General features: G+C 41.2%; 42 protein-coding genes, 3 pseudogenes and 1 riboswitch (1 of these 46 running past the window's edge). Of the genes and pseudogenes, 15 read left to right on the top strand and 30 right to left on the bottom strand.

The window, feature by feature from the left end; genetic code table 11:
- Positions 1-2052: the 5' portion of a transglycosylase domain-containing protein gene (locus tag L2744_RS11210; RefSeq protein ID WP_248991985.1), read on the bottom strand. Its footprint begins 1026 nt before the window's first position; only the first 2052 of its 3078 coding nucleotides appear in the window; its start codon is at positions 2050-2052; its stop codon lies beyond the left edge, outside the window.
- Positions 2053-2144: 92 nt separating this feature from the next.
- Positions 2145-2723, bottom strand: coding sequence for a thymidine kinase (locus tag L2744_RS11205; RefSeq protein ID WP_248991984.1), 579 nt, complete (start codon positions 2721-2723; stop codon positions 2145-2147).
- Between the two features lie 543 nt (positions 2724-3266).
- On the opposite strand from L2744_RS11205, the gene L2744_RS11200 reads away from it, so the two are divergent.
- Positions 3267-5375 (top strand): multiheme c-type cytochrome, encoded by a 2109-nt coding sequence (locus L2744_RS11200; protein WP_248991993.1) that lies wholly within the window; start codon positions 3267-3269, stop codon positions 5373-5375.
- A 202-nt stretch (positions 5376-5577) separates the two neighbouring features.
- On the top strand, positions 5578-7731 hold the full coding sequence (locus L2744_RS11195; protein ID WP_248991983.1) for a M3 family metallopeptidase: 2154 nt from the start codon (positions 5578-5580) through the stop codon (positions 7729-7731).
- A 94-nt stretch (positions 7732-7825) separates the two neighbouring features.
- Here L2744_RS11195 and L2744_RS11190 read toward each other — a convergent pair whose 3' ends face one another.
- The 3 genes from L2744_RS11190 to L2744_RS11180 all read right to left on the bottom strand — a co-directional run bounded on the left by L2744_RS11190 (position 7826) and on the right by L2744_RS11180 (position 11441).
- Positions 7826-9394 (bottom strand): Na+/H+ antiporter NhaC family protein, encoded by a 1569-nt coding sequence (locus L2744_RS11190; RefSeq protein ID WP_248991982.1) that lies wholly within the window; start codon positions 9392-9394, stop codon positions 7826-7828.
- A gap of 78 nt (positions 9395-9472) precedes the next feature.
- Positions 9473-9669, bottom strand: a riboswitch (Lysine riboswitch).
- A 95-nt stretch (positions 9670-9764) separates the two neighbouring features.
- Positions 9765-10691, bottom strand: a complete 927-nt coding sequence (locus L2744_RS11185; protein WP_248991981.1) for an electron transfer flavoprotein subunit alpha/FixB family protein — start codon at positions 10689-10691, stop codon at positions 9765-9767.
- Positions 10692-11441: an electron transfer flavoprotein subunit beta/FixA family protein gene (locus L2744_RS11180; protein WP_248991980.1), complete on the bottom strand. Its 750-nt coding sequence runs from the start codon at positions 11439-11441 to the stop codon at positions 10692-10694.
- 309 nt (positions 11442-11750) lie between these two features.
- Here L2744_RS11180 and L2744_RS11175 point away from each other — a divergent pair, with 309 nt between their 5' ends.
- The 12 genes from L2744_RS11175 (at position 11751) to L2744_RS11120 (ending at position 26725) form a co-directional block, all read left to right on the top strand.
- A complete protein-coding gene (locus tag L2744_RS11175) occupies positions 11751-12143 on the top strand; it encodes an H-NS histone family protein (protein WP_248991979.1) in 393 nt (130 codons plus the stop codon).
- A 217-nt stretch (positions 12144-12360) separates the two neighbouring features.
- The gene (locus tag L2744_RS11170) at positions 12361-15486 is read left to right on the top strand and encodes an amidohydrolase family protein (RefSeq protein ID WP_248991978.1); all 3126 of its coding nucleotides are present in this window, start codon (positions 12361-12363) and stop codon (positions 15484-15486) included.
- On the top strand, positions 15486-16793 hold the full coding sequence (locus L2744_RS11165) for an amidohydrolase family protein (protein WP_248991977.1): 1308 nt from the start codon (positions 15486-15488) through the stop codon (positions 16791-16793). The genes L2744_RS11170 and L2744_RS11165 overlap by 1 nt, the downstream gene beginning before the upstream one ends.
- Before the next feature lie 76 nt (positions 16794-16869).
- Positions 16870-17250 (top strand): Rcs stress response system protein RcsF, encoded by a 381-nt coding sequence (gene rcsF / locus L2744_RS11160; RefSeq protein WP_248991976.1) that lies wholly within the window; start codon positions 16870-16872, stop codon positions 17248-17250.
- A gap of 179 nt (positions 17251-17429) precedes the next feature.
- On the top strand, positions 17430-18164 hold the full coding sequence (gene tsaA, locus L2744_RS11155; RefSeq protein ID WP_248991975.1) for a tRNA (N6-threonylcarbamoyladenosine(37)-N6)-methyltransferase TrmO: 735 nt from the start codon (positions 17430-17432) through the stop codon (positions 18162-18164).
- Positions 18165-18821: an acyltransferase gene (locus tag L2744_RS11150; RefSeq protein WP_248991974.1), complete on the top strand. Its 657-nt coding sequence runs from the start codon at positions 18165-18167 to the stop codon at positions 18819-18821.
- Between the two features lie 141 nt (positions 18822-18962).
- Positions 18963-20678: a proline--tRNA ligase gene (locus tag L2744_RS11145; RefSeq protein WP_248991973.1), complete on the top strand. Its 1716-nt coding sequence runs from the start codon at positions 18963-18965 to the stop codon at positions 20676-20678.
- A gap of 363 nt (positions 20679-21041) precedes the next feature.
- Positions 21042-22166: a patatin-like phospholipase family protein gene (locus tag L2744_RS11140; RefSeq protein ID WP_248991972.1), complete on the top strand. Its 1125-nt coding sequence runs from the start codon at positions 21042-21044 to the stop codon at positions 22164-22166.
- A 281-nt stretch (positions 22167-22447) separates the two neighbouring features.
- Positions 22448-22687 carry a hypothetical protein gene (locus L2744_RS11135; protein ID WP_248991971.1) on the top strand — a complete coding sequence of 80 codons (240 nt, stop codon included), beginning with the start codon at positions 22448-22450 and terminating at the stop codon, positions 22685-22687.
- Positions 22688-22834: 147 nt separating this feature from the next.
- A complete protein-coding gene (locus tag L2744_RS11130; RefSeq protein ID WP_248991970.1) occupies positions 22835-23545 on the top strand; it encodes a YjbF family lipoprotein in 711 nt (236 codons plus the stop codon).
- Positions 23546-23555: 10 nt separating this feature from the next.
- A complete protein-coding gene (locus L2744_RS11125; RefSeq protein ID WP_248991969.1) occupies positions 23556-24341 on the top strand; it encodes a capsule biosynthesis GfcC family protein in 786 nt (261 codons plus the stop codon).
- The gene (locus L2744_RS11120; protein WP_248991968.1) at positions 24341-26725 is read left to right on the top strand and encodes a YjbH domain-containing protein; all 2385 of its coding nucleotides are present in this window, start codon (positions 24341-24343) and stop codon (positions 26723-26725) included. Before L2744_RS11125 ends, L2744_RS11120 begins: the two co-directional genes overlap by 1 nt.
- Before the next feature lie 523 nt (positions 26726-27248).
- Here L2744_RS11120 and rfbC (L2744_RS11115) read toward each other — a convergent pair.
- The 4 genes and pseudogenes from rfbC (L2744_RS11115) to L2744_RS11105 form a co-directional block, all read right to left on the bottom strand.
- Positions 27249-27785 carry a dTDP-4-dehydrorhamnose 3,5-epimerase gene (gene rfbC, locus L2744_RS11115; RefSeq protein ID WP_248991967.1) on the bottom strand — a complete coding sequence of 179 codons (537 nt, stop codon included), beginning with the start codon at positions 27783-27785 and terminating at the stop codon, positions 27249-27251.
- A gap of 82 nt (positions 27786-27867) precedes the next feature.
- A pseudogene (locus L2744_RS21650) lies at positions 27868-28080 on the bottom strand (sugar phosphate nucleotidyltransferase); the annotation flags it as partial.
- Between the two features lie 2420 nt (positions 28081-30500).
- On the bottom strand, positions 30501-31862 hold the full coding sequence (locus L2744_RS11110; RefSeq protein ID WP_248991966.1) for a sensor histidine kinase: 1362 nt from the start codon (positions 31860-31862) through the stop codon (positions 30501-30503).
- Positions 31859-32074 (bottom strand): hypothetical protein, encoded by a 216-nt coding sequence (locus tag L2744_RS11105; RefSeq protein WP_248991965.1) that lies wholly within the window; start codon positions 32072-32074, stop codon positions 31859-31861. Before L2744_RS11105 ends, L2744_RS11110 begins: the two co-directional genes overlap by 4 nt.
- Before the next feature lie 270 nt (positions 32075-32344).
- Between L2744_RS11105 and L2744_RS11100 the strand changes: the two genes are divergently transcribed.
- On the top strand, positions 32345-32791 hold the full coding sequence (locus tag L2744_RS11100; RefSeq protein ID WP_248991964.1) for a copper resistance protein NlpE: 447 nt from the start codon (positions 32345-32347) through the stop codon (positions 32789-32791).
- Between the two features lie 517 nt (positions 32792-33308).
- On the opposite strand, the gene L2744_RS11095 is transcribed toward L2744_RS11100, so the two are convergent.
- From L2744_RS11095 to L2744_RS10995, 21 genes and pseudogenes are all read right to left on the bottom strand, one after another.
- Positions 33309-33617 (bottom strand): GIY-YIG nuclease family protein, encoded by a 309-nt coding sequence (locus tag L2744_RS11095; protein WP_011788817.1) that lies wholly within the window; start codon positions 33615-33617, stop codon positions 33309-33311.
- A 510-nt stretch (positions 33618-34127) separates the two neighbouring features.
- Positions 34128-34508, bottom strand: a pseudogene (locus L2744_RS11090) (GDP-mannose 4,6-dehydratase); the annotation flags it as partial.
- Entirely contained in the window at positions 34507-35517 is a 1011-nt protein-coding gene (locus L2744_RS11085; RefSeq protein WP_248991963.1) for an NAD-dependent epimerase, read from the bottom strand. The pseudogene L2744_RS11090 and the gene L2744_RS11085, both read right to left, overlap by 2 nt.
- 145 nt (positions 35518-35662) lie before the next feature.
- The gene (gene wecA / locus L2744_RS11080) at positions 35663-36706 is read right to left on the bottom strand and encodes a UDP-N-acetylglucosamine--undecaprenyl-phosphate N-acetylglucosaminephosphotransferase (protein ID WP_248991962.1); all 1044 of its coding nucleotides are present in this window, start codon (positions 36704-36706) and stop codon (positions 35663-35665) included.
- Positions 36707-36849: 143 nt separating this feature from the next.
- Positions 36850-37923: a UDP-N-acetylglucosamine--undecaprenyl-phosphate N-acetylglucosaminephosphotransferase gene (gene wecA / locus L2744_RS11075; RefSeq protein ID WP_248991992.1), complete on the bottom strand. Its 1074-nt coding sequence runs from the start codon at positions 37921-37923 to the stop codon at positions 36850-36852.
- Between the two features lie 278 nt (positions 37924-38201).
- Complete coding sequence (locus tag L2744_RS11070; protein ID WP_248991961.1) at positions 38202-39368, bottom strand: nucleotide sugar dehydrogenase; 1167 nt, start codon at positions 39366-39368, stop codon at positions 38202-38204.
- A 132-nt stretch (positions 39369-39500) separates the two neighbouring features.
- Positions 39501-40556: a DUF1972 domain-containing protein gene (locus L2744_RS11065; RefSeq protein WP_248991960.1), complete on the bottom strand. Its 1056-nt coding sequence runs from the start codon at positions 40554-40556 to the stop codon at positions 39501-39503.
- Positions 40557-41130: 574 nt separating this feature from the next.
- Positions 41131-42240, bottom strand: a complete 1110-nt coding sequence (locus L2744_RS11060; RefSeq protein WP_248991959.1) for an O-antigen ligase family protein — start codon at positions 42238-42240, stop codon at positions 41131-41133.
- A gap of 64 nt (positions 42241-42304) precedes the next feature.
- Entirely contained in the window at positions 42305-43261 is a 957-nt protein-coding gene (locus L2744_RS11055; protein ID WP_248991958.1) for a glycosyltransferase family 2 protein, read from the bottom strand.
- Positions 43262-43340: 79 nt separating this feature from the next.
- Positions 43341-44483 carry a glycosyltransferase family 4 protein gene (locus L2744_RS11050; RefSeq protein WP_248991957.1) on the bottom strand — a complete coding sequence of 381 codons (1143 nt, stop codon included), beginning with the start codon at positions 44481-44483 and terminating at the stop codon, positions 43341-43343.
- A gap of 23 nt (positions 44484-44506) precedes the next feature.
- Positions 44507-45427, bottom strand: a complete 921-nt coding sequence (locus tag L2744_RS11045) for a glycosyltransferase family protein (protein WP_248991956.1) — start codon at positions 45425-45427, stop codon at positions 44507-44509.
- A gap of 201 nt (positions 45428-45628) precedes the next feature.
- Positions 45629-46597 (bottom strand): hypothetical protein, encoded by a 969-nt coding sequence (locus tag L2744_RS11040; RefSeq protein ID WP_248991955.1) that lies wholly within the window; start codon positions 46595-46597, stop codon positions 45629-45631.
- Between the two features lie 2 nt (positions 46598-46599).
- Positions 46600-47691, bottom strand: coding sequence for a UDP-galactopyranose mutase (gene glf, locus L2744_RS11035; protein ID WP_248991954.1), 1092 nt, complete (start codon positions 47689-47691; stop codon positions 46600-46602).
- A 3-nt stretch (positions 47692-47694) separates the two neighbouring features.
- Entirely contained in the window at positions 47695-48951 is a 1257-nt protein-coding gene (locus L2744_RS11030; protein ID WP_248991953.1) for a flippase, read from the bottom strand.
- 315 nt (positions 48952-49266) lie between these two features.
- On the bottom strand, positions 49267-49830 hold the full coding sequence (gene rfbC / locus L2744_RS11025) for a dTDP-4-dehydrorhamnose 3,5-epimerase (protein WP_248991952.1): 564 nt from the start codon (positions 49828-49830) through the stop codon (positions 49267-49269).
- Positions 49831-50706: a dTDP-4-dehydrorhamnose reductase gene (gene rfbD, locus L2744_RS11020; protein ID WP_248991951.1), complete on the bottom strand. Its 876-nt coding sequence runs from the start codon at positions 50704-50706 to the stop codon at positions 49831-49833.
- Between the two features lie 148 nt (positions 50707-50854).
- Positions 50855-51718, bottom strand: coding sequence for a glucose-1-phosphate thymidylyltransferase RfbA (gene rfbA / locus L2744_RS11015; protein WP_248991950.1), 864 nt, complete (start codon positions 51716-51718; stop codon positions 50855-50857).
- A gap of 68 nt (positions 51719-51786) precedes the next feature.
- Positions 51787-52866: a dTDP-glucose 4,6-dehydratase gene (rfbB, locus tag L2744_RS11010; protein ID WP_248991949.1), complete on the bottom strand. Its 1080-nt coding sequence runs from the start codon at positions 52864-52866 to the stop codon at positions 51787-51789.
- Positions 52867-53068: 202 nt separating this feature from the next.
- On the bottom strand, positions 53069-54061 hold the full coding sequence (locus L2744_RS11005) for a Wzz/FepE/Etk N-terminal domain-containing protein (protein ID WP_248991948.1): 993 nt from the start codon (positions 54059-54061) through the stop codon (positions 53069-53071).
- 183 nt (positions 54062-54244) lie between these two features.
- Positions 54245-54677: pseudogene (locus tag L2744_RS11000) on the bottom strand (four helix bundle protein).
- A 131-nt stretch (positions 54678-54808) separates the two neighbouring features.
- Positions 54809-57313 (bottom strand): SLBB domain-containing protein, encoded by a 2505-nt coding sequence (locus L2744_RS10995; protein WP_248991947.1) that lies wholly within the window; start codon positions 57311-57313, stop codon positions 54809-54811.
- Positions 57314-57671: the final 358 nt, after the last annotated feature.

Genomic DNA, 57671 nt, shown 5'->3' with positions numbered 1-57671 from the left:
GGCCGCCACTTTCCTATATTTACGATAAAATTTAGTGACAAAGGTATTACCTTCTCTGTCGGCAAATACCCGTAAATACTCTTCGCGGCGAGGATCTTTGTCATTACGTAACAACTGGGCAATATTGCCCTCATTTTGCATACTGCTACTGTAATTGACTATGTCGCGCATAAGACGCACGAAGGGTAAATTGATTGAATCCTGCAGGGCTTGATACAATGTTGGTCTTTTCAAGTCCTCTGCTTTTTTAAAGTTATTAAACACATGTAAACCACCACCCGTAAAAAATTGCTCATTAGGTGAGGCGGAATATTCACGTTGAAGCGCCGCATCTAACATACGATCGAGGCGCCTATCAGGATTGACAATCAGATAATCGATTGCCCAGCGGGTTAAGTGATCCCGAGGCTCGATAATAATCGACTCTAATTCTATGCCATGCTTTTTGGAATATTTATCGTGGATCTCGGCAATAATTTCCAAATAGGTTGCCATTACCCGCAATTTAGCCGTAGAACCGAGTTCTAACTTACTCCCTTCGTTGATATCGAAGGGTTGATCTGTACTGTCTGTCTGAACCCTAACGCGGTTAGCGGTATCTGTACGTTCATATAAGGTAAAGCTGTAGAGCACATTTTTCAGTTGGTTAGGCTCAAGTAAACGCTCCCCCAATAAACCGACTTGCTCCGCAGTGGACGCCTGGGCAAGACTGCGCAAGTATTGACTCACTTGCTGCTGTAAATCACTGTGTAAGCTGCTATTTACCGTCAGATCGAGGCGATCTAAATCGTAAAGTCCCATATTAAGCATACCAGCGGTACGAATACGAATAGTATTTATGCCTTTATCGGCCCCCGATTGCACATTGCGTTGTGGCTTAGCCACTTTAAACTCTAGGCGTTGTGCTAACGCAGCATCACGCAGATGGCGATCGATTAAATAATATTCCCCGAGTAAACGAATATGGCTATCAACCAGATTTTCTAAATCCTCATGGCCCTGTAATAAGTAGTAGGATGGGCGACGCTGGGCAATCATCAAAGCAACCACTTGACGGAAAACCTGACCTCGTTTAGCCGCATTGGCTTTGATCTGCGGTGCCGATAATAGCTTGTTAGCCATATCAAAATCAGTACCAAACCATGCCCACAAACCATCACCTATACCATGTACTTCACCGTGATTTGGTGCTGAGGATAGGGGGACTGTGTTTAAATAGTCCTGTACGATGCGCTTGCGAGCAGGTTCCGTATTTTCACCTTGTTGGTACACTCGCACACTGGCGGAGCCAATTTGCAACAATTTATCTTTAATACTCAAGGTTAAGCCCTGTGAAGAATGGCGAAACTTTTCAATTTGAGTCGCGAGGGTACTTCCCCCGGCTGTTGCAACATTAAAACCTAACATTTCCGCTATTTGACTGATCCCTGCGACCACAAAGCGCGGCCAATCTATAACAGGGTTGAGTTTATCTTCGGTTGTCCAAAGCTCCCGGTTTTCGATAAACAATAGGGTATTCACAATCTCATTGGGGATCTTATCCTCATCCTGATAAACCCGCTTAGGATAGGCAAACTCATAAAGATCAGTATTACGGCAATCGAGCAGCGTCAGCCCGGATTGCGCTTTCTCATGGTAAGGAGGGAAAAAACCAAATTGGGTATACTCTTGTAACGCTGGTGAAAATGCCACTTGCCGAGTTATCTGAAAGTTTCGCTGCAACAATCTGTCAATATAATTAGGCAACTTGCTATAGCCATGACGCTCATCAAAGGGACCATAGCTTGGATAAATCACCGACTGAGTTGGCTCATTTTCTAATTCATAGGTGAGCGTTTTAGCATATTGATGGATAAATGTTGCCTGATAGAAGGAAGTCTTTATTTCTTGGCCAATCAAAATGACCAAACACAAAATGAGAATAAAAAAGAGAAACCAAACACGTCCCTTAGATCTGACCTTAGGCTTAGGCTCAGACTTAGCTTTAGGCTCAGGTTGCGGTGGACGAGGACGGTAATTTTCGAACTTAATCTCTTGCGTAGAATTAGGCAAAACTGCTCCAAAAAATCATAAAGCTAGAACTCATTTTATTCACTATTAACGACTTTCGGTAAAATCTAGGCACCTTAAATATCGATCTTGCCTTAATCCCAGATAAACTCACGAAAATGTTTGCGACACACAGATTCATAGCTTTCGTTACCGCCTATAGCGACTTGCTCGCCCTCTCGCATCACTTTACCTTCACCATCAAGGCGAACCACCATATTCGCTTTGCGACCGCAATGACAAATCGTCTTCAACTCGACTAACTTATCGGCCCAAGCCAGTAAATAATGACTACCAGTGAAAAGTTCGCCTTGGAAATCTGTTCGCAATCCATAACACAACACAGGAATATCTAATTTATCAACAATATAGGTTAATTGTTTTACTTGTTCCTTACTTAAGAACTGGCATTCGTCCAATAATACGCAACTTAGTGGTGTAGCTTGGTGTACAGTTTGGATCATTTCACTCAGGTTATCTTGGCTACTAAAAATTTGTGCATCAGTTTCAATACCAATACGGGAGGCTACTTTACCTTTTCCATATCTATCATCAATAGAGGCAGTCATCACTAAGGTATGCATACCGCGCTCACGATAGTTATAGGAAGATTGCAGTAAGGACGTGGATTTACCCGCATTCATTGCCGAATAGTAAAAATACAGTTGTGCCAAAACTTATACCCTTTAAAAACATTATCTCTTACGTGTCAGTCACCAGAGCAAATTACATATTAGTTTAACATTGCCTACCCCATCAAAACACTATCCGTATCTAAGCTTTTATGACGAATTAAGATAATCGCACTAAATTGCGCCAAAATTTTAAATTCCATACCCGTGACGTCAGTATTTCTGCTTACGCTAATTTAAGCCTTGCCGAACAATATGTAATGGAAACGTGAATAGTTAACAACTTGTAACCACAACCTTAAACCAAACTTAAATGTTGTTTTGTAAGATAAAAGTAATCGATGTTAAATTCTAAAAGTGAGATCTACCTCCAAAGTAATAGGCATAAATGCGGTAAGGTTCAAAAAATAAACAATAAATTAACAGTATTATTCACCTTGAGACAATCAAGTGCTCAATTTTAAAAAAATAAAGTATTCGATAGCTTGCAAATTAAAATCAGCGGTTCAAAGCACTAATCTCCCCTGCAAACTTTAGTGCTGCAATCCGTCCTTTATTCGCATATTGGATCAATTGGAGATTATGATGAGAATTTTCACCTCTAAAAAACTGGCATATGTAGTTGCCTTAGCCTTAACAGGCGCCCTTGTTGGTTGTGGGGATGATGGCAAGGATGGCGCCGATGGTGCACCAGGTACGCCGGGGATCCCAGGTACACCTGGTACTCCTGGTGACCCAGGTACTCCTGGCCAACCATGGACACCAGCGCCAGTAACCAAATCGACCGTAACCAATGTCAAAGTGATTAACTACAGCTTTGCTGAAGGCAGCATTAGTTACGAATTCGAAATTACAGATGAAAACAATAGCCCAATCAACGGACTGTTAAATGCTCAAGCCAAAGTGGCAGCATTAACAGATAAAGGTTTTATCACTAACCGCGATGAAGCTGATAAAAACGGTGTTGCAGATAATGTTCATGTCGGTGGTGCAGTCACTCAGGCAACTGCGGGTGCTGAATTAACCGCTTTAGCTGACGGCCATTATCAATTTAAAGTGCCAATGAAAGGGGTAAACCCAAGCACTGAAGGTATCGTTTGGTTACGCGTCGGTGGTAACGATGGTATTGCTACGTCTGAACCTTTAGTCGTTAACAAACCTGAAGGTACTCATTCAACCACAACCGATAGCTGCTACTCTTGCCATATCGACTACTCTACAAGCCCACGTCGCCATGCAAGCTATGTTGCAACCGGTATGGACAGTGAAGTTACCTTCGTAGAAGGCTGTTTAGTCTGTCACGGTTCAGTAAGCCGCACCGTTTTAAATGCTGAAGGTTTCTCAACAGGTAGCTATGCTACTAACACACTATCCAAAATTGGTCATATCAATCACCAAGATTTCACCAAAGATTTCAGTGTGATGAACTGTACTTCTTGCCACGTTGAAGCGCCTAATAATATCAACGTATCAGGTCCAGGTTGTATTGACTGCCATAACAGTGGTGGTGTACCAGGCGTTGTGATCCCAAGCAATGGTGCGGATCTGCGCATTATGCACGAAAGCAAAGCGGGTTTAACAGAACGCCAAGCGATTCGCGCTAAGTACAAATTGGAATTATCAACACCAGTAAAAGTAGATGATATCTCTACCAAAACTGACCACTATGCGCCAACAGGTGCTGCGGCCGCAGTAGCCGCACCAGGCTGGTGTACTACGTTAACGGTTAAAGATGTTGATGGTAACATCTTCAACATTAAAGATAACTTCAACTATTCAGACCCTCTAGTCTTTAACGCTAATAAGCCGATTGTCTATGCAGGTGCCTATTTACATTCCTATGAAAATGGCAGCTTAGTGGGCCGTCCAGGTAACCGTACTAACTACTACTATGGTTATAACACTGATGGCACTAAGAATATCTGTCACTTACTCACAGATATTGCAGCCGTGAATGCTAACTATGTCTACTCATCCCGCGTGACGTTTAGTACCGCAGGTTGGATGGAATATGATGGTAAAGCACGTTATCAAAGCAGTGGTAACCTAAGAGCTGACGGATATGACGGTTCTATGGGTATATCTTTCACCGCTTACTCTGACGTAGTTAACCCAACGACTGGCGAAAAAGTATCAGCCTTTGGCCGCCGTTCAGTTGTTAGCGATAACAGCTGTACAACTTGCCATAACGATGCAACTGCCTTCCACAAAAATGGTGCCTTCGATGAGGGTGGAGATAGCTGTATCGCTTGTCATGACAACGGTATGTCTCGTACTTCAGCAGCGATAGGTGCAGGTTTTGGTCCTATGGTCCACAGCTGGCACTGGGGTGAAGGTGCTAAAGTGGGTGAAGTTGCAGCCGACGGAACTCAAGCAAAAACTGCTAACGGTGCGGGCGCTATCGACGCTGCCACTAGCTGTGTTGCCTGTCACGAAACTGCTATTGATTTAAACAAAGTGCCAAATCAATACATTCTTGAGCCAGGTAGCAAAATGACAAGCCCTGTAACAGCTAACTGTTATGCCTGCCATACTAGCGATTCTGCTAAGGCGCATATGGCAAGCAACGGTGGTGAAATCAGCGTACCAAGTGTAGCTGACTGGTTTAAACAACCCACCTCTGAATCTTGTGCAGTATGTCATGACACAGGTAGAAGTACTGGTATTGATAAATACCACAAGTTTACTCGCTAATTAATCAGCCCATCATCGCGTGATTAAGAAGTAAGTAAAAAAGCGGTACCTATTTTCCCTGCAAGGAAATAGCTCAAGGAGTCTCGCTAGCGCGAGGCTCCTTTTTTATGGCAAGATAACCAAGCACAAACATTTTCAGTCCTATTTAAGTTATTAACGTTAGAGTCCTAAAAAAACAACAATTCTAAGGAAGTCATTTAATATGCGTAAAAGTTTTATTGCCATTGCCATCGGCGCCACTCTCACCGCCGGATTGACGGCAGGTTGCAGCAACACAGAGAACGCAGCAACTAATGCTATTTCAATACCAGCCCAAAACCCTTTGCTACAAGCCAGTACGCTGCAATACCAAACGCCAGACTTTAGCCTCATCAAGGATGAGCATTTTAAACCAGCACTCGAGCAAGGCATTGCCGAGCAATATCAACAAATTCTTGCTATCGCCAATAACCCTGCGGCGCCCACCTTTGAGAACACTATTGTTGCAATGGAAAAAAGCGGTGCACTACTGGACCGAGCATCCAGCGTGTTTTATAACTTAGCGGGTTCAAACAGCAATCCTGAGCTACGTAAAATCCAAGGGGAAATGGCCCCAAAAATGGCAGCTCACTCGGATAATATCAATTTAAATCCCGCCCTATTTGCCCGAATCGAAGCCATTTATAATGACCGTGCCAACGTAGGCTTAACCCCAGAAGCCCAGCGCTTAGTTGAGGTTTATCACCAACGCTTTATCATGGCTGGCGCTAAATTGACTGACGAACAGAAAGTCAAAATTCGCGCATTAAATGAAGAACAATCAACATTAACGAATGAATTTTCCCAGCGTTTACTCCGCTTAACCAAAGAAATCGCTATCGTCGTTGATTCAAAGGATGAACTGGCAGGATTAACCGACAGTGAAATCACTTCGGCCGCCAACGATGCCAAAGCGGCAGGTCACGATGGTAAATATCTTATCAATATCACCAACACCACTCGTCAACCTGTGTTGGCATCACTGGAAAACCGCGAGCTGCGCCAACGTATTTGGGAAGCCTCTGCTAATCGTGGTTTAACGGGTGAAAACGAAACGGCATCGCTCGTATCGCGTTTAGCGCAGCTTCGTGCCGAACGAGCGGCATTGCTAGGATACGAAAACTGGGCGACTTATCGCTTAGCGCCGCAAATGGCAAAAACGCCTGAGGCGGTTTACAGCATGTTCGGCTCTATGGTGCCAGCGGTTGTTGCCAATACCCAAAAAGAAGCAGCCGACATTCAAGCCATGATCACTAAAACCGGTGGCAAGTTTGAACTAGCCCCTTGGGATTGGGAATTTTATGCTGAAAAAGTTCGCAAAGAAAAATACGCACTCGATGCCAACAGTGTTCGCCCTTACTTCGAGTTTAACCGTGTACTAGAAGATGGCGTGTTCTACACACTTAAAGAACTTTACGGCGTCACCCTAAAACCACGCCCAGATTTACCCGTGTACCATCCCGATGTAAAAGCCTATGAAATGTTTGATGCCGATGGTTCAAGCATGGCCATCTTCTACGCCGACTATTTTGCCCGCGAAGGTAAACGTGGTGGCGCTTGGATGAGTTCGTTTGTGGGTCAATCTTTCTTAGAAGGCACTAAGCCAGTTGTCGTCAATGTGATGAACATTAAAAAGGCGCCAGCGGGAGAACCCACGTTTGTCAGTTATAACGAAGTCACCACTATGTTCCATGAAATGGGTCACGGTACCCATGGCATGTTCTCAAAAGTGACTTATCCAAGTCTGGCTGGCACCTCGGTTTCCCGTGACTTTGTCGAATTCCCATCAACATTTGAAGAAGATTGGGCCGCCCATCCAAAAGTGTTAGCGAACTACGCGAAACACTACGAAACCGGTAAACCGATCCCCGATGAACTACTGCAAAAGTTACTGAAATCCGGCAGCTTCAACCAAGGCTTTGACACTCTGGAATACATGGCCGCCGCATTAGTCGATATGGAATGGCATTCATTAAGCCCAGATACGCCGCTACAGGATGTTGCCACCTTTGAAGCCAATGCACTTAAAAAACACGGTTTAAACATCAGTGCCGTACCGCCACGCTATAAGTCGACCTACTTTGCCCACGCCTTCCCCGGCGGTTACTCGGCAAGTTACTACGCTTACATGTGGAGTGAAATTTTAGCTGCCGATGCCTTCGCCTATGTGCAAACTCAGGGGGGGCTCAATCGTGAAATTGGCATGAAGTACCATAAGACAATCCGTGAAGTGGGTAATAGTATCGCGCCGATGGAAGCCTACAAAAACTTCCGAGGTCAAGAACCAACCACCGAGGGTTTACTTAACCGCCGCGGGTTAAATACCGCAAATAAGTAAAGCTGACGTATTAAACTATTAGTGTCCCTATTCGTCCTATAAAAAATCAGCCAGCAATTGCTGGCTGATTTTTTTATACCAAATAAACTCCGTACTATTTCACAGGGCCGGTTGATTTTATTCTCAACCAAATAACACTCACCACCAACAACACACTACAGGTCGCTAAACCTGCACTGACCGATTCTGTAAACCCGAGTACTAGGTATCCCATCAGGCTGATAAAAGCTACTATCAAGGCATAGGGCAACTGAGTGACCACATGATCGATATGATGGCAGCTCGCGCCCGTTGACGACAAAATCGTCGTATCTGAGATAGGTGAACAGTGATCGCCAAAAACCGCGCCAGCTAAGACTGAGGCCAACATAGGTAACATCATCCCAGTATGACTCCCCATCGCCATATCGGCCGCAATCGGTAGCATAATGCCAAAAGTACCCCAACTCGTACCCGTAGAAAACGCAGTTAATCCCGCCAGAATAAACATAAGCGCAGGTAAGAAAGCAAAAGGAATATTGCCCGTCGCTAGACTCGCCATAAACTTACCGGTTTCGAGTTGACCAATAATGCCCGCAATCGTCCAAGCAAATAACAGGATATAAATCGCGGGTAGCATAGAGCGAGCGCCCTGCACTACGCCTTTTACAATCATCGACTTTTCAACCCCTTGTACTATGTTAACCACCAAAGCAACGGCTAACCCGAACAGGGAACCCAAAAATAATGATGAACTCACATCCGTTTTTTCAAAGGCTGAAATAATACTAAACTCAATGCCTTCAGTGGCGAGCACCTGCGCGCCGCTGTTAATCATAAAATATAAGGTTGCGAATACCAGCACAGTGATCGGCAGGAATAATCCTAGAATTTTACCCGTTTCAGCCTCGGGTAAATCCGTATTAGCGCCAGGTGGTAATCCTTTCGTTTCATCGTATAAATTCCCCCGTTGGGCATTTAATTCATGCTCACGCATCGGCCCAATATCGAGGCCCATAAAAGCCACACAAAGTAATAATAGCAAAGAGAAAATAGCGTAGAAGTTCATTGGGATCATTTGAATAAACACGCTCAAATGTCCAGAATCCGCAAAACCATGGGCCGTTAAAATACCGCCTATTAAGGCAATAATATAAGCACCCCAGCTAGATACAGGTGAAATAACGCAAACGGGTGCTGCAGTTGAATCTAATAAATAAGCTAACTTAGCGCGGGAAATATAATAGCGATCAGTCACGGGTTTTGCGACTGACCCTACAACTAAGCTATTGAAATAGTCGTCAATAAAAACAACGCAACCTAAAAACATGGTCAGTAATTTGGCATCGCGCTTATTACGAATATGCAAACGAGCCCAATCAGCGAATGCACGGGCGCTGCCACTAACAGTAATTAATGCCGTGATCATTCCCAATACAATTAAAAAACCGAGAATATATAAATTCCAAGCATTCGCAGCGCCATCAGCCCAAAAAAGGCCTTTTACGCTACTAAATAAAAACTCTCCACTGGCAATGGGCGAATATTGATTGAGCAATAAAACACCAATTACAATTCCTAATCCAAGGGAAAGTAGGACTCGGCGAGTAAAAATCGCCAATACAATCGCTACCACAGGCGGCAGCAAAGAAAGCGCCGAATCGGCATAACTCATAACAGTCATTGATTATTTCTTCGTCAAAATACGAATGGAGGGCGACTGAACTGGTGGGGAAAGGCAATAGATACCCAGGTCACCTGTCCTATCAGTAGCGCTCCATAGTAACTATTTCCAATATCCATATTAGAAAATACTATGGCAGTGCTGCACCTATTCGGTACAACCCCAGCAGTTGATCGTGATAAATCCAACCACTTCGGCACCAAATCCTTTCGTAATCGATCACCGGAATCACCCTACTGATCACTACTGATATTTGGCGCGCCTCTACTTCTAAGAACGCCCATTCACGGGCGTGAGGCACATAAAAACATAAGCGGCTAAGCAGATGCTACCGCAAAGCCGCTTACTGTGACCGAGATCACAGATAAAATCAACTTAGACTTGCAATCAGCTCCGGAACAGCCTCAAACAAATCCGCTTCGAGGCCATAATCGGCGACTTGGAATATCGGTGCTTCAGGATCTTTATTGATAGCAACGATGACTTTAGCGTCTTTCATCCCCGCTAAATGCTGGATTGCCCCTGAAATACCGACAGCAATATAGAGATTTGGCGCGACAATTTTACCCGTCTGACCCACTTGCAAATCATTAGGCACAAAACCCGCATCAACCGCTGCTCGCGAGGCTCCAACGGCAGCCCCAAGTTTGTCGGCTAATTGCTCTAACATACCGAAGTTTTCACCACTGCCCATACCACGACCACCTGACACAATAATGCCAGCATTACCTAATTCGGGACGCGCTGAAACGGTAAGTGATTGAGAAACAAATTGTGTCTTAGCTTCAAATACTTTATCGAGCTTAGTCACAGCAGCACTATTCCCTTCTGGCACAGCATCAAATGCACTGGCGCGCACTGTCATGACTTTAATCCCATCATGGCTCTGTACCGTTGATAAGGCACTACCTGCATAAACAGGGCGTACAAACGTATCTGCACTAACGATGGCAATCACTTCAGAAATTTGTGCAACATCTAAAAGCGCCGCTACACGTGGTAAGGTGTCTTTGCCCATGCTCGATGCGGCAGAAAGAATATGACCATACTGAGGGGCTAAATCCACCAGCAGTTTAGCTACATTTTCAGCTAAATGTGCTTCATAGGCGCTGGCATCGGCCACTAACACTTGGCTTACACCTTGTAGCGCCTGTGCAGCTTGCACTACAGCGCCACATTGGTGACCCACAACAAGTACATGGACTTCATCACCAATCGCACGTGCCGCGTTAACAACCTTAGCCGTATCGAGTTTCAACGCCGCATTATCATGTTCAGCTAATACTAAAATGGCCATTTAGATCACCTTCGCTTCATTTTTTAACTTTTCAACTAGCTCAGCTACCGACGCTACCATGATGCCAGCTTTGCGTTCCGCAGGGGGCGTTACCTTTACCACTGATTGATGATTTTTTAACGTCACGCCTAAATCAGCGACAGTCATCACATCCAATGGCTTACGTTTAGCTTTCATTATGTTGGGTAAAGAAGCATAACGAGGTTCATTCAATCTTAAGTCGGCGGTAACAACAGCGGGTAAGGGTAAATTCAGCGTCTGCATACCACCATCTATTTCGCGGGTGACCTGCACAGAATGACCATCAACTTTGATTTGTGATGCAAACGTGGCTTGTGGCATATCAGTCAAGGCTGCAAACATTTGTCCCGTTTGGTTGTTATCACCATCAATGGACTGTTTACCAAAAATCACTAATTCTGCTTGTTCTTTTTCCTGTACCGCTTTGAGTAGCTTAGCAATAGAAACTGGAACTAAATCATCTTCAGTATCGATATGAATTGCTCTGTCTGCGCCGAGAGCTAATGCGGTACGCAGTTGTTCTTGAACAGCTTTATTACCAATGCTCACGACCACCACCTCAGTAGCACTGCCCGCTTCTTTTAAACGAACGGCTTCTTCTACTGCGATCTCACAAAAAGGGTTCAACGCCATTTTTAGGTTTGCGGTATCAACGCTTGTGTTGTCAGCTTTGACCCTGACCTTCACATTGGCATCAACTACACGCTTAACAGGCACCAATACTTTCATAGGGTTTCCTTCCTACACTTTCATGTACATGGACAAAACATTGGCAACAACCAATGCAGATAGAGCAACTTTACGTCCTGTTGACGTTAACGTCAATCAAACTCAAACGACTGTTTGCATTTTTTGATACAGTGTACTGACCACTTTTTGAACATCTATTAGCCATATATAGAAAAGTTCAAAATTTAAATAATATTTAATTTCGCTATATTGCGTAATTTTATTTGATTCGAGGTCTATTAGTTTCTATCATTTAGAGGTTGTTCACCATTATCCTGTATTAAAAATTAAAGTGGGACGAAAATAGATATGAGCGATTTTTTAGAAATATTAACTCACGGGCGTCGTTTTAAAGCTGCGGTAAAAGATCTCAGCATTGAAGATCTACGTGATTTAGCCTCAAAGCTCGATAAAATTTTATCTGAGCGTGAGTCAATGGCTGAAGAAGAACAGCAAATTGTTGCTGCTCGTAATGCTAAGATTGAAGAAATCCGTCAGCAAATGGAAGCTGTCGGTTTATCCATTGATGACCTCGGTGGTGTAGCAGTTAAAGCACCAAGCAAAAAACGTCCACCTCGCCCAGCCAAATATCAAATTGAAGTTGACGGTGAAATGATCCAGTGGACAGGTCAAGGCCGTATGCCAACTGTATTTAAGAACGAAGTCAACAAAGGCCGTTCTATGGATGATTTTTTAATCTAATCCATACAAACTCGCAGTAAATAGGGTAATCCTAGTTCATGCTGCTGAGTATCATAAAAAAGCTCGCCGTTTAAGCGAGCTTTTTTATGTCTTTAATTTGACTAGAAACACAATTCTCCCTTCTAAGTAAACGCTAAAATTGCGTTACAATTCAACCTTAGTATTTACAATCGCTTTAAGTTACTCTTTATCACCACTCTTTTAAAATTGAATAAAAATGCAGATAAACAATAAGATAATAATAAGCTGCAGCATAATAAGCAGCTTAGTATCCCAGACGATATTCGCTGCGCCAAATCCGGTAACGCCTGTAAGTAAGTTAACGGCACTTACCCATGCAGAATTAATTATCTCTCCGGGTAAACGGCTCAATAATGCAACTTTATTAATTGAAAACAATAGAATTAAAGCCATTATTGAACAGGGTGATATCCCCGCTGCCGCTTTACAAATCGATCTAACGGGTTACACCATTTATCCAGGATTTATCGATCCTTTTACCGATTATGGGATTGAGTTTGAATATCCTAAACTTGGGCTAACACGCCCTGTTTATGATATTAAACGTATCGGTGGAAATGCCGAAAATGGGGCGATTCATTCTGAAAAAGAATGGTTTAATTATGTTTATCCGAATAAAGAACGCGCCAAAGACTGGATCAATAATGGTTTTACTAGCGTCCAAACTAGCAAACTCGATGGTATTTTTCGCGGTACAGGAGTGAGTCTCTCTTTAGCGGATAAAACGGCTAACGAAGTGATTTATCGTGCCCGCAGTCAACCTTTTATGGCGTTTGATAAAGGAAGTTCAGAGCAGGATTATCCGAACTCATTAATGGGCAGTATTGCGCTCATCAGACAAACTTTTGCCGATGCCAACTGGTATAACCAAAATAAAAACAAATCCGTAAATGGTGTAACGAGTAGCCAAGTTGAATTTAATATTGCCTTTGAGCAACTCGATAATTTAACCGAGAAACCAATCGTCTTTGAAACCAACAATCTTAACGATCTATTCCGTGCTGCTAATTTACTTAAAGAGCATAAACTCTCTGGCTACTTACTGGGAAATGGTCAGGAATATGCCCGGATCAGTGAATTGAAGGCATTTAATTACCCTTTGATCCTGCCGTTAAACTATCCTCAAGCACCCGAAGTGGCAACCGATGATGCTGAGCGCGAAGTCTCCCTTGCAGAATTAAGACATTGGGAACGGGCGGCAACAAACCCCGTCGTCGTTGCCAATGCAGAACTTCCCTTCGCATTCACCCAATATGGGATTAAAAGCGATGCCTTCTGGCCTCGCCTACGTCAAGCCATCGCCCAAGGGTTAACCGAAGAAAAAGCCCTCGCAGCGCTCACGACTCAAGCAGCCGAAATGATAGGCACCGCTGAGTTTGCAGGAAAACTCGCTCCCGGTTATATGGCTGACTTTGTTGTTACAAAAGGCAATATTTTTAAGGATGGTCAGATTTATAGTGTTTGGCTGCAGGGCCAAGAACAGAGTATTAACTCGCTATCGCAGGAGCAATTACTCGGTGATTATCAACTCAGCTTTAACAACTTCAGTTTAGATTTGTCCCTGCAAAAAACCGAAGTAAAAGCAGGAGATTCCAGTATTAAAGGCACCCTAAGCAGTGGTGAGCGAAGTATATCCCTTACCCATATTAAGTTAGAGGATAATGGCAGACTCAGCTTCAATGCCGATCTTAGCAGCGCGGGGATCATTGGGATCAGCCGTTTCACCCTATGGTTAGGCACAGATGGGATCCAAGGCCGCATGGTCGATGCACAAAGCCGCACCACTAATGTAGCAGGTGTGACTATCGTTCAAAGCGCAGCAACAATTAAAAGCGCAGCAACGGCTAAAAGTGCAATGTCTGCTACCGACCAAGAACACAAACAATCAACCAAAGTGGATATCAGCGCAAATCTCGTGAGTCAACTCACCTTCCCCAATGTGGCTTATGGACTCAGTGAGGCACCAAAAGTCGAGAAGCTGCATATCAAAAATGCCACCCTGTGGACATCGGATAAACAAGGGATTCTCGAACATGCCGATCTTTTGATGGCTAATGGTCGTATCGAAAAAGTGGGTCAGCAACTAAGCACACCTTCAGGCTATCAAGTGCTCGATGCTACGGGTAAGCACCTTACGGCGGGGATTATCGACGAGCACTCCCATATCGCCATCAATGGTGGAACAAACGAAGGTACCGATGCGGTCACCTCAGAAGTGCGTATTGGCGATATCATTAATCCCGAAGATATCTCAATCTATCGCGCCTTAGCCGGTGGCGTCACCAGCGCGCAATTACTCCATGGCAGTGCGAACCCTATTGGCGGTCAATCCCAACTGATTAAAATGAAATGGGGCGAGAGTGCAGAACAACTTAAATTTGCCAATGCGCCTGCCAGTATTAAATTTGCCTTAGGTGAAAATGTTAAACAAAGCAATTGGGGTGAAAAATTTGTGCAGCGTTTCCCGCAAACTCGCATGGGGGTTAAAGCATTATTCGAAGAAACCTTCGATGCCGCACTTGCCTATGAAAAGGTCTTAAAAGCCTATGATGATCTGCGTTCAACCGATAAGAAAAAAGCCATTGCCCCACGCCCAAGTTACCGTCTTCAAGCGGTAGCCGAAGTCTTAAAACAGCAACGAGATGTGCATATTCACTCCTATGTACAATCTGAAATTCTGATGTTTTTACGTTTAGCCGAGGCCTATCGCTTTAAAGTACAAACCTTTACCCACGTACTCGAAGGTTACAAAGTGGCGAGTGAACTAGCGGCCCATGGCGCGGGCGCATCCACCTTTGCCGATTGGTGGGCCTATAAATTCGAGGTGTATGACGCCATTCCCCAAAATGCTTGCCTGATGCAAAACAAAGGAGTACTCACTAGCATTAACTCCGATGATTATGAAATGCAGCGCAGACTCAACCAAGAAGCGGCTAAGTCCATGATGTATTGTGATATGTCGAAGGAAGATGCTTGGAACATGGTCACGATAAACCCGGCTAAGCAATTAAGAGTCGATGAATTTGTTGGCTCACTCACCCCAGGGAAAATGGCCGATCTCGTCCTATGGAACGCTGAACCGCTGTCAATTTACGCCAAAGTGACTCAGGCATGGGTGGAAGGTAAACGCTATTTTGATCGCGACCAAGACCAACTCGCCCAGCAAGCCGTGGTGAACGAGCGCGCAGCGCTTATTCAAAAAATTCTCAATAGTGATGATAAAGCTAAAGCCGGTGAAAAAGTCACACCGCTAAACGAGCCACAATGGCACTGCGATACCCAGTATAATGCCTGGGGCCACAATCATCAGGGAGCACAATAATGCAATATTTACCAACGACACTCCTTCTTACGATGTTAATGGTGGCAATGCCCGTCATCGCCAACGATATAGTGCCCGCACCAAAACAAAGTCGTAACGTACTGATTAAAAACGCTACCGTGCACACCGTTAGCCAAGGCGTGCTCAGCAATACTGACGTTTTGATTGAAAATGGCAAAATTACAGCGGTGGGCTCCCACTTAGACTCGACGCCCACTACGGCAGAAATTAACGAGACTCAAATTGTCGATGCCAGCGGTAAACACTTATATCCCGGCCTTATTGCCCTCGATACTAGCCTAGGTTTAGTTGAAATTGACATGAGCCGCCCAACGGTCGATAAAGCCGAGGTGGGAGATATCAATCCACATATCAGTGCCGCCAGTGCCTATAATCCAGACTCAGAACTGATCCCAACGATTCGCTACAACGGCATAACCCATGCCCAAATCGTCCCGAGTGGTGAGGGTTTAGCGGGGCAATCTGTCGTTGTAAACCTCGACGCTTGGACGATTGAAGATGCGCTCACCCCCAGCACAGCACAATTCCATGTCTATTGGCCGCAAATCAAACGCATGCCAGAGGATGACAAGGAAAAAATCAAGGTCATAGAGAAAAATCAAGACGCTATCAATAAGCTCAATATCGCCTTTGAAGATGGCTACCGTTACTTCTTAAGTGATAAAGCCATAGGTAAAGATGAGACATCCGCAACTCATAATCTACGCTGGCAGGCCATGTTGCCACTATACCAAGGCAAAGCGACCCTATTTGCCCATGCCGATAGTGTTGGGCAAATTGAGCAGGTTATTGCTCTGGCTAAAAAATACCAATTCAAACTGGTGATTGTCGGCGGGTATGATGCATGGCGTTTAGCCTCAAGCCTTAGGGAAGTTAAGGCGAGTGTCATTTATCCCCACACCTTCAGCCTGCCCAAACGTAAAGATGAACCCATAGATTTACCCTTTAAAATTCCATCTTTACTCACTAATGCACAAATCCCCTTCGCTCTTGGGTTCTCATCGGACTGGGATAGCCGTAACCTGCCCTATGCCGCAGGTTATAGCGCGGCCTACGGCCTAACGCCTGAGCAAGCCCTTAAATCAGTAACCTTAGATGCTGCAACACTTTTAGGTATTGATGACCTAGGGGCTATTGCCGTAGGTTATCGAGGCAGTGTAGTGCTTTCTGAGGGGGATATTCTCGATCCCATGACCAACAAAATCGAAGCTATGTGGATTGATGGCCGGCAGATAGATTTGAATAATCGTCATCAGCAGCTTTATCAAAAGTACCTTAAGCGGTAGAATTTGCTCAGATAAATAATATCGTATCGCGCAGTCCACTGGACTACGCAATTTTCCCTCAACCTCAGGTCAAACCATGAAAATCATCCTCTCAAGTGCATTAGTGTTACTGCTCAGTGCCTGTGCAAGCGATTACAGTTTTAACAGTAATTTGGACGGTGAGGCGATTAATGACTACTTCAAGGCATCCGATGTCACCCTCTACGAAGGTGATACCCTGCCTAAAGGCCATTATGAATTAAAAGGTTTAGTGCAAGGCGAATCTTGCCAAGCCGATGTTAATGCTGTGCCCGCATCGCTAGCCGATGCAAGAACCGAAGCCCGTAGAACTGCCGCGGATAAAGGTGCGAACGGTATTATCATCAAACAATGTGTCATTTTTGAAGAAGCCGCCCAAGGTTGTATTAGCCGCGCACTATGCGTTGGTCAAGCAGTAAAAACGGCTACAACAGAGTAAGCCTCACGCATATTAAGCATACTGCTCGCGGCGTGATCCTATAATGATCTAAGATTGCCCCTATCAACCGCTTAATGGCTAACGCTTCATGACCAACGCTGCATTATTAGCGCACAAAGATGAACTCTTAATAATGAGATTAAGCGGTTGTTATACTTACCCTTTAGGTAATTTTTTGCATGACATTCACCAACCAAATTGTCGCCGTTGCGATATGCCGCACGCCCTATAAACAAAAGTTTGGCATTCCAAGACAACCGGGACTCGTTGAAGCACGCGGCTATGTCGAACTCGAGCCCCATGTGAATCATATCGATGCGGTGCGTGGCATAGAGCAATATTCCCACCTCTGGTTGCTGTTTTGTTTCCATGAGAATCTTGCCCAAGGTTGGAAAACCACAGTGCGGCCACCACGATTAGGCGGTAATGAAAAACTCGGCGTGTTCGCTACTCGCTCCACTTTTCGCCCCAATGGCATAGGTCAATCTGTGGTCAAATTGCATGGCGTAGTGCAACGCAAGGGCAAAGTGTGTCTCGAAATTTCCGGCATGGATCTCGTCGATGGTACGCCGATTATCGATATTAAGCCCTATATTCCCTTTTCGGATTCAATTGTCGATGCGATTGGCGGGATTGCCCAAGACGCGCCTAAACTGATTTCAGTGGTGTATTCCGATAATGCCAAGGCACAGATTGAACATTATACCCAGCAGGAAACCTACACAGATTTAGCCGTACTTATCCGTGGAGTATTGGGACAAGATCCGCGCCCAGCCTACAAAAAAGCCAAGGACGATCCTAAGTTATATCAAGTCGCCCTCTATGATTTAGATATCTTCTGGCAAATGGCGGTCGATGACAATGATCAAGAATACATCTTGGTATTAGAACTCAAACCGGGGAAATGTGGCTAAATGTCCGCGCTAACGCCTTCATCAGAGCCTGATTATCAACGCCAACATAAGAAGCGTCTTTCTTGGATGCCATGGTTGTATTTTTCTTTAAAAGAGAAACATTTAGTCTGGGCAAAACCTTGGCAGGATGATACTCAAGCAAGACTTTGCGCCCTCGAAACAATAACTATCGGCGAGCAATGCTTTATCGCCCCCGAAGCCCAGTTATTTGCCGAACCCAATCGTGATATCCGCATGGGTAATCGTTGCATGATCGCCGCCGATTGTTTTTTACACGGGCCTATCACGCTAGGGGACGAAGTGGCGATTAATCATGGTTGCTCCTTCGATGGCGGCAGAGTCGGTATTCAGATTGGCAGCCAGACCCGCATCGCCAATAATGTCACTCTTTACGCCTTCAATCATGGCATGGCGCCCGATACGCCCATCTATCAACAGCCTGCCAACTCCAAGGGCATTATCATAGGTCAAGATGTGTGGATTGGCGCTCAGGCAGGCATAGTCGATGGTGTGACCATTGGCGATCACGCCGTGGTCGGTATGGGCAGCATAGTGACTAAAGATGTGCCCGACTGGGCGATAGTGGCGGGCAACCCCGCCAAAGTGATTGGCGATAGGCGCGATAAAGCTAAATCGACCAGCACAAATCGCCGGTAAAATCGCTTTCCTTTGCCTCAGTAATCTTCTCAAAAATGCTATTTGTCTCCCAGCTAGTTGAATTTAACCTAAATCCCTAGGTGACATCATCAGAGCAGGTGATAAAATGGCGACCATTCAACTCAAATTTGGACATCGGTAATGCGCGTCAGCAAGTACCTGCTATCAACACAGAAAGAAACTCCTGCCAACGCAGAAGTCATTAGTCATCAATTAATGTTACGTGCGGGCATGATCCGTCGTAATGCGTCGGGCCTTTACAGCTACCTCCCCACAGGCCTGCGCGTATTGCGTAAAGTCGAAGCCATTGTTCGTGAAGAAATGAACAAAGCCGGTGCAATTGAAATTCTAATGCCTATGGTACAGCCGGCAGACTTGTGGGTAGAAACGGGTCGTTGGGAAAAGTTTGGTCCTGAACTGTTGCGCTTTAAAGATCGTCATAATCGCGACTTCGTACTGGGCCCAACCCACGAAGAAGTGATCACAGATATCATTCGTAAAGAAGTCAGCTCATACAAGCAATTACCGCTGAACCTTTACCAAATCCAAACTAAATTCCGTGATGAAGTTCGCCCACGTTTTGGTGTGATGCGCTCACGCGAATTCTTGATGAAAGACGCCTACTCTTTCCATCTTGATGTCGATACCATGAATGAAACCTATGAGGCCATGTACACAGCCTATAGCAACATTCTATCGCGCATGGGTTTAGCTTTCCGTCCAGTTTTAGCTGACACAGGTTCAATCGGTGGCAGCATGTCACACGAGTTCCACGTACTGGCACAAAGCGGTGAAGATTTAATTGCTTACTCAACGGGCAGCGATTACGCGGCTAACATTGAGAAAGCCGAATCACCTATGCCAACTGAACCACGCGGCGCAGCAACCGAAGAATTGCGTTTAGTCGATACGCCAAATGCGAAGACGATTGCTGAATTAGTTGAGCAGTTTGATCTTGATATCACTAAGACAGTCAAAACGTTAATCGTAATGGGCGCAACTGAAGCGACTCCTTTGGTAGCATTGATTGTTCGTGGCGACCATGAACTCAACGAAATCAAAGCCGACAAGTTAGATTTAGTCGCATCACCATTGGAAATGGCGCCAGAGGCCCTGATCCGTGATGCCATTGGCGCAGGTCCTGGCTCACTTGGCCCTATCGGTCTTAAAATCCCTATCGTTATCGATCACAGCGTTAGCGTAATGAGTGATTTTGCCGCTGGTGCAAACGTTGATGACAAACATTATTTTGGTATCAACTGGGAACGCGATCTACCAACAGCACAGGTTGCCGATATTCGTAACGTAGTCGAAGGCGAGCCAACACCCGATGGTTCAGGCACTTATGCTATGGCACGCGGTATCGAGGTGGGTCATATTTTCCAACTGGGCACTAACTACTCTAAATCGATGAACGCGACTGTACTTGACGAAAACGGTAAGTCACAGGTGCTACTAATGGGTTGTTACGGCGTTGGCGTGAGCCGCATTGTGGCAGCAGCCATTGAGCAAAACTTCGATGACCGTGGCATCATTTGGCCAGAAGCGATTGCACCATTTAGCGTGGGCATTCTGCCAATGAACATGCACAAATCGCACCGCGTAACCGATATCGCTGAGCAGTTATACAAAGACTTAAGCGAAGCGGGTATCGACGTGTTACTGGACGATCGTAAAGAACGCCCAGGTGTGATGTTTGCCGATATGGAACTGATAGGTATCCCACATACTGTTGTAATTGGCGATCGCAATATCGATGCTGGCGTATTTGAATACAAAAACCGCCGCACCGGTGAAAAACAAGATATCCCATTCGATCAACTGCTCGACTTCCTGAAAAACGCAGTCAAAGGCTAATAAGCCTTAATTCAACTCGAATAGAATGGTAAAACGCACTTAAGCTAAGCTTAAGTGCGTTTTTTATTGTCCTTAGAAATGCAAAAGATAAAGCACTTTTAAATTAATCACATGAAAGCAACTCAAGCATTCCACTTGGGTGTTACATTGATTTAAAAGGGAATGACAATTTCTGCATCCATGCCCGATCAATTGAAAAGCTTGGGTGACGCTGAACTGATTAAATATTTAGTGTGACTGGTATAAAAAAGTCTTTTTAGAAAAATTCACATAAATCCTCCAAAAATCAACTGTTCAGACTTGCTTTTTAACGAGAGGCATTGCTTTAATAAAATTATTAAAACAATCAATAGGGTCAGCAGATTGCCAACATCTACAGCTTTAGTCCTAGGCGGCGGTGGTGCACGGGCCGCATATCAAGTGGGCGTGTTAAAAGCACTCGTCCAGCTTTATCCACGCAATCAAGGCATTCCCTTTAAAATTATTTGTGGTACATCCGCAGGGGCAATAAATGGCACGGCCATAGCGACACATGCTTCATGCTTTCACCTTGGTGTCAGAAAACTTGAGTGGGTATGGCGCCATTTTGAAACTCGAAAAGTCTATCGAGCCTCTATTTGGGGCGTATTGAGTCATCTAGCCAAAATGGCACTCAAGGGCATGCAGGACGATAAAGTGAATACCGATGCGGGGAGTTTGCTCGATAATGATCCCTTAAGACATTTGCTCAACGAGCTTATCGACTTCAAACGCATTGATCGTAATATACGCAGCGGCTCACTCACGGCTCTAAGTGTTGATACATCTTGTTATAACAATTCCCGTTCGGTGACCTTCTTCCAAGCCTCACGGGACATAGACAACTGGACGAGGGCAAGGCGTAGCGGTGAACGCATGATGCTCAACACTGAGCATTTATTAGCCAGCTCAGCGATTCCTATGGTATTCCCATCCATTAAGCTCAATCAGGCTTACTATGGCGATGGTTCGGTTCACCAACTTGCACCATTGTCGAGCCCGATCCACTTAGGTGCCAAAAAACTATTAGTGATTAACTTAGATAGCCCACATAAACATTTTCCGATGGAATTGGAATATCACCCCAAAACAGCCACCATTGCAGGTCATCTGCTTGATACTATCTTTTCGGATACCCTCAATAGCGATCTGGAAAGATTAGAGCGGATCAATAACACCTTAGGTCAGATCCCCGAAGAAAGCCGTGAAAAACTAACTCTGCAACCCATAAAAACCTTAGTAATCAAACCGAGTGAAGACTTAAGTAAACTGGCTGCTCGATTTTATGATGACATGCCTTGGGCAATAAGAATCCTACTTGGTTTTATTGGGATTAATAGGCAATCAGATTCGAGTATTGTTTCTTATTTATTGTTTGAAAAATCCTATACCAGTGCATTAATCGATTTAGGTTATAAAGATACTATGGAGCAAATAAATGAGCTTAAAACGTTTTTTAGCCTGAGTTAACAACACACTGCATCATGAGCCCAACAACCCAATGGAATGACTTTGATTATATACATCAAAAATAATATAAGCCGAAGGCACTCACTTGATCGGTATATGCTTCTTCGTAATGACACAAACCTATTAATAAATAAGGGATATTTTGTAATAGCGGGATGCAATATCAGTCAAAAGTTTTAAGACTTGTTAGGATTTAACATTGATCATTTGAATTGAATCACCTATCATGCCGTACTAGATTAGCTAAAAATTAGGTTAATTTTTTCTAAAAGGGAATCACTATGAAAAAAACTTCATTAGCACTTGTTACTGCTTTAACTATGTTAGGTTCTGTTGCGGCTAACGCTGCTGACACTGGCACTACTACTGGTGGTGCAACTACTGGCGGTGCAGTTGGTACTATGACTGCTGGTGCAATCGCAGCAGGTGCTGTTGTTGCTGGTGTTGTTGTTGCCGCTAACGGCTCTGATGGCAACCCAATCACTAGTACTAGCACTAATTCAACTACTGGTTCTAACTAATCCACCTTGGATAAGCGAAAACAACCGCCGATTGGCGGTTGTTTTTTTTAAAGCATATTTTGAGATAGATAAAACCCATTCTATGGGTTGAAATCACACTCACATCTCTCTACATTTGATATTTATTATTGAGAATAAGCAACTCGGATGCGTATAAATAAAAATCTATTGTCACTACTAACTGTCTCCGTCGTGTTGATGGGTGTTACTGGTTGTAGTCAAAGAATTAGTGCTCTCAACGATACCATTAAGTTAGCATTTATCGGTGAAGATGACGTTAAACTCACGACTGAACAAGTGAAAGCCAATCCCTATGCCAGCATTTATGCCAAGATAGGTGACACCCCTCAGGCATTTGTGGTTTTAGCCTTTGCTGAGCCTAAAGCAACCCTTTCTCATATTAGGCCTGCCCCAGACACCACAGAGCTAAAATGGTTATCTGCAGATAATGGCATGCTAGTGACAGTCAATGGTCGCCTAGTCAAAACCCATAATCTGCTTGATGGTAATTTAGCCGCAGTAGAAAGCCGCGACCCTGATCCTATTCTTTTAGGTTTGCATGTAAGCAGCACCCCAAAAACCTGGACTCGCACCATCGACTGGCAACCCGGTTACCACTACGGCTACAAGGCCAGTTCGCAGTTTAATTTTATTGCCGAAGAAAATATCCTTATCAACGATACCCCAACGCAGCTACTGCACTACAGCGAGGCAGTATCTGTTGAAGGTCTAAATATCCAATACCAAAATGATTTTTGGCTAAGATCAGACAATGGGCATGTTGTAAAAAGTCGTCAGAAAATTGCACCAAATCTGCCTTTTATCGACATCACCTTACTCAAGCCATTTGCGTCTTAGTGGAGGCACTATGAAATCCTATTTAACATCTTTGGCGCTGCTAGTAAGTTCAGTGTTATCGACTGCTGCCCATGCTGAAACTCAGCTGTTTGTGACGACATCCTCTCATCAGGAGGCACAACTGCATATCGTTTACCCTACGGGCATTCGTATTGGGCAAGCCGTGCAAGATGGCATACAACAACTCCCTCTCTATAATAAAACCAATAACAAAGAAGTTGCTCCCATTTACTGGTTAGGTGCAGCCTTACTCGATATTGAAAATACCGCAGCATTAGAAACTAAACGTCAACAGATACTCTCTCAACTCGCTCAAATGGGAGAAGCCACCAATGATAGTCGCTATATTGCTAAGCTTGCCCAACTAGCGCAGTTTTTACGCGGTATTAAGTTAGGTCAGCGGGTAATGCAACCCTTAGATATTGATGTTATTCGTATTACCGAGTCTTATAACGCAATTATTGATGGTAAATATCAACTCGTCTTACCACCCCGCCCAACGACCATTACGGTACTTGGCGCAGTGACTCAAACTGGCAATATGACGTGGCAAAGCCAAGCGAGCAGCAAAGATTATCTTACCCAAGCAGGCTTACTCGATAATGCACAAACCAGCTTAGTCTGGATTATTCAACCCGATGGCAAAGCGATTAAACAACCTATCGCCTATTGGAATCACCAAGCGCAGGATATCGCGCCCGGTGCAACACTCTTTGTTGAGTTTTCAAGTCTATTTGATGGCTACGCCCATTTGAATGAAAACATCATTGAATTACTCAGGAATCGGGCTCTGTAATGAAAAAGTCTAGCCATTCAATCCATACTTTAGGCCGTCTATCTACGCTTACACTGGCGCTCTTGCCACTATTACATGCGTCCGCCGATGAATTTTCCTATCCAACCCTGTTACCCTCGCAATCGGATTTTGGTGGTGTTGGCTTAATGCAAATGCCAACGGGTCGCATGGCCGCCGAAGGCGAGTTTAATTTCTCAACCACTTATAACGATGAATATCAGCACTATAGTGCCTCAGTACAATTATTTCCGTGGTTTGAGACCACTGTGCGCTACACCTTAGTGCACGATCTGTTTTACAGCAGTGATCCTAGTTTTAGCGGTAACACTAAATACACAGATAAAGGCATAGACTTTAAAATCCGCCTACTTGAAGAAAGTAACTGGCTACCCGAAACTTCTTTCGGTGTACGCGATCTTGGGGGGACGGGATTATTTGATAGTGAATTTATTGCTGCCACTAAAAGAGTCGGTCCACTGGATTTCACCTTAGGTATTGGCTGGGGTTATATAGGTAATAGCGGTAACTTAACCTCGGATAAAAAGGACCTCAATTACGAGTGTGATAGAGATACTTCCTACACTGGTAAGGGTGGCGAAATCGATTATCAGCGCTGGTTTAAAGGCTGTGCAGCGCTCTTTGGCGGTGTTGAATACCAAACCCCTTGGGATCCACTGCGGGTAAAAGTGGAATATGATGGTAACGATTACGAGGCTGACTTTCCCGTCGTGCGTGGTGGTATAGATATGACCCAGGACAGCAAGTTCAACTATGGCTTGCTGTACCGCTTTGGCAACTGGGGAGATCTGCATTTAAGCTATGAGCGCGGTAATACTTGGACACTAGGCTTTAGTTTGCAAACTAACTTCAATGAGTTAACCCAAATTAAACGCGATCCGGCAGCGGCTAAATATAAACCGCTCCCAGCAGCACCTATGACCCAAGTGCAATTAGCACAAACCGAAGAAACACCATCAAGCACAACGACGGTAGATACCGCTTCGTATCGCGAAACAAATACGATCAGCGCTAAAACTGATGCTGCTGTTAGCATTGATAGCACTGCCAGTGCATCAAATTCAGTTAATGTTGCAACTATATCTACTGCGGCAAAAGAGACGATCGACTGGGATAAGGTTGCGCAGGATCTGCAACGTATCGCCGGCTACAATAATGCGAAAATTTATCTGGGCACAGATAACATTACCGTTGTTGGTGAACAAACTAAGTTTCGCGATAGAAGCGAAGCGCACCACAGAGCGGCAACGATACTCGCCAACAACTGTTCCCTCACGCAAATCAAAGAGTATCGCCTGATTGAAACCCACTACAGTCAGCCAATTACTGAAACCCGTATCGATGCAGAAAAATTTGCAACAGTTGCCAATTTTGCATACCTCAATGCCAAAGTTAGCGATGCAAGCCAGGTCAAAGTTCCTAGTGAACCACAGGGCACACTCGTTACCCAAACAAACACAGATTGGTTAGACAAGCTTGGCTTTGATATTTCCCCAACCATGGTGCAATCTTTTGGAGGCTCAGAGGGCTTCTATATGTTTAATATTGGGGTGACTGGCAGCGCAAACTATAAATTTACCGATAACGTTGAATTTGGCGGTTCCCTCTACCTCAACTTATACGATAACTACGATAAGTTCTTATATGATGTGCCACCAGATGGTACTGATTTAAAACGTGTTCGTACTTTGATCCGTCAATATGTTCACGATAACCCTGTAAGAGTAAATAACCTACAGCTCACTTGGATGGATAATCTTAGCGATAATGTCTCCTACCAAGCCTATGGTGGTTATTTAGAGATGATGTACGGCGGTGTGGGAACGGAATTCATGTATCGCCCACTTGATAGTCAATGGGCCTTTGGTGTCGATGCTAACTATGTGAAACAACGGGATCCAGACAATATGTTTGGTTTCTTTGAGGATGAACATCAGTTCGATCCACTCACAAATCGAGCCTACCGAGTACAAACTGGTGCTGTGACTGGACATGCCACGGTTTATTATCAACCCGAGTGGTTCCCTAATACTTTACTCAGGGTCAGTGCTGGACAGTATCTCACTGAAGATAAAGGCGTAACGGTTGATTTCTCTAAACAGTTTGATAGTGGTGTCATTGTTGGTGCATTTGCAACTAAAACGAACCTTTCTTCGGATGAGTATGGTGAAGGTAGCTTTACCAAAGGTTTCTATATTTCGGTTCCATTTGATCTAATGACCATTAAATCAACTCACAGTCGTGCCTTCCTATCTTGGATACCATTGACCCGTGATGGCGGCCAAATGCTCGGCCGTAAATACAGTCTGTTTGATGTCACAGATGCTCGTGCACCTTGGTACACCAAACCGAGTGTCGAAAAGTAGGATGCAATTAGAAACTTAGTTGTTATCCCAGTGTACACACATAATTGCAGGAACCGTTATCTAGGCGGAACTTGCAATTATTTTGAGCTGTTATATCACCCACTAATAATCGTCATTCTAGTATTACCGCCATCCTCCCCTTAGCAGTCATCCTCGCGAACACGGGGATCCAGCTTTTAAGTTCTTACTTTATATTCCAGATAATAAAAGACTTTACTGTGGATTCCCGCCTTCGCGGGAATGACAGAGAGGGCGTAATTTTCGCCTTTGCCGTCATCCTCGCGCACGACTGCATGGTCAATTTTGTTCCATACAAATATGACATTTCCACCCTCCATGGTGGTCAGATGCAAAAGGTAGAATAACGCAGGAGCAGTTATCGATGCGGGGATCCAGCTTTTAAGTAATTTGCTTTATATTTTAGATAATAAAAAATTTTGCACAGGGTAATACTTTAGTTGAAATGAAAAGCCAATTGAACGACCGATAATCAGGGCTGTGCGTTGCATATCAGTGTGACTTGCTAGGTTCTTGCTGCCATTGCATCTCTATCTGATAGAAGCGGCTCGGCAATTAGCGGCCAATCTATAGAGAAATCAGTATTATTCCACCCGAGCACATACTCATCTTGAGGGGCATAATAGTCAGTACAGCGATAAATCACATCGGCAAACTCACTAAGCACATAAAAGCCGTGGGCAAAGCCTGGTGGAGTCCACATTTGTAAACGATTATCCGCCGATAACACTCTCCCCACCCATTGACCATAGGTAGGAGAGTTTGCACGAATATCCACAGCCACATCAAAAATACTTCCAGTACAAACCCGTACTAATTTACCCTGCGGTTGCAAGCGCTGAAAATGTAAGCCACGCAATACATTTTGCTGCGAGCGGCTATGATTTTCTTGCACAAAGATAGGGAGACTAAAACCTCTTTCAGTAAAACACGCATCGAAATAGGACTGCCTAAATGTCTCCATAAAAAAGCCTCGCTCATCTCCAAAGCGCTGCGGCTCAAACACTAAAACCTCTGCTAATTCCGTTTCAATACACTTCATGAAAAACCTGCCTATCCAGTAATCCGAGCAAATACTCACCATAACCACTTTTAACTAAAGGCAGTGCCAATTGTTCAGCCTACTTCAGATTAATCCCCCAATGCGCCACATCACCTAACAGGATATTAAATAACACTAAATCCTGGGGGAATATCCCGAATCCCCGCCTGCATAAGCGTAACTAGAGGGTAATAAATCATAGGTTATCCTAGATATGCAGTAGCGGTTCACACACAAGCTGCGTCATGGGATAAAGACGGTAACCTGTTCCTGCCAGTAAAATGCCTTTTCTCATTGATATATTTAGGATTGATAAGCCATGGTTAAGTGCCCAAATTGTAACATAAAAAATCAGAGCAAACGGATGAAACAAACTGAAACTATTTAGTCCCCCTTACTCCTGTGCCAGCACATGTATCAACAATACTCTTGCTCGTAGCCACACTCTCGACATCCTCGCGAACGACTGCATGGTCAATTTTGTTCCATACAAAATATAACATTTCCACCCTCCATGGTGGTCAGATGCAGAAGGTAGAATAACGCAGGAGCAGTTATCGATGCGGGAGATCTGTCTTTTAAGTGTTTTTTCGCTTCCGCCGTCATCCTCGCGCACGCGGGGATCCAGCTTTTAAGTTCTTGCTTTATATTCCAGATAATAAAAGACTTTACCGTGGACTCCCGCCTTCGCGGGAATGACATAATGGAACGTCATTCCGATCTTTGCCTTCATCCTCGCGCACGGGGGGATCCAGCTTCTAAGTTCTTACTTTATATTCCAGATAATAAAAGACTTTACCGTGGATTCCCGCCTTCGCAGGAATGACAGAGAGGGCGTAATTCTCGCTTCTGCCGTCATCCTCGCACACGCGGGGATCCAGCTCCATTAAGACCATCCAAACCATTAAGACCAGCGTCATCCCCGCGCACGCGGGGATCCACCTGTGATTGTAAGAAACCTCAGAACTTAAATCGCGTCATCCCCGCGCACGCGGGGATCCAGCTTTTAAGTTCTTACTTTATATTTCAAATAACAAAAGACTTTACCGTAGATTCCCACGTTCGTGGGAATGACAGCAAGGGCATAATCCTCGTCTTTGCCGTCATCCTCGCGCACGGGGGGATCCAGCTTCTAAGTTCTTACTTTATATTCCAGATAATAAAAGACTTTACCGTGGATTCCCGCCTTCGCGGGAATGACAGAGAGGGCGTAATTCTCGCTTCCGCCGTCATCCTCGCGTATGCGGGGATCCAGCGGTTCGGGTTCCAGTGACACCCGAACTTTGGCCGTCATCCTCGCGCACGCGGGGATCAGCTGTTAGGTAATTTGCTTTATATTTCAGATAACAAAAGACTTTACCGTAGATTCCCGCCTTCGCGGGAATGACAGAGAGGGCGTAATTTTCGCCTTTGCCGTCATCCTCGCGAACGCGGGGATCCAGCTTTTAAGTTCTTGCTTTATATTCCAGATAACAAAAGACTTTACTGTGGATTCCCACGTTCGTGGGAATGACAGAGAGGGCGTAATTCTCGCTTCTGCCGTCATCCTCGCGCACGCGGGGATCCAGCTTTTAAGTTCTTGCTTTATATTCCAGATAACAAAAGACTTTACTGTGGATTCCCGCCTTCGCGGGAATGACAGAGAGGGCGTAATTCTCGCTTCTGCCGTCATCCCCGCGCACGCGGGGATCCAGTTTTGACATCAGTCTTAGGCTTCTCAACAGGACCGTCATCCCCGCGCACGCGGGGATCCAGCTTTTAAGTTCTTGCTTTATATTTCAAATAATAAAAGACTTTACCGTGGATTCCCACTTTCGTGGGAATGACAGAGAAGGCGTAATTATCGCTTCTACCGTCATCCTCGCGAACGACTGCATGCTCAATTTTGTTCCATACAAAATATGACATTTCCCCCTCCATGGTGGTCAGATGCAAAAGGTAGAATAACGCAGGAACAGTTATCGATGCGGGGGATCTGTCTTTTAAGTGCTTTTTCGCTTCCGCTGTCATCCTCGCGAACGCGGGGATCCAGCTTTTAAGTTCTTGCTTTATATTTCAAATAATAAAAGACTTTACCGTGGATTCCCGCCTTCGCGGGAATGACAGAGAGGGCGTAATTCTCGCTTCTGCCGTCATCCTCGCCTTTACCGTCATCCTCGCGCACGCGGGGATCCAGCTTTTAAGTTCTTGCTTTATATTCCAGATAACAAAAGACTTTATTGTGGATTCCCACGTTCGTGGGAATGACAGATAGGACGTAATCCTAGTCTTCGCCGTCATCCTCGCGAACGCGGGGATCCAGCTTTTAAGTTCTTGCTTTATATTTCAAATAACAAAAGACTTTACTGTGGATTCCCGCCTTCGCGGGAATGACAGAGAGGGCGTAATTTTCGCCTTTGCCGTCATCCTCGCGCACGCGGGGATCCAGCTTTTAAGTTCTTGTTTTATACTCCAAATAACAAAAGACTTTACTGTGGATTCCCGCTTTCGCGGGAATGACAGAGAGGGCGTAATTCTCGCTTCTGCCGTCATCCTCGCGAACGCGGGGATCCAGCTTTTAAGTTCTTGTTTTATATTCCAGATAATAAAAGACTTTACCGTTGACTCCCGCCTTCGCGGGAATGACATAATGGAGCGTCATTCCGGTCTTTGCCGTCCTCCTCGCGAGCGACTGCGTGAAATAATGGTATCTGGCTTAACCACGAAGCGTCGGCCCTACTGCTCTGGGATCTGTATTTCGATTTTTACACCTTGATTTGGGCTGGAAATAAGCGAAATGCTGCCATTGAGTTTTTGCGTGACGAGATTGTTAATAATCGACATTCCTAAACCTGTACCCCCGGATTGTCGAGCAGTAGTGAAAAAAGGTTCAAAGACTCTAGCTTTAACATCATCTGACATACCGACACCATTATCCTGATAGATCATCTTGATGCTAGAGTCCATTTTATCTACAGCAACGATTATCTGTTTTTCCCCAGTAAAATTATCGGGGAAACCATGGCGAAAACTGTTAGAAACCAAATTAGTAAAAATCTGAGCAATTGCACCAGGGTAAGAATCAATATAAATACTGTCATCAATATTAATTTTTAAGCTGATATTTTTTTTACGCATAAGCGGTTTTAACGAGCTAAAAACCTGCAAAATATATGCTTTTAAATTAAATCGCTCTCGCTCCCAAATCGATTGATCCGCTGCGGTTCGCTTAAAATTGTGCACTAACTCCGCAGCCCGTGAAAGATTACGGTCAACAAGGGACAAGCCATCTTGCATCGTATTGATAAAATTTAAAAATTTATCTTCATCTAGTTCATTACGCTCAAAGAGCTTTTTAAGTAAAGCAAGCTCATCCAAACAATGGGTCACGGAGGTGACTGCAATCCCTAGAGGTGTATTAACCTCGTGGGCAACTCCCGCGACTAAACTGCCCAATGCCGCCATTTTCTCGTTTTCAATCAAATGATTTTGCGTCGCACTTAAGTTAGCTAAAGCGGTTTCTAACTCCTGTGTCCGCAGTGCTACTTGGTGTTCTAAATCAGCATTAACCGCCTTTAACTGCTGCTGATAATCTAAAATTTCCTTAGCGCTCATCGCTCGGCCAAACAAATCTGCCAAGCTCGAAGCAAACGCTTTTTCATCCCGTGTCCATTCGCGCGGCTCACCTTGATGCTCAGCGCAAATAATGCCCACCATTTTGCCACGGTGTCGTATCGGGCTATCTAGAATAGAGGTGATATTGTTAGGAATAAAATAACTTGCGACTAACTCTTGGGTTGCCAGCTCCATTTGCACAAGATTAAGCACTATCGTGCGCTCACTATCTAACAAGCTAAAATAGCGGGGATATTGTGTACGAGTAAGTGCTAAAGTTTGCTGTAACTGGGCATTATCGAACAGAAAAAAACACGATATAGTTTGCCTATCTTCACTCAATAACCAAATACCCGCCCGGTTAACATCCAACCCCTTACAAACAGAAGATACAATTAACTCCGAGGCCTCTGTTAAATCTCCTTTATCAATCAGATGCGACTGACTGACATCAAATAAGATCCTGTCTAACATGCGTGTCATAGTGACTCATCCAAAATACTGGCTGGCAAAGCAGCAGAAGCCTTAAGTAATCCAAGCCATGCATTACATAATTTAGGATTAAACTGCTTACCAGATTGCTCAATCATGCCATCTCGCACAGCATCAATAGGCCAAGCCTCTTTATCACTAGCTTGTTTAGGTTTAACTGACTGGCCATCCAAAATATCTGCACGTTTTGTAAATAACGCCACAATAGCACCACGCAAACGAGAAGAAGTTGCTTTTAGTATAGATTCAATCTCGAAAGTGATTTGTTTTAAAGGATAAAACCGTGACTAATTGATGAAATAAATACGCTAACGTCAGCAACCTTTGGCTAGCAATAAAAAATCAACAAGCCAACATAAAACACAACTAACCTATTGTTGTAACATTAAAATAGGACGGATTTGGTTCGATAAAGATTGCCGAGTATGATGGTTGCTCACATTCCAAGTTTGAACTCATACGTTGGAGCCAACATGAAAAAATCACTTTTCGGTATCGCCCTTTTAGCCCTATTTACCACAGCATGCTCAGATCCAGCACCTACGCCAACAAACACTGCACCGGCCCAAACTGAACCCGCGTCAAGTACTCCTCTTGGGGATACTAGCCAAAACTCACTCGATTGGCCCGGCGACTACGAAGGCATACTTCCCTGTGCCAGTTGTGAAGGCATTGAAACCCATATCAGTCTACAGGCCGATAATAGCTTTGAAGTTAAAACCATTTATTTAGGAAAAGATGAGAAGATTTTGAAAGTGACAGGTACCGCAGTATGGGATGCTCAAGGACAAAAAATCACCTTGGCCGATGGTAGCCAGTACTTAGTTGGTGAAAACCAACTCATCATGCTAGACACCGAAGGTAAGCGCATAACTGGCGACCTAGCCGCAAATTATGTGTTGAAAAAGAAAAGCGAATAGTAGTCTCAATCCACGATTGACGATAAATCCCAGTATTGATAACAGCACATACATTACGCGGCATTTTTACTCTAATGCCGCACAAACCTTTAGCCGTCATCCTAATACATGCAGGAAACCCTTTCGTTTCGCCGTCATCCTCGCGTACGCGGGGATCCAGCGGTTCGGGTTCCAGTGACACCCGAACTTTGGCCGTCATCCTCGCGTATGCGGGGATCCAGCTGTTAGGTAATTTGCTTTATATTCCAGATAATAAAGACTTTACCGTGGATTCCCGCCTTCGTGGGAATGACAGCAAGGGCATAATCCTCGTCTTCGCCGTCCTCCTCGCGTATGCGGGGATCCAGCTTTTAAGTTCTTACTTTATATTCCAGATAACAAAAGACTTTGCCGTAGATTCCCACGTTCGTGGGAATGACAGAGAGGGCGTAATTCTCGCTTCTGTCGTCATCCTCGCCTTTGTCGTCATCCTCGCGTACGCGGGGATCCAGCTGTTAGGTAATTTTCGCTTCTGTCGTCATCCTCGCGTATGCGGGGATCCAGCTATTACCGTGTACCATAAATCTTGCCACTTTGGGTTTTGTGAATTAATCAGATCAATTTTCCATTCACGGCGCCATTTTTTTAGCTGTTTCTCACGACAAATAGCATCGTACATGGATACATGAGCCTCAAAATAAACTAGCTGATCAACTTTGTATTTATGGGTAAATCCATCAATAATGGCGTTTTTATGCTGCCATACTCGCTGCTCTAACTGGCTGGTTACACCAATATATAAAGTACCATTGAATTGACTGGCCATAATATAAACATAGGGTTGCATAGTTCATCCTTGAGTAGTGGCAATCCATTTTATAAGTGATTTAGATAATAACTCAAAAGCTGGATCCCCGCGTGCGCGAGGATGACAAAAGGAGCAAGAATGACAAAAGGAGCGGAGATGAAAAAATAAACAAAGATCAAAAAATAAGCAAAGATGACATACTGAGTTAAGTTCACCCCTTGCTATAATGAAACAGTACAAATTCAGATCCGTAGCAGTACAGTACTGTAGTGTTCCTAAGTCTAAGCTCTAAGCTCTAAGCTCTAAGTCTAAGCTCTAAGCTCTAAGTCTAAGCTCTAAGTCTAAGCTCTAAGTCTAAGCTCTAAGTCTAAGCTCTAAGCTCTAAGTCTAAGCTCTAAGCTCTAAGCTCTAAGCTCTAAGCTCTAAGTCTAAGCTATAGGCTCTAGGCTCCAGGGCAAGCGAAGCGCTCTAAAAAAGCAAAGTGACGCCCTAGCTATAAAATTTGAGAATGCTTCTCTTAGCTTTCAACAAAGCCATTTAGCCGCCAGCTTACGAGCGTACTTCATCGCTCTGTTCAACTATCCATTTAACGGTTTTTCTTAGGCCAGACTCAAAAGACTCATACGGTTGCCACCCAAGTTCATGCTCAAGTTTACTGGCATCAATTGCATAACGAACATCATGGCCGGGACGATCTTCAACATGCTGTATTAAACCTCGAAAACCAATCCCATTTACAGCAAATGCATGGGGATGAGTAGGCGCTAACTCCTCCAATAAATCACAAATTTTCTGTACTACCTCAATATTACTGCGCTCATTCGAACCACCAATATTATAGGTCTGCCCTAGTCGCCCCTGAGTTGCGACTAAAAACAACGCTCGAACATGATCATCCAAATAAAGGTTGCAATTAACCAAAAGACCGTTAACTTACTTTATAGAAACTACGATACCAATCAACCACGCTTTGCACGCCTTCCCTAACACTAACTTTAGCCTTGTAGCCGGTAGCCTCGAATAAATCCTCGGTATCTGCATAGGTTTTATACACATCACCAGCCTGCATTTCCCTAAAGTTTTTAATGGCTGCGATACCTAACGCCCTTTCAATCTCTTGAATAAACTCCATCAAGTTAATCGGGCTACCATGGCCAATATTATAAACTTTATAAGGAGCTGAACTGCTGGCAGGCGTTCCAGTTTCAACTTTCCAGCTCGTGTTGCGCATAGGCACCACATCCGCAATACGTATTACACCTTCAACAATATCCTCAACATGGGTGAAATCGCGCCACATATCACCGTTATTATTAATATCGATTGGCTGACCTTCTAGTATTTTCTTGGTGAAAATAAATGGTGCCATATCGGGTCGTCCCCAAGGGCCATATACAGTAAAAAACCGCAAGCCAGTGGTAGGCATATCGTACAAGTGCGAATAACTATGAGCCATTAACTCATTAGACTTTTTAGTCGCCGCGTATAACGAAACGGGATGATCAACAGAATCAGCGGTAGAAAATGGCGTTTTTTCATTCAGTCCGTAAACAGAGCTGGACGATGCATAAATCAAATGCTGTACTTTATCGTGTCGACACCCCTCTAAAATATTAAGGTGACCAACTAAGTTACTATCCGCATAGGCCATTGGATTTTCGATTGAATAACGAACCCCTGCCTGCGCAGCTAAATGTATTACACGATCAAAATTCTCATCAGTAAATAAGCGGGCCACTGCGTCACGATCTGCTATATCCAACTTAATAAATGTAAATGAAGTATGATTATCGATAAGTGCTAATCTAGCTAATTTAAGTGATACATCATAATAGTCATTTAAATTGTCGATACCAATAACAGTATGACCACAAGCTAACAACCTTTCACATACCTTTGCACCAATAAAGCCTGCGGCACCCGTCACTAAATACTTCATTTTAAATTCCCCTCCAACCCAAAAACTTAAAGTAGCAAACACCGCTAATGTAGGAATCTTTAGCTTGTGTACGCCCTACCGCAAATAAAAACAAAAATGCCAATTCAAATGAATTGGCATGGCAAAACCTTCAACAACTAAATAATCAATCCTTGCGAACCCAAGTCAAGATCTGCCATACGTTTGACAATGCCCAGTTATAGCAGGCAAAAATAGCTAAAAATGTAACAAACATAATCCATTCAGGAATATGCGAAATTTCGGCAGCGACACCAGTAGCGGCAAGTAAAAGTGAAGCAAACGTAATTCTAATTAATGTTTGTTTACGATTGTAGCCTGCTCGTTCGAAGATATGGTGCAAATGATCTCTATCGGGCTTAAAAGGGGACATACCTTTTTTTACTCGCCTATACATAATGGCGGTCATATCCATTAATGGAATGGCGATTAAATATAACGCGGTAACTGGACTAAATACACTCGTCTGAGCTTGAGTACCAATCACTAACATCCAAACAACGGTTAGTCCTATTAACATACTACCGGCATCACCCATAAAAATTTTGTCAAATGATCGAAATGGCCATTTTAAATTAAATAATAAGTAACCAATAATCGCTCCGATAAACAATAAAGGCAGCATAAACCAGTTGTTTCCCGCCCAGTAAAATAAAAAGGCTAAAGCTGAAAAAGTCACCAAGCTCAACATGCCCGCTAAACCGTCAATTCCGTCTACCATATTAAAAGCGTTAATAGCGCCAATAACCGCTAATACAGTGACAAAGATGCCTACATAACTAAGCTTGAACTCAAAAAAGTACAAAATATCACCAAATGAGGTTAAATACAGACCAGCCCCAAAGATCAGTATAGAAGCGGTGATAACCTGCGCAGCCATCCGAACCCTTACTGAAAGATCATACTTATCGTCAAGTACACCAAGAAAAAGGATTAACGCAGCAGATATAAGATACAGGTTAAAAACTTGGCTTTGTTCTATCACAATGCTCGAAACTAGCAAGACACTACAGTAGATAGAAACACCACCAATCAATGGGATAGCACCGACATGCAACTTACGCTCATTAGGCAAATCGACCAATCCCATACGTAGTGCAATTGGATTTAACACTTTAATAGTAATACATGTTAGACAAAAAACAGTAATCAGTGGTATGAGGTATTCCATAAACTCTCTTCCTTAAGCCAAATACAGAATTTTCAAATGACTTTAAAAACATACTATTTCAAAAGTATGACAGCGAATTATAGCACTCGAACCTTTGCGCGATAACCCATAATGCACAGAAATTTATGCAGCGACCTAAGTTTTTAAATTGGCTTCGTAAAATTAAAATCTCTACGCAAAAACGCAGTAATGCGCCAAATATTATTCATGACAGTAAAATACAAAGCAAAAGTTGCTAAAAATGCTAAAAACATAATATTTTCATCTACTTTAGCTAAGTCTGACCAAATACCGACTAAAGCCATCAATGCAGCTGCAGTACAAATAACCAATAGTGATACATGGGATGACATGCCCAAACGTTGACAAATATGATGTAAATGCTCTCGATCTGGCTTAAAAGGCGATTGTCCTTTGCGAATGCGGCGTATCATGATGCACACCATATCCATAAGGGGCAGAGCAATTAACCAAAGTGCGGTAACTGGCCGAATTGCAGTAGCACGTTCGCCTTGACTAGCTACAATTAGCAGCCATATCACGGTAAAGCCAATGAAAATACTGCCCGCATCCCCCATAAACACTTTAAAACGTTTACCGAATGGAAACCCTAAATTCAACATAATATAAGGCAGCATTGCGGTCACAAGCAGTCCACAGAAAGTCGCAAAACTATGCATACCATGCAAATAAAATAAAATACCCAAACCACCAAAGGTGACTGACGCTAAACCACCAAGTAAACCATCAATACCATCAACCATATTAAAGGCATTGATTGCACCGATTACAGCAACAACGGTTAAAAAGTAACTGGCAACTTCAGGAATACGTATCGCATCGCTACCCATTAGATAGCCAAGATTATGCAAACTCCGTTCACCAAGGACAATCATCACAATTGAAACTGCCGCTTGGATAACAAGCCTCAACTTGAAACTAATATCATAGCGGTCATCAATTGCACCGATAATAACGAGTATAAGAGCACAGCCAACATACAGTTTTGGTGCCAGCAATAATGCAGAATTCAGGTACAAGATCAGCATCATGGTAAAAAAAACCGAGATCCCCCCAACTAAAGGGATCTGACCAGTATGATGTTTGCGCTCATTAGGTTTATCAACTAGCCCTATTCTTTGGGCGATCTTGCGAAACACAAACAAACTGATAAAAGAGACAAAAAACACAAATAAGACTGCGATGTTTGCTGACATAAAAACCACTTAAAAAATATGCAGAAAAGGAAAATGCAGAGCGGCTTCGCCCTTCTAGACCCTAGAAGCGGTGCTATTTTCTGCGCTCTAGTAGCCATGCAAGGGCGTTCTAGCAGGCCGAAGGCCGTCCTGATTCTATCGCCATCATCCTCCGCGAACTCAACCGCCGTCATCCTCGCGAACGCGGGGATCCAGCTTTTACAACTCTAAACTCATGGCGACTAAAACTAAGATATCGCGAAGAAGAATACTCACAACTCACCATTTACCACTGACATTCAGTCACTTCCAAACAAATCGCGGGTATACACCTTATCAGCGACATCAGCCAGTTCCTTTGCCATGCGATTTGAGACGATCACATCAGCCTTGGCTTTAAACTCGCTAAGATCTGTCACCACGCGGGAGTGGTAAAATTCGGCCTCTTTTAACACAGGCTCATAAACGATAACCTCAATGCCCTTAGCCTTTAAGCGCTTCATGATCCCTTGAATACTCGAAGCACGAAAGTTATCAGAACCCGATTTCATAATAAGGCGATAAATACCCACCACTTTAGGATCGCGACTTAAAATAGACTCAGCGATAAAATCCTTACGGGTAGTATTTGAATCCACAATCGCACCAATAATACTATTAGGCACATCGGCATAATTGGCCCGTAACTGCTTTGTATCTTTGGGTAAACAGTAGCCGCCATAACCAAAAGAAGGGTTATTGTAATGATTGCCAATACGCGGATCTAAACATACCCCTTCAATAATCTGCCTCGAATCTAAGCCATGGGTTTCAGCATAGGTATCTAGCTCATTAAAATAAGCAACACGCATAGCCAGATAGGTATTCGAGAATAATTTTACTGCTTCAGCTTCAGTCGAGTCAGTAAATAATACTTGAATATCTTTTTTTATGGCCCCTTGTACTAATAAATCGGCAAAGACTTTAGCTCGTTCACTGCGTTCCCCAACAATAATCCGTGATGGATGCAAGTTATCATAAAGCGCTTTACCTTCACGCAAAAACTCAGGCGAGAAGAGTATATTCTCGCAATTAAACTTTTGCTTAATCTTAGCCGTAAAACCCACCGGCACTGTTGATTTAATCACCATTACAGCATTAGGGTTTATCGCCAATACATCTTGGATAACAGATTCTACAGAGGAAGTATTAAAGTAATTAGTTTTAGGATCGTAATCCGTAGGGGTGGCAATGATCACAAACTCAGCATCTTGATACGCAAGTTGTTTATCTAAAGTAGCAGTTAAATTAAGATCACGATGCGCCAAAAACTCTTCAATTTCACTATCAACAATCGGTGACTTACGATTATTGATTAACGCTACCTTAGCAGAGATAACATCAACAGCGATAACTTGATGGTGCTGTGCTAAAAGCACTGCATTAGATAAACCTACATAACCTGTACCAGCAATAGCAATTTTCATTTTAACCTTTTAATAATTAAACAAATCACGTTGAAAAATATGAAAGATAGCCATAAACATTCATTTAGACAATGCGAGTAAGTATATTTTAATTGAACACCCAGCGAATAATAAATATGAATACTGAATTTTTTAAGTGTAAGTTGATTCATACATTTTATTTATTACACGCCAAGTATATCGATTATTAGCAATGTCTTTCATTCTTGCAGATGTAAAGGATAAGTTTTCTACACTAAAAATAGATAATTTTTTTTCTAAATCTTCGGATGACGAAAAATAAATTGCACTATCTTCTGTAGTATACCGATTAAAATTACAATCAAAGGCAAAAATGGGCTTTTCGAAATGCATAGCTTCGACTAAAGAAGGATTTGTTCCACCGGCGGAATGACCGTGAATGTAGCCCTTACACTCACTTCTTAACTTAAATAAATTATTAAGATCGTAAATAGGATCAATAAGCTCTATATTAGAATTATCTGAAAATAAAATCTTCAGCTTTTTTCCAAATTCGCTAGAACTCCAATTACCAATAAACTTTAGTTTTTTATCTGTACATTCAAAGGCTTTCAAAATCATCTCAACATTGTTTTCCGGTTCTATTCGACACAATGATAAATAGTAATCTTGCTCACTTCCTACGTTTACACCATCAATAATAGCATTATCACCACCATACGCAATAACCAAGTTTAATTTGGAATATTCTATATCAACATAATCACCAATCGCTTTATTATCAGTGATAATAACATCTGAATATTTAACGGCCATAGATTCGGAAAATTTGAGGAACTTTTTGGCGAAAACACTCCATTTAGCACGTTTCCACTCTAAGCCATCTATATTGGTAATAATTTTAGATTTTGAGAAACATTTAAAAATTGGTAAAAACAAACATCCAGAAACACCTAAAACAAGAGTCACATCAGGTTTTTTAAAAATACATAAAATCAACGAATATATATCATAAAAAATACTATTAATTCCATTTGCGCTTAATGGGATATAAGTTAACTTTGCACGATTATGATAATATTGTTTTTTAGAATAAGATTTAGCTGAACAAAATACCTCATATTGAATATCATTACTAGCATGGAGAGTCAAATTCTCGACTAATGATTCAAATCCACCATAAACAGCAGGGATCCCAACAGTACCTACAATAGCAACTTTTTTCATTAAAAACCCATGAATAAAATAAATATACGAACATTACAAAAACTACAATGAGGAAACAAAACTGTGAATATTTTTCTGTCTCAGCAGAATGCTTTTTAAAAAAACATTTCCGTTGAGTCAAATAAACCAGCATTTAGGTAGCTACCAGTTCAACCGCATGGCCGAATTTAAATCGCAATCTGTTTAATAAAGTAACATAACTAGTAGAGCTATAAATTGAAAATCAGGTTCCATTAATACAATCAAATTATCCTTCATTAAATAGTATAATTATGCTCAAACATTAATTTACCCTGCAGTAGTACACCAACTGGAATCTGTGTTTCGCTACAGGAGTCACTAAAGATTCATGGACGGTCATTAATCATTGAGAAATTTTTTATGGAATAACTTAGTCAAGCATGGATAATTTTGTGCATTTGGCACTGTGATAAGCAGAAAATTTCATTCTGAATTACAAATGAATCTCAGCATCACATCAACCACCAGAAAAATTATATTAAGTAACTAGTTGCTCAATTGGATGCAACTATTGAGATTAAAAGCAATGATTTCATATCTCTAAACCCAGTAATCAAGCATAGCTTCGGTTATTATCATACTTTAAGCCGTAATAAGTTAAAAACAAAATTGAAGCTAAAGAGCTGACCATTACGGGGTTAGTGAATCCACTCAAACAGAATAAGATAAAAGATATAAAATGCAAATATCTAGTACGTCCACTATGATTTGATAAGATGTAACATAGAATAGGAAGAAACATAAATGAAATTAGAAAGAATAAAATTGGTAAACCAAATTGATATGCATAAGAGAACCACATTACTTCATAACCAAACTTGAGCCTACTGTTTCTAATGTAATCTTCTATATAAGTACCTGCACCTTTACCTAAAATAGGATAAGTAGAAATTTCTTTACCAAGTATATGGAATTGGAGATACTTTTCATTAGAAGATCCAGCCCCTTCAACGAAAAGTCTGTGCTCGATTGAATCAATAATTTTAAAAGAAGTGGTTGCATTCAGATAAAATAAAGAAAAAATAATTAGAAAAGATGACATTATAAGTTTTAAGTAAGACTTTCTAATGACGACGGCTCTAAAGATAAATAATATAGAAAAGACCAGCCATGCGTATCTAGTAAATGATAAAGCAATATCCAATAAAAAAATCCCTTTTATGTATTTATTATTATAATCACTTTTTTCAATTAAAAAATAAATGAAAGGGAATAAAAAATCATTTGCACTAACAAATCTAAAAAAACCGGAAATACCTATTTCACCCAAAGGTTTCATATCACTTGAAATCAAAGTTATAAACCTTACATCAATAACATTAACAAAAACCAAAAACACCAAAGCAAATTTAACAATCGCATACAAAGACAAACCTAAAACTACTGAATTAATCAATGATTTGTAACATATCAAATTACTTTTAAGTAATATAAGACCTATAGATACAATTAGCACCATTGTTAAAATACTCTTTAAAACAACGAAACCACCTCCGTCATTTTGTGAAAATACTACGGTGTTAAAGTATGTAAAAAAAATCAAAATCAATACAGCCAACACTAAAACTAGGTAATACTTTGACAAATATAAAGCAGACTTTAAATATAAAAAGCTTACAAATAAATAAATAAATACCAACATAAGTAAAAAGTTTTTTATCATAGTACCAGAACCTAAAGGTATCGATACCATACTGAAAACAAAAATGTAAAATATATAATTATATTTAATCATGAGCGTTAAAAATCGCACTATAAAATAAGGCTAGATTACGTTTGTTACCTTGTAAACGAATACCATCAACGAACATTAAGCTAAACAATTTAAAAACATTACTTCCTAATTGAATTTTTTCCAAGGAAATAAATAATTTTTTGTCATGTTCCGAAAGTTTTGAGTAATTAAGGTTGAAAAATGACCTTGCTTGAAGATAAACAATATTTCTAAAGCGATTAACACGAACTAAGCCATTACCACTAAATAAAGAATTCAAGTATCGACCTAAAGAGTTATCTGATGCACCAAGAACATTAGAAGAATGCTGTCTATATTTAATAGTAGGTATATCTAAATAATATAGTTCTCCGAAAAATCTAGCGGTTAAAGCGAACCACCAATCATGCATAGCAATCGATTCTATAGGAATTACATTCAAATTTAGAATGTCAACAAGCTCTTTATTGAAACAAGAAGTACATCCAACTACATAGTTCTGAATTATAAGTCTTTCTTTTTTATGCGCTAAATATGGATCAAGTGATTGAAATACATAAAAAGATTCCGAAATATTCTCCAGTTTATCATCAACAATTATCAAATCTGTATGAATTAAAGCAGGACCAGGCTGTAATTTACTAAACGCATTTAAAGTTAACTCTATCTTTTGATTTAACCAAACATCATCCTGATCACAAAAGAAATAATAATCACTATCTATGTACTTGATCATTTGTATAAAAGAACCAGCTGCACCATTATCGTTTGAAATGTTTTCTATAATTTTTATTCTAGAGTCAGATGAAACTATTGTATTAAGATATTCAATCGTGCCGTCTGTAGAGCCATCATCACGTATATACAAAGTAAAATTAGCAAAAGATTGAGTCAAAATAGAACTAATTTGTTGTTCTATATATTTTATGCCATTGAATGTTGACATACAAATAGCAATTTTTTTATTCATTTATACCCCAAAAAATTTATGCTTAAACAGTAAATCTCATTATATAGAAATAGAGCTATGAAATTATGCCTCAACAAAATCAACACAACCTTAAAAGACTATCAATTTTTTTACTTGCAGTTTTAACGCTAAATTGACTGGAAAAAATAATTGCATTATTACCTACATCAATGAGTTTCTCTCGATTCTCGTTTATACTTAACAAACATTCAGCAAAACTTTGTTCATCAGAATATAAATATCCATTACTACCATGATTGATTAACTCTAGATTTGCTCCAGTATTGCTCGCAAGTACAACCATTTTTGAATGCATTGCCTCAATAGTAACCCTACCAAAGGCCTCAGAAATAGAAGGTATTAAAGCAATATCATGAGAGAGTCTTACATGTTTCATATCATTACAAAAACCTAAAAATTTTACATTATCTCCTAAATTTTTAGATTCTACATAAGACTGGAGGTCAATTGCGTATTGCGTGCTGCAATCTCCAGCTAATGAAAGTTCGAAATCAAAATTCATGGATTTTAATTTCTCTAAATACAATATTACTTGCTCTTGTCCTTTTCCTTTAGTAATAGAACCTGTTATTAATAATCTTAGAGGATTGTTAGTATTAGCAACACGCTCAAAATCAACATTTACATTTTTTACATCATTATAAATCATTACTAACTTATCTTTGTTTACATTACATTGCACATGAACAATTAGAGCTTTTGAAATAACAATTATTTTACAACTTGAAAAATCAGCAAATTTATAAAAAAGTTTATTCCCAACTATATGTCCTGCTGATTGATCTTCTATACCAAACTCTCTGAAGTGCCAAATATGCTTTGTGTTTGTAATTAGACTTAAAAAAGCTCCAAAATAAATTGATGATGTATTGGAATAAATAATATCAAAATTAGATGCTACTTTTCTTTCCTTAATTGACTGTAAGAAAGAGTGAAAAACTCTAACTATTGCTTTGCAATATGATATGGCGGAATTTAAAAAACTTTTTTGTTTAAGATATCGACAGTGATATAACCTTATTATGACATATTTAATCGAATTTTCTGTTAACAGTTGTGACAACTCTTTTGTATCATTCGGAATTAAAACTGTTATATCATAATAAGGATTACTGTTTAACTCCATTATAATTTCTAGCATTGAAGCAGTTGCCCCACTAAGGGGGTCTGAATCATGAAGGATAAATAAAACCTTCTTCATTGTAACTCCAAAAAAATTAACCATTATTCAGGTTTATGACTAAAATCATAATCAATTTGTTTTAAATCTTTATCTGCAGAATATCTATAATGTTTTCTTTTTAACGATGCATAGATAAAAGCAGAAATGATTACATCTGATTTTATGCCGATAAGTTCTTTTACGAATGAGCGAATTATTGTATTAAAAACAAAAAATAAAGAATTAACTTCACTTTCATTATAAAAAATATTTGTTAAAGCTATATCATAGGTTCTTTCTTTTTTCCTAAACTTTATAGTATCAGGATTTTCAATCTCTAATCTCGAAAATGAATGCTCAAAACCTTGTATAACTTCAATATTATTAAATAGTTTTAAATTATTTATTCTCTTAAAAAAAGTGCTATCAACTCCATATAAATAAAACCTATCATCGAAAATAGAACCATAATGATTAAGCAGTAGATCAATAACTCCATGGCCAATTATTAAACCACTACCTACCGCTACAATACTATGTTTGACCTTAGTAAATTTACCCTCTGTATATACAACTCCATCAACAAAAGGACCTTGAGTTATACCATGATTTGTAATAATCGGAATTGTAAGTTTTTGTTGATCTGATTCAAGTGCTTTTTTCAAATAAATATCATTTAAAACAGAATCATCATCTAAAATAAGATATCTACGTGCAATAAATAAATTTATAAATTTATTATAAACTTTGGCTAATGATTCATTATCAACAGTTTCAATGAAGCTAATGTCAAACCCCATATTAATTAGTGTTTCGTAATTTTCAAATTTAATTTGATTAGGGCCATTGTTCCAGACTACTAACTTACAGTCCTCAAATTTTAATTTTGAAATCAACAAGGAATTCAATGTATTAGATTCACAAACCCCTTTATTATACAGTAAAACTAAAATACTACATTTATAGCTATATTTATCAGACATTGACACTCCATAATAAATTTACATTTATCATTTTAGCTCAAATAAATCCAAAGAAAAAACAGATAAAAAATATAACAAGATAAAAATATTTTATAAAAAATTAGATCCCACGTATAAAAATATTAATAGAACTCAGAAATTAATGTAATGTTGATTCTTGCTAATGATATTTTATATAGTAAAATTTAAACATTGTTAAATTTATTTAAGTGACTCTATAAATAAATCCACTTGTTTCATAAATTCAGTTTCTTCCGCTTGAATTTTTTGTCTATAATCATCGAACTTTGAAGAATGCTTAGGAAATACATTGAATATATCATTGATAAGCAGGCCAATTTCATTTACTGATGATTCACTTTCAATGAACTTATAAGTTGACGGAATTGGTACATCAACGTTATTATTAGCACTACCTTTTATGCCGGTTATTACAACGCATTTAGCCATTACAGCTTCCCTTGGGATTCTATCCTTACCTGGGTGCTCTCCAAAATCAATGTAAATTTTGCTTTTATCTAATTGTAGCCCTACCTCTTTTGAAGTCATATTCTGCAACGGTACAAATTCAATATCAGGAAAACATTTAATAATTTTTTTAGTGAATTCTATGCCTTTTTTAGGATTATAAGCCACAACATTCATTTTTTTACTAATATCAACAACCTTATTTAAATGATTGATTCCTAAATAGTCACTCAAAGGTGATACACTATGAATCCCATGATTTTTCAGAAAAATTTCACCATACTTGCTTTGAGTCAAATGCTTAAGATCACTCATCTCCTTCAAACTTAAGAAAAATGAAATTCTAAAAATATATTTTTTTATTAAGAATTTTATTCTATCAGAAATTGTCTTTGGATGTGCTTTAAAATAATTATCAACTGAAAGCCACCAAATTACTTTATTTTTACAGTTTAGTTCACGAAGATAACTAGTTGCGACTTCTGGAACAATAAGCTCATCATCATAGTTAAGATCTGCTACTGTTGCTAACTTTACATCATACCTGCTATAAGGTGCTGGTGTTTCAAAACTCTTATCAAATGGATAGTAAAGCACCTTTGCATCTACATTTCTATTGCGGAGAGCGTCAACAAACTGATGAATCAACTCAGGACCACCCGTTATAGAGTCTCCTGGACACAAAATAATAACTTTCTTCATTATTATAAACCTTCGATTAAATTTAATGCAGATTTTATTACTTGGTGCATATCATAGTACTTATATTCAGCTAAACGACCACCGAAAATAACATTTTCTTTGCTTGCTAATTTTCTATACTCTTTGAATAGCTTCATATTCTTATCATCATTTATTGGATAATATGGTTCATCACCTTCTTTCCATTCAGATGGATACTCTTCAGTTATGACAGTATGGTTTGTATCTACAGGATCAAAGTGTTTGTGTTCTATTATACGGGTAAAGGGAACATCAGATTCGGTATAATTGATCACGGCATTACCTTGAAAATTTTCTGTTTGTAATGTTTTTGTTTTAAATTCTAAAGACCGGTACTCTAATTTACCTAGTTTATTGTCAAAATACTCATCAAGCGGACCAGTATAGATTATATTTTCAGCTAAACTTTGAAATAACGCTTTCTCTTTAAGAAAATCAACATTTAAACGTATATCTACACCTTCGAGCATTTTTTTTATTAAGTTTGAATAACCACCGATAGGTACACCTTGATAATTATCTGAAAAATAATTGTTATCGTATGTAAAGCGTACAGGTAAACGGCGAATAATGAACGCCGGCAGCTCTTTACAATCTCTTCCCCATTGTTTCTCGGTGTAACCTTTTATCAGTTTTTCATAAATATCTCGGCCAACCAATGAGATCGCTTGTTCTTCTAAATTAGAAGGCTCTATCCCATCCATTTCTTTACGCTGCTCTGATATTTTAGCTTTTGCTTCTTCAGGTGTTTTTGTTCCCCAAAGCTGATAAAAAGTATTCATATTGAAAGGCAGATTAAATAGAACACCTTTGTAATTAGCTAATGGGGAATTTGTAAAGCGATTAAATTCAACAAATGAGTTTACATAGTCCCAAATAGATTTATCATTCGTATGAAAAATATGAGCACCATATTTATGAACTTGGATTCCATTATTATTTTCAGTGTAAATATTACCACCGATATGATTTCTTTTTTCCAACACAAGTACTTTTTTACCAATTTTAGTTAATTCATACGCGCAAACTGAACCAAACAGGCCTGAGCCAACAATAACGAAATCATATTTCATAATTTATAAACTTCTCTTAAATAAAGGTATTTTTTTATTTAAAACTTCTTTTAACATTAAAACAGTAACAATAAACTCTGTAATCACAACAGAAAAAGCTGCACCTACCGACGCGAATAGATAACAAAGTGGCAGCAGAGTAAATATGCTTATTAGACCTGATAGTAAAAGAATTTTTGAGAATTCTTTTTTGTAACCGTGCACTAGCAAAGTTTGAATACCAAATATATTGCTTAATCCAATAATAACCGGCAAAACACTTAGAACTCTTAGAACAGTGGAAGCTTTAGCATATTCATCTCCATACAGGAATTCAACAACATACGGAGCGAAAATGAAAAGGCAAACACTAATGATAAAAGTTAAAATAAACTGCATTTTCATTAAGTATCTAATTGCTGCAAGCCCTTCATCAGCACTTTTTTTCATTAAATTATTTATTCTAGGATAGAAGGCAGTAGATAATGGAGTATATAGTCCTTGAGCAGCTTGCAATAATTTATTGGCAGATACATAAATTGCAACACTTACTGGTCCAGCAATAATCCCCAGAGCAACAGTAATACTTGTAGTGTAAATACTAATAGCAGCAGTAGAAAGAAACAAATGCCAGCCATCTTTGAGTTCTAAAACAATATTATAAATAGATGGTTTTCGCCAACTTATCCACCCACGTTTAATTATTAAATAGGACGAAAAAAAAACAATCAAAATTGATGGTAGGGAAGATAACAGAGCAGCTAACCAAACATCTCCAGGTTTATTTATAAAAATAAAAATCAATGGCAAGCCTATTAATTGAGTTATTATTTTTAATGTTGATATTACCCCTAACCGCTCCTTCCCCTGAAATAACCATTGAGGGAATAATGCAGTTCCCAGCACACTCAAATACCCACAAATCAATATTGTAAAATATTCACTTATTGTCTGATTAAACTTTGATAACAAAAAAAGAATAACTAAGCCTAAAACAGTCATTAATAGCCTAGCAAAAAGTACATTCCAAAATATCAGGCTAATAGCATATTTATCATTGAAATTCTGAGCTACCTTTTGTGTTGCTGATAAGTCAAAACCATAATTAACAAAAATAATAAAGTATTGAATAATGGCTAAGCAAAAGCCTAATTGCCCATAACCTACAGGTTCTAAGACTCTAACAAGATAGGGCAAAGTTATTAAAGGAACTAAATATCCAGCTATTTTTATGCTAAATAAAGAGGAAATATTTTTTATAATTGTGTTATCTAATCTCATAATTCTTCTAGTTCAAATAAAAGCTCGTTGAATATTAATATGTAAATTTCTTAAAATATTATTAATTCAACACCTAATAAAAACCTTACCTCGGAGATATATAATACAGCATTTGTATTAGAATACTTACTTCCCCTCGTTTCAAAGGATACTTGATGTTAATCGAACTAACTAAAATGGACTTGCTAGAACCAAGTAAAAATGTAATCCAATTACACACTTAAACATTATTTAATTTTTAGACCAAATTTTAAAAATACCGCTAATTTATGTTTTATCAGATAAATATTTATTTAATAAAATACATTTCCCATCTTAGATGCTATTTAAGCATTCAGCGTTTTTATAAGTCTCAAAACTAATAGCAATTTCATCTTTTTCAGATAACATCGGTTCTGTACTTAAGGGCCAGGCAATGCCAATATCAGAATCGTTCCAAGCAATAGATATTTCAGATGCGGGGTGATAGTAATTGGTACACTTATATACAAACTCAGCCTCTTCACTTGTTACATAAAAACCGTGAGCAAAACCTTCAGGAACCCATAACTGATATTTATTTTCCGCAGATAAGTAAACACCAACCCATTGACCAAACGTAGGCGAGTCTTTACGAATATCTACAGCAACGTCAAATACCTCACCAGACACTACACGTACTAATTTTCCTTGAGTATTTTCAGTTTGATAATGCAAACCACGTAAAATTCCCTTTTTAGATTTTGAGTGATTATCTTGAACAAATTGCGTTGACTTGCCTGTTACTAACTCTTCAAATTTTTTCTGATTCCAAGTTTCCATAAAAAAACCACGTTCATCACCAAACACAGTAGGTTCAATGATTTTTACATCCGGAATTAATGTATTAATTACTTTCATTTATAAATACTCTTTAATTCTTATTAATGCAGCTCGCCAATCGCTTGATTGAATACCAAAGTAATCCTGGATCTTATTGCAATTCAATTTGGAATTTATAGGCCGCTTAGCAGGTGTTGGATACTGGTCACTTGTTAGAGCGTTGACACTCATCTCTTTATTGAGTAAACCTTGTGACTTGGCTTGGCTGAAAATCTCACAAGCGAATTGATGCCAGTTCACATGGGGTAAGCCTGAGTAGTGATAAATACCAAATGATTGATTACCTTTACTAATGGCTTTGGCCATAACGATTAATGCATTGGCAATATCACCTGCATATGTGGGGCCGCCGAATTGATCACAAACCACACCTAACTCATCACGGCTTTGTGCCAAACGAAGCATGGTTTTAACAAAGTTATTGCCTGTTTCGCAAAACACCCAAGCTGTACGTAAGATGATATGACGCGGACAAGCAACTGCAACGGCGAGTTCGCCTGCCAGTTTGCTTTGACCATATATACCTTGCGGATCAGTAGCATCCGTCTCTAAGTATTCGCCATCCTTATCACCAGCAAAAACATAGTCAGTGGATATATGCAACATAGCCGCGCCGACTGTATTTGCGGCTTGGGCTAGCAATAGCGGACCATCGCGGTTGATGGCGTAAGAAAGCTCGACTTCTTGTTCTGCCTTATCAACTGCGGTATGTGCCGCCGCGTTGATGATTGCATCGGGTTTAAATTCATTAACCAACTTGGCGACAGCTGCGCCATCGGTAATATCTAGTTGTTCGCGGTCAACCGCCAGAAATTCAACGTCTGGCATCTGGTTTAATTGTTTTACAAGGCTGCTACCTACTTGGCCATTACTTCCAGTAACAAGGATTTTCATATTTATTCTCGCAGTTCGATATATCATGCCCGCCCGTGCAGTGAACAAAATCAAAGTACAAACCGAAAGAATGGATTCCCGCTTTCGCGGGAATGACCCATTAAGGGGGTGGTTGCGTGCATACGGCTAAATAACTTTAATTATTAAATTATTGCACTAACTGGTTTAAATACTGCCCATAGTCATTTTTCAGCATGGGCTTGGCAAGTTCTTTAAGCTCGTCAGCGGTTAACCAACCATTGCGGTAGCCAATCTCTTCTAAACAGGCAACTTTCAAACCTTGCACATGTTCAATTGTCTGAACAAAAGAGGAAGCCTCGTGTAGGCTCTCATGTGTACCTGTATCTAACCATGCAAAGCCACGACCTAGCAATTCCACATTCAGCTCACCAGCATTCAGATACATCTCATTGAGTGTGGTTATTTCTAGCTCGCCACGATGGGAAGGTTTAACCTGTTTGGCTAATTCCACCACTTTGTTGTCGTAAAAATAGAGACCGGTGACCGCATAATTGGATTTAGGCTTGGTGGGTTTTTCTTCAATAGAAATCGCCTTCATATCAGCATCAAATTCAACTACACCAAAACGTTCTGGGTCTTTCACTTGATATCCAAAAACAGTAGCACCCGTCGTGCGGCTGGCGGCATTTTTAAGTGTCTTAGAAAAAGATTGACCATAAAAAATATTATCACCAAGCACTAAGCAAACATTTGAATTACCGATAAATTCTTCACCAATGATAAAGGCTTGTGCTAAACCATCAGGTGATGGTTGCACCGCATAACTTAACTTAATACCAAAATCTGACCCATTACCAAGTAAACGTTTGAAGCTGTCATTATCTTCTGGGGTTGTGATAATTAATATATCCCGAATTCCAGCTAACATAAGCGTTGATAAGGGATAATAAATCATCGGCTTATCATAAATCGGCAATAACTGTTTTGATACTCCGCGTGTTAATGGATATAAACGAGTACCAGAGCCCCCAGCTAAAATAATTCCTTTCATAGTAAAATCAGTTCCTAGATAAATAGGCCCTAGGTTTATGAAACACTAGGACATTAAAACAAAATAGATTAAATGCCTAAACGCTCGCGTTGGTAAGTGCCATCTTGTACATGTTGACACCACTCTTGATTCGCTAAATACCATTCAATGGTTTTACGAAGACCTGTTTCAAAAGTTTCTTGCGGTCGCCAATTTAGATCATTACTCATTTTACGAGCATCAATGGCATAGCGGCGATCATGACCTGGTCTATCGGTTACATAGGCAATTTGTTCAGCATATGATGTTACTTTGGGTACTAAGACATCCAGAATACTGCAGATAGTTTGCACTACCTCGAGATTCTTTTTCTCGTTATGACCGCCGATATTATAAGTCTCCCCAACTTTCCCTGTAGTGACAACTTTATAGAGGGCTCGAGCATGATCTTCTACATATAACCAATCACGGATTTGATCACCTTTACCGTAAATTGGAAGTGGTTTCCCTTCTAGTGCATTGAGGATCACTAATGGGATTAACTTCTCCGGGAAATGATAAGGTCCATAATTATTAGAGCAGTTAGTTACCACAGTAGGCAAACCGTAAGTACGTAACCACGCTCTTACTAAGTGATCGCTTGATGCTTTAGATGCAGAATATGGACTACTTGGCGCATATGATGTGCTCTCAGTAAATAATGGTAACTCTTGATTCAAACTCTGGCTGTGCTGCTCATCAGGGTGAGGTAAATCACCGTACACTTCATCAGTTGAGATATGATGGAAGCGAAATGCTTTCTTTGCTTCCGCAGGTAACTCGTTCCAATATGAACGAGTTGCTTCTAGAAGCGTATATGTACCAACGATATTGGTCTGAATGAAATCTGAAGGGCCAGTAATAGAGCGATCAACATGTGATTCTGCTGCGAGATGCATGACTGCATTTGGTTTATACTGCTTAAAGATTCGCTCTAATTCAGCGCGATCACAAATATCAACTTGCTCGAAAGCATATCGGTCACTTGACTCAACACTTACCAATGATTCAAGGTTTCCTGCATAGGTCAATTTATCAACATTAATGACACTATCCTGTGTGTTATTGATGATATGGCGCACGACTGCAGAGCCAATAAAACCAGCTCCACCGGTAACTAGGATTTTCACAACAAAAGACCTCTATAAAATAAAAATGTTTGGCAAAAAATTGAGTGGCGTATTCCAGCAACAGCTAAAAAATGGATTCCCGCATCCGCGAGAATGACGGATTAGGAGCAAAGCTCACAGATTAAAGCAAAAAGCTGGATCCCCGCACGACGGATAACAGCAAGGTTCTAGGTTCTAGGTTCTAGGTTCTAGGTTCTAGGTTCTAGGTTCTAGGTTCTAGGTTCTGCTCTTTTCTCATAAAATGCCTTACCAATACAAACATCACACCTAACATACCGCCGAGCATGGTGCCTAATACACAAATTAATGCGCGTTTTGGCTTAGCCTTTTCTTCAGGCGCTAGTGCGGGATCAATAGTTTTAAACACATATTCATCACGCACTTCGGCAAACATAATGGTTTTTGCCTGCTCTTCAATCAATTTGTAAAGTACGGTTTTAATATCGGCGACATTGGTTAAGGCGATTTGTTGATTTAAAAACTCAGTACTACGATGTGCTTCAGCGACATCGCGCTCTTTCATCACTTTATTAATATCTTGGATTAACCAAGTGATCCATTGCTGTGCAACTGTTGGGGATAAGTGTTCAACTGAAATGGTTACCATACCCGTTTCTTTATCCGAACTAACTGCCATTATTTTGCTGAAAACTTTATATGCTTCCTGCATTGAAGGTTCAGGCGTAAAGGGTGCTTCTACTTCACGTACCCAAGTATTGGTTTGCTCGTTGTATAACTCAGGGTCATAGATAATTTTATCCGAATCCCTATCCCATTTTTTAGCGGCCATTAAATCAGCGAGGATATTGTGCTTTTGAATAAAATCACTGCTGAATTGGCGGGATTTTAATACCTCAATAGCCAATTGAGTTTTATCTGTACCGCCTTTAGCGCCTAGATTCACTCCAGCTAAACTAGCTAAGCCACCAAACTGAGAAGCCAGAGCACTTAAACCACCACCTTGTTCTTCCGCCGCGGGTGCTAATAATGCCTCGGATTTATAAATATTAGGCTGCATGATGGCAAAAACCACTGAACCAATGGCAAATACGACAGTAATGGCAATAATTAACCATTTGCCTTGCCAGATAACGGAGAAAAGTTCGCGAAGATCGATTTCGTCTTCTCGCACTGTTTGCGGGAACTGGGCATCGGGTTGGTATGTGTTTGGATTTTGAGTAATTTGTGTATTCATTGGTTCTTCAGATTCTAGATTCTAGTACGCTGCGCGGCGAGAGCGCTGCGCTTCTATAAAGGCAAAAGATAAAGGCAGAACGCTGCGCTGCTAGAAAAAGCAGAGCGAGCTTGCGTCCTAGTAGTTGCGAAGCAACGTTCTAGAGGCCGAAGGCCGCTCTAGAGCAACTCGGTGGCGTTCTTCTTAGCTTTTACTCTTACTTTGCTTTTGTTTAATAATTGCACCTAAAATTTTTGCTAATTCTTTTGCCTCTTGGACCATAAGTAAAGCAGGTTTCCTTGCCAAATATCCCACTTCAATACCTATATAGAGTTGGGTGATTAATTCACCTAGTGAGCCTTTGGCATAGTACAAAAAGCGAATTTGATCTTTTAGTGTTTCACGCTCTTCACCTTACTCGGTACATCCATGTACCTCACCTCTGCGAGGCCGATGCAAAATCGCATCGTTCAAAAGTTGCTCCTGCACTTTTGTCTGCAATATTTGAAGGGGCAGATAACCCTGAACGGGTTATTTGATCTTTAAAACCCCAATTACTTACTGATTCTGTCACTTGATATATTTGACAAGATAATCGCGAAGCTCTTTTCCAAACATCCAATTGTTCGAATCGCATGAGGGGCTCCCTATGTCGCCAGAATCGAGGGCGCTTCACGCGGCTAGAGCGGGCTGCGCCCTGCTAGGTTCTAGATTCTAGAGCCATACAGTGGCGTTCTAGAGGCCGAAGGCCGTCCTAGAGCCTTAGTTCTATATCCCTGCGATTGCTGATATTGCGACAGCGCTGTTAAAAATGATGCCTGTGACTTGGGTCCAAAGCGTTAGGTTGTCTTTGTACTCGGTATCTAATGGCACAACTATAGTATCGCCTGGTTCCATGGCACTGCCGCCATTAAACCAGAAAGAGGTGCTTGGCATTTCGACGGAACCATCCGCCCTTAGGATATATGAGCGTGACTCATCGGCACGTTTACGTGCACCACCAGATAAGGCTAAGTACTGGTCGAAGGTTAAGCCCTGTTTGTATCTGTGCGTACTTGGGTGTTGAACTTGGCCCATAACCGCGACCGTTTGGTTGGTTGCGGGAATGTACAGGGCATCGGCATCTTCAAGCATTAGGTTTGCACTTTCAATACCTAGCTCGATGGCATTGATATCAACCACTAAACGGCCCACAGTTTTAACGTTTTCTAACTGGTTTAGCATCATTTGTGCATCGTTATAGCCTACCGTTGGTGTATCTTTGGTTAAGGCTTTGGCTGCAATTTCACGGCGCAGTTCGTCAGCAAGCTTACTTAATTCAAGTTGCTCTTTTTCTTTAATCGATTGACGTAAAAATACAGCGCTGCGCGGGGCTGCGTCTGATGTCATACCGCCAGCACGGGCCAACACATCTTTAAGGGTCTCACCACGTTGAATACTGTAAGTGCCAGGGAATTTAACTTCACCTTTAATGGTTACCCAACGGGTATCTTGCCAATCGGGTAATGTACGAACGGTTAAAATATCACGACTTTGCAGTTTGATATTTGCTGCGGGATCGTTTTGCATAACGCGGTCTAAACTTAGCTGCATATGCTCAACGGTTACGCCATTTTGCTCGGACACTTGTTGGCGAGTCATTTCAGCCGAAAGCGTGTAAGCCCCCTCTTCTAAGCCACCGGCAGCGATTAAAAGTTCTTTTACATCAGCATTTACGGTAATGGGATATTGCCCAGGGAAGCGCACGTTACCATTAATATTGACAAGTTTAGCTGCATCACCAAAACGACTTTGTTCTTTCAATCTTTTAATGATCGGCTTTAGTAATTCTTCACGGTCTGCATAATCAAAAACTATGATTGAGTCGCGGGGTTTTAATTTAAGGTTGTAATGGGAGTTTGGCTCACCAATGGCACGACCTAAATTAATGCGCTCAACTTCAATATCACCACGCTGGTTAACTTCGCGCACCAGTAAGCTGTAGTCTAAATCGGCCACTATGGTTAAGTCACCCCAAATGGATGGCAGTAAATCGGCAACACTTAGTCCGTTAGTCCATTGATATTTACCAGGGCGGATGACAGCACCCGCTATGGTAATTGCATTATCGATACGGCTTGAGGCTGATCTTACATTGAGTAAGTCACCATTTTTTGCAAGCGTGTTTAAACCCGAGTTTTCAGTTAAATCAACAGATACAACCGTTTTTACGGCTTCGCGGCTGTAACGTTCAATAGTACTGGCTTTAGGGTAAGCTCCAGGGTTTAAACCACTTGCCATATGGATAACATCGGCCATGGTTTCGTTGTTTTTAAGCTCATAAATTGCAGGTCGACGAACTTCCCCCATCACACTCACTGTGCCACCAGATGATGGAATAAATACTACATCACCAGACTGCAAGCGCGCGTCGCCGGAAGCATCGCCACGCAGCAATAGGTCGTATAGGTCTAAACGGCCTACGGTTTTCCCTGCACGTTTTAATTGAATATCGCGTAAGCTACCAATTTGGTTAACGCCGCCCGAGATAAACAGGGCTTGAGTGATAGTCGATAAACTTGAAACAGTATATGAACCTGGTTTGAAGGAATCGCCCGCCACAAAAATACGGATTGAACGCAATTCACCCATGGTGATATTGGATTCAATGCCTATCATGCTCTGACTGATTTTTTGCTGCAGTAAGGCGCGCGTTTCAGCAAAGCTTAAGCCCACTAATGATATTGGCCCAAGATTAGGAAATTGCACTGCGCCATCTCGGCCAACGGTGAGGGCAAATTGATCGTTTTCTTTCCCAAATAGCTGCACATTAAGTATGTCGCCAGGGCCAATCATATATTCTGAAGGTACTGGCACATCACTTACTGGTGCAAAGGTACTTGGTGAGCCGGCAAATAGATCGTAACCAAAGCGTTTTAGCTGATCTTCTTTTTTCTCTTCAATCTCTTCTACTTTGGCTTCTGACTTTGTGGCTTGATTGAACTGTTCACTCTCGGATTGATCGACCACATTATTATTGCCATCGGTATTGCTATCGGTTGAACGCGGCGTAACTACCGTTGGGTTTTCAACCACGGTAGCGGTGGCTGCAGCACCTGTGATCATCGAGGGATCAACCCCATATTGGCGGGCTAATCGTTCTTGTTCTGATTTAGGCAATTGTTTGAATTGCTCAATCATTTGCGGAGAGGGCGTAACGGCTTGCGCCTGCGCGCCCATCAATATCGTGGCACTAAGGCCAACTATGATGAATTTTTTGACTTGTTGTAACACCAGATATCTCCGATTGGGTTGAAAACTATAACTATAAAAGCAGGACGGGTTGCGCCCTGCTAGGCGCTTCGCTGCTAGAGTCTAGTACGCTACGCGGCGAGAGGCTAAATAAGAGTAAGATTCGCTAACGATATACGCAGCGCTGTGCTTACAAATATCGGCTAACGGAACACTTCGCTTATGAACCTGTCATCCTCGCGAACGGTATACGCAACACTGTGATTACGAATATCGGCTAACGGAACATTTCGCTTATGAACCTGTCATCCTCGCGAACGCGGGGATCCAGCTTTTGAGTAACCGCTTTTAAACAATAAAAGAGTTTACATTGGATTCCCGCGAATGCGGGAATCCAATG

Source organism: Shewanella profunda (assembly GCF_023283765.1).
Classification (GTDB): Bacteria; Pseudomonadota; Gammaproteobacteria; order Enterobacterales; family Shewanellaceae; genus Shewanella; species Shewanella profunda.
This window is presented reverse-complemented; position numbering and strand designations above follow the sequence as displayed.

Excerpts from the sequence above, each read along its gene's own strand:
- L2744_RS11200 (WP_248991993.1), top strand. The coding sequence starts at position 3,267 with ATGAGAATTTTCACCTCTAAAAAACTGGCATATGTAGTTGCCTTAGCC.
- L2744_RS11195 (WP_248991983.1), top strand. The coding sequence starts at position 5,578 with ATGCGTAAAAGTTTTATTGCCATTGCCATCGGCGCCACTCTCACCGCC.
- L2744_RS11190 (WP_248991982.1), bottom strand. The coding sequence starts at position 9,394 with ATGACTGTTATGAGTTATGCCGATTCGGCGCTTTCTTTGCTGCCGCCT.
- L2744_RS11185 (WP_248991981.1), bottom strand. The coding sequence starts at position 10,691 with ATGGCCATTTTAGTATTAGCTGAACATGATAATGCGGCGTTGAAACTC.
- L2744_RS11180 (WP_248991980.1), bottom strand. The coding sequence starts at position 11,441 with ATGAAAGTATTGGTGCCTGTTAAGCGTGTAGTTGATGCCAATGTGAAG.
- L2744_RS11175 (WP_248991979.1), top strand. The coding sequence starts at position 11,751 with ATGAGCGATTTTTTAGAAATATTAACTCACGGGCGTCGTTTTAAAGCT.
- L2744_RS11170 (WP_248991978.1), top strand. The coding sequence starts at position 12,361 with ATGCAGATAAACAATAAGATAATAATAAGCTGCAGCATAATAAGCAGC.
- L2744_RS11165 (WP_248991977.1), top strand. The coding sequence starts at position 15,486 with ATGCAATATTTACCAACGACACTCCTTCTTACGATGTTAATGGTGGCA.
- rcsF (WP_248991976.1), top strand. The coding sequence starts at position 16,870 with ATGAAAATCATCCTCTCAAGTGCATTAGTGTTACTGCTCAGTGCCTGT.
- tsaA (WP_248991975.1), top strand. The coding sequence starts at position 17,430 with ATGACATTCACCAACCAAATTGTCGCCGTTGCGATATGCCGCACGCCC.
- L2744_RS11150 (WP_248991974.1), top strand. The coding sequence starts at position 18,165 with ATGTCCGCGCTAACGCCTTCATCAGAGCCTGATTATCAACGCCAACAT.
- L2744_RS11145 (WP_248991973.1), top strand. The coding sequence starts at position 18,963 with ATGCGCGTCAGCAAGTACCTGCTATCAACACAGAAAGAAACTCCTGCC.
- L2744_RS11135 (WP_248991971.1), top strand. The coding sequence starts at position 22,448 with ATGAAAAAAACTTCATTAGCACTTGTTACTGCTTTAACTATGTTAGGT.
- L2744_RS11130 (WP_248991970.1), top strand. The coding sequence starts at position 22,835 with ATGCGTATAAATAAAAATCTATTGTCACTACTAACTGTCTCCGTCGTG.
- L2744_RS11125 (WP_248991969.1), top strand. The coding sequence starts at position 23,556 with ATGAAATCCTATTTAACATCTTTGGCGCTGCTAGTAAGTTCAGTGTTA.
- L2744_RS11120 (WP_248991968.1), top strand. The coding sequence starts at position 24,341 with ATGAAAAAGTCTAGCCATTCAATCCATACTTTAGGCCGTCTATCTACG.
- rfbC (WP_248991967.1), bottom strand. The coding sequence starts at position 27,785 with ATGAAGTGTATTGAAACGGAATTAGCAGAGGTTTTAGTGTTTGAGCCG.
- L2744_RS11110 (WP_248991966.1), bottom strand. The coding sequence starts at position 31,862 with ATGACACGCATGTTAGACAGGATCTTATTTGATGTCAGTCAGTCGCAT.
- L2744_RS11100 (WP_248991964.1), top strand. The coding sequence starts at position 32,345 with ATGAAAAAATCACTTTTCGGTATCGCCCTTTTAGCCCTATTTACCACA.
- L2744_RS11095 (WP_011788817.1), bottom strand. The coding sequence starts at position 33,617 with ATGCAACCCTATGTTTATATTATGGCCAGTCAATTCAATGGTACTTTA.
- L2744_RS11085 (WP_248991963.1), bottom strand. The coding sequence starts at position 35,517 with ATGAAGTATTTAGTGACGGGTGCCGCAGGCTTTATTGGTGCAAAGGTA.
- wecA (WP_248991962.1), bottom strand. The coding sequence starts at position 36,706 with ATGGAATACCTCATACCACTGATTACTGTTTTTTGTCTAACATGTATT.
- wecA (WP_248991992.1), bottom strand. The coding sequence starts at position 37,923 with ATGTCAGCAAACATCGCAGTCTTATTTGTGTTTTTTGTCTCTTTTATC.
- L2744_RS11070 (WP_248991961.1), bottom strand. The coding sequence starts at position 39,368 with ATGAAAATTGCTATTGCTGGTACAGGTTATGTAGGTTTATCTAATGCA.
- L2744_RS11065 (WP_248991960.1), bottom strand. The coding sequence starts at position 40,556 with ATGAAAAAAGTTGCTATTGTAGGTACTGTTGGGATCCCTGCTGTTTAT.
- L2744_RS11060 (WP_248991959.1), bottom strand. The coding sequence starts at position 42,240 with ATGATAAAAAACTTTTTACTTATGTTGGTATTTATTTATTTATTTGTA.
- L2744_RS11055 (WP_248991958.1), bottom strand. The coding sequence starts at position 43,261 with ATGAATAAAAAAATTGCTATTTGTATGTCAACATTCAATGGCATAAAA.
- L2744_RS11050 (WP_248991957.1), bottom strand. The coding sequence starts at position 44,483 with ATGAAGAAGGTTTTATTTATCCTTCATGATTCAGACCCCCTTAGTGGG.
- L2744_RS11045 (WP_248991956.1), bottom strand. The coding sequence starts at position 45,427 with ATGTCTGATAAATATAGCTATAAATGTAGTATTTTAGTTTTACTGTAT.
- L2744_RS11040 (WP_248991955.1), bottom strand. The coding sequence starts at position 46,597 with ATGAAGAAAGTTATTATTTTGTGTCCAGGAGACTCTATAACGGGTGGT.
- glf (WP_248991954.1), bottom strand. The coding sequence starts at position 47,691 with ATGAAATATGATTTCGTTATTGTTGGCTCAGGCCTGTTTGGTTCAGTT.
- L2744_RS11030 (WP_248991953.1), bottom strand. The coding sequence starts at position 48,951 with ATGAGATTAGATAACACAATTATAAAAAATATTTCCTCTTTATTTAGC.
- rfbC (WP_248991952.1), bottom strand. The coding sequence starts at position 49,830 with ATGAAAGTAATTAATACATTAATTCCGGATGTAAAAATCATTGAACCT.
- rfbD (WP_248991951.1), bottom strand. The coding sequence starts at position 50,706 with ATGAAAATCCTTGTTACTGGAAGTAATGGCCAAGTAGGTAGCAGCCTT.
- rfbA (WP_248991950.1), bottom strand. The coding sequence starts at position 51,718 with ATGAAAGGAATTATTTTAGCTGGGGGCTCTGGTACTCGTTTATATCCA.
- L2744_RS11005 (WP_248991948.1), bottom strand. The coding sequence starts at position 54,061 with ATGAATACACAAATTACTCAAAATCCAAACACATACCAACCCGATGCC.